This window comes from Streptacidiphilus sp. EB103A (assembly GCF_041261405.1).
GTDB lineage: Bacteria > Actinomycetota > Actinomycetes > Streptomycetales > Streptomycetaceae > Streptacidiphilus.
In genome coordinates, this window is sequence record NZ_JBGCAQ010000002.1 from 115,343 (window position 1) to 173,013 (window position 57,671).

Below are 57,671 nucleotides of genomic sequence, written 5' to 3' on the forward strand. Positions count from 1 at the left end.
GCTCCGGGCCTCGGCAGCCGCGCCGACCCGGCGTGCGGCAGCCGCCGCGCGAGGCGGCGACCCGCTGGCTCGCACCCTCGCGGCGCTCACCCCGGGCGAGCGCGCCGGCGCCGTGCTGCAGCTGGTGCGCGACGAGGTGGCCGCCGTCCTCGGCCACACCTCCGCGTCCGCCGGGCTCGCGGTCGATCCCGACCGCGCCTTCCGCGACCTCGGCTTCGACTCCCTCACCACGCTGGAACTGCGCAACGCCCTGGAACGCCGGACCGGACTGCGGCTCGCGACGACCCTGGCGTTCGACCACCCGACACCGGCGGCCCTCGCCACGCACCTGCAGGACGAACTGCTCGGTGCAGCCGCTGCCCAGGAGGTCGACCCGGCAGTGTCCGGCGTGGCCGCCGCTGCGGAGCCGATCGCGATCATCGGCATGGGCTGCCGACTGCCCGGCGGCGTCGACACGCCGGAGCGGTTCTGGGAGCTGCTGGCCGGCGCTGCTGACGGTCTGTCGGAATTCCCCGAGGACCGGGGCTGGGACGGCGACTCCCTCTACCACCCGGACCCCGACCACCCCGGCACCACCTACACCACCACCGGCGGATTCCTCGACGGCGTCGACCGCTTCGACGCCGCCTTCTTCGGGGTGTCGCCGCGCGAGGCCCTGGCCATGGACCCGCAGCAGCGCCTGCTGCTGGAGGTGTGCTGGGAGGCCGTCGAACGCGCCGGCCTGGACCCGCGCGCGCTGCGCGGCACCCGTACCGGCGTCTTCGCCGGAACCAACGGCCAGGACTACACCTCCCTGCTCCGCACGGCGGTCGAGGACGTCGACGGCTACCTCGGCACCGGCAACGCCGCCAGCGTCCTGTCCGGCCGCATCGCCTACACCTTCGGGCTGGAAGGCCCGGCGGTGACCGTCGACACGGCCTGCTCCTCCTCGCTGGTCGCCCTGCACTGGGCAGTGCGGGCGCTGCGTTCCGGCGAGTGCTCGATGGCACTGGCCGGCGGGGCCACCGTGATGACCACCCCGGCCGCGTTCCTGGAGTTCAGCCGTCAGCGCGGGCTCGCCGCCGACGGTCGCTGCAAGGCGTTCTCCGACGACGCCGACGGCACCGGCTGGGGCGAGGGAGCGGGCGTACTGCTGCTGGAGCGCCTCTCCGACGCCCGGCGGAACGGCCACCAGGTGCTGGCGGTGGTACGCGGCAGCGCGGTCAACTCCGACGGCGCGAGCAACGGGCTCACGGCTCCTAACGGACCGTCCCAGCAGCGGGTGATCCGACAGGCCCTGGTCGACGCCGAGCTGTCCCTGTCGGACATCGACGCGGTCGAGGCGCACGGCACCGGAACCAGGCTCGGCGACCCCATCGAGGCCCATGCGCTGCTCGCCACCTACGGCCAGGACCGCCCCGAGGACCGGCCGTTGTGGCTGGGCTCGGTGAAGTCGAACATCGGTCATACCCAGGCGGCGGCAGGCGTGGCCGGTGTGATCAAGATGGTCCTGGCCATGCGGAACGGCGTGCTGCCGCGCACCCTGCATGTGACCGAGCCGTCCTCGCGCGTGGACTGGTCGCCGGCGGTCCGGCTGCTCACCGACGCCGTCGAGTGGCCGGAGTCGGGCTCGGGACCGGAGCCGGGCCGTCCGCGCCGCGCGGCGGTCTCCTCGTTCGGCTTCAGCGGTACCAACGCGCATGTGGTGCTGGAGCAGGCACCGGCGGCGGAGCCCGTGGCTGCGGCCGCAGACGCGAATGCGCCGACGACGCTGGCCTGGCCGCTCTCCGGACGCAGCCCCGAAGCGCTCCGCGACCAGGCCGCGAACCTGCTGGCGCATGTGACCGACCGTCAGGACCTGTCGGCGCGCGACGTCGGCTGGTCGCTGGCCACCGCGCGGCCGGCCTTCGAGCACCGGACGGTCGTCCTCGGCACCGGCCGCGCGGACCTGCTGACCGGCCTCGGCGCGCTCGCCGCCGGGGACACCGTCCCGGCCGAGGTGCGCGCCGCCGTCCGCAGCGGTCGGACCGCGTTTCTGTTCACCGGGCAGGGAGCACAGCGTTCGGGCATGGGCAGTGCGCTGTATGAGGCGTTCCCCGTGTTCGCCGACGCGCTGGACGCTGTCTGCGAGCACCTCACGCTCGACCAGCCGCTTCGCCAGGTGATGTTCGGCGACAGGTCGCTGCTGCACCGCACCGACTACACGCAGGCGGCGCTGTTCGCCCTGGAGGTCGCGCTCTACCGGCTCGTCGGCTCCCTCGGCCTGGAGCCCGACTGTCTGCTGGGCCACTCCATCGGCGGAATCACCGCCGCCCATGCGGCGGGCGTCCTGACGCTCCCGGACGCCGGCCGACTGGTGACCGCGCGCGGACGGCTGATGGCGGCCCTGCCCCCCGGTGGAGCCATGGTGGCCGTCCAGGCGGGCGAGGACGAGGTGCTGCCGCTGCTCGCCGGCCGGGAGCACGAGGTGGGCATCGCCGCCGTCAACGGCCCCACCTCGGTGGTGCTGTCCGGTGTCGAGGCGGCGACCCTCGCGGTCGCCGCCGAGATCGGGGCGCTCGGCCGCAGGACCAAGCGGCTGCAGGTCAGCCATGCGTTCCACTCACCGCTCATGGAGCCGATGCTCAAGGAGTTCGGCGAGGAGATAGCCGACCTGGGACGCCATGAGCTCCGGATACCGGTCGTCTCGGAGGTCACCGGCGCCCTCGCTTCGGCCGAGGAACTGTCGTCGCCCGAGTACTGGGTCCGCCACGTCCGCCAGGCCGTGCGGTTCGCCGACGGCGTCAGCCGGCTGCGGCAGCAGGGGGTCAGCAGGTTCATCGAGCTCGGTCCCGACGGCACGCTCAGCGGAATGGCCGCCGCCTGCCTGACCGGCGATCCCGCCGACACCGCGGTGATCCCGCTGATCCGGGACCGCCAGGCCGAGCGCGACTCGCTGCTCGACGGGCTGGCCCGCGCGTATGCGGGCGGGGCCACGGTCGACTGGCCGGCCCTGGCCACTCCGCAGCGGAAGGGCACCGTGGTCGACCTGCCCACGTATCCGTTCCAGCGGCAGCGCTACTGGCCGACTCTCGCCGCTGCGGCGGCGGGCGATCTGGGATCGGTGGGTCTGCGGCAGGCGGGGCACCCGCTGCTCGGCGCGGCCGTCGAACTTGCCGACACCGCCGGACTCCTGCTCACCAGCAGGCTCTCCGTGAAGGACCAGCCCTGGCTGGCCGACCATGCTCTGTCCGGCACGGTCGTCTTCCCGGGGACGGGCTTCCTGGAACTCGCGCTGCTGGCCGGTGACCGGGTCGGCAGCCCGCGCGTCGAGGAGCTGACGCTGGTCCATCCGCTGCTGCTGCCGGAGCACGGAGCCGTCGTGCTCCAACTCGTGGTCGGCGCACCGGACTCGGCGGGCAACCGCCGACTGACCGTTCACTCGCGCGATGAGGCGGCGGCGCCGGAGCAGGCCTGGGTCCTGAACGCCGACGGTCTGCTGTCCACCGCCGAAGCCTCGGCCGTCGACGCGTCCGCGCTGGTCGGGACGCTGTCCGAGTGGCCGCCTGCCGGGGCCGTCTCCGTGCCGGTGCAGGATCTCTACGAGCGTCTGGCCGACGCCGGGTTCGACTACGGACCGCTGTTCCAGGGTCTGTGCGCGGCCTGGCAGTTGGGCGACCACGTCTACGCGACCGTGACCCTGCCCGAGAGCGCCCACGCCGAGGCGCGAGGCTTCGGCCTGCACCCCGCGCTGCTGGACGCGGCGCTGCACGCGAGTTCGTTCCTGCCGATGGAGGCGAAGGCGGCCGGTCGGCTGCCGTTCTCCTGGCGCGGCGTCTCCCTGCACGCCTCCGGCGCGGCGTCGGTGCGGGTGCGACTGGAGCTCAGCGGAGCGGACGCGATCTCGCTCGTCGTGGCCGACCAGGCGGGACAGCCGGTCGCTGTCATCGACTCACTGACGTTGCGTGAGATCACGCCCGGTCAGATCGCCCCTGCGGGCGCCGTTGGCGCGGTACCGCTGTTCCGTCTCGACTGGCAGCGGGTCCGCGAGGCGGCCGGCGACCGGCCGGACGTCCCGCCCACGCTCCTGACGGGCGTTGGCGGGCAGGCTCTGGAAGCAGCACTGGCCGAGGCAGGCGTGTCCGTGGACACGAGCACCGATCTCGCCGATCTCGCTGCTCTCGCCCATGGCGCCGAGGCACTGCTGGGCGACGTCCTTGTCGAGATCGCGGCCGACGACGGTGATGCGGCGACCGCCGCCCACCGCACGGCTCGCCGGGTTCTCGCGCTGGTGCAGGAGTGGGTGGCGGAGCAACGGTTCGCGGGTGCGCGGCTGGTGTTCGTGACCCACGGGGCCGTGGCGGACCTGCCGGGGACTGTCCGGCAGCCGGGCGGGGCGGCGGCCTGGGGCCTGGTCCGTTCCGCGCAGTCGGAGCACCCCGACCGGTTCGTCCTGGTCGACCTCGACGGCAGGGCTGCCTCCTACGCCGCTCTCCCCGGGGCCTTGCGCAGCGAGGAGCCGCAACTCGCCCTGCAGGACGGGGCCCTGCACGTGCCGCGGGTGGCCAGGATCGAATCGGGAGAGGTGCTGGAACTGCCCGCTTCCGCCGACAGCGCCGCCGCGTGGCGGTTGGACATCGAGCGGAAGGGGACGCTGGAGGGCCTGGCCCTGGTCGCCTGCCCTGATGCGATGCAGGAGTTGACGTCAGGTCAGGTACGGGTGTCGGTGCGCGCCGCCGGGGTGAACTTCCGCGACGTGCTCAACACCCTGGGGATGTATCCCGGCGAGGCCAAGGACTTCGGTCTCGAAGGCGCCGGGGTGGTGACCGAGGTCGGCCCGGAGGTGGTGGGCCTGGCGGTCGGTGACCGGGTGATGGGGATGTTCCCGTGGGCGTTCGGCCCGGTCGCGGTGGCGGATGCGCGGACCGTGGTGCGGATCCCGGCGGGGTGGTCGTTCGCGCAGGCCGCGTCGGTGCCGATTGTGTTCCTGACGGCCTACTACGCGCTGACGGACCTCGGATCGGTGCGGGCAGGCCAGCGGGTGCTGGTGCATGCGGCTGCCGGTGGCGTCGGCATGGCGGCCGTTCAGCTGGCCCGGCATCTGGGCGCGGAGGTGTTCGGCACGGCGAGCGCCGGCAAGTGGGGGACGCTGCGGGGGCTGGGCCTGGACGCCGCGCACATCGCCTCGTCCCGCGACCTCGCCTTCGAGGGCGCCTTCGGGGCCACGACGGACGGCAGCGGAGTCGACCTGGTGCTCGATTCGCTGGCCGGTGAGTTCGTGGACGCCTCGCTGCGGCTGCTGCCGCGCGGCGGGCGGTTCCTGGAGATGGGCAAGACCGACATCCGGGACCCCGAGGTGGTCGCGGAGGCCCATCCGGGCGTCGCCTACCAGGCGTTCGATCTGATCGAGGCGGGCCCGGACCGGATTGGCGAGATGCTCGTCGCCCTGGTGGAGCTGTTCGACTCCGGAGTGCTGGAGCCGTCGCCGGTGACGGTGTGGGACGTCCGGCAGGCACCGGAGGCGTTCCGCTACCTGAGCCAGGCCAAGCATGTCGGCAAGGTCGTGCTGACCATCCCGGTGGCCCTGGACCCGGACGGAACCGTCCTGATCACCGGCGGCACGGGTGGCCTTGGCGCGCTGGTGGCCCGTCAGCTGGTGACCCAGCGAGGTGTCCGGCAGTTGCGGCTGGTCGGCCGACGCGGCCTGGCCGCGCCCGGCGCTGCCGAACTGGTGGCAGAGCTGACCGCGCTGGGCGCCGAGGTCTCGGTGCTCGCCTGCGACGTCGCGGATCGGACAGCGCTCGGGACGGTGCTGGACTCGGTCCCGGCCGAGCATCCGCTCACCGCGGTCGTGCACACGGCCGGCGTACTCGACGACGGTGTGGTCACCTCGCTGACACCGGAGCAGCTCGACGCCGTGCTGCGACCCAAGGTCGACGCACTGGTGAATCTGCACGAGCTCACCCGGGACCTCGACCTGTCCGCCTTCGTGGCCTTCTCGTCCTCCGCCGGAGTGCTGGGAGCCCCGGGCCAGGCCAACTACGCCGCCGCCAACGCCGTCCTCGACTCACTGGCACAGCTGCGCAGGACGCTGGGCCTGCCGGCGGTCTCGCTGGCCTGGGGGCCGTGGTCCCAGGCCACCGGCATGACCAGCGGCCTCACCGCGACCGATATGCGTCGAATGGCGCGGGCCGGGCTCCCGGCGCTCACCCCCGACGCCGGCCTGGCGTTGTTCGACGCCGCGCTCGGTCGGCCCGAGCCCCTGCTGCTGCCGATGTCCGTCGACACAGCCCAACTGGGCGCGGCCGGACCCGTACCGGCCATGCTGAGCGGATTGGTGCGGGCACGTCCGCGCCGTGCGGCCGCGGCCGAGACGGGTGGAGCGGATGCCGCAGCGAGCCTCAGCCTGCAGCTGTCCGCGATGAGCGCTGCCGAACGGCGGCGGGCGGTCCTGAACGTGGTGTGCGAGCAGGCCGCAGCCGTCCTCGGTCACGGCTCGGCCGCCGCCGTCGACTCCGACCAGGCCTTCAAGGAACTCGGCTTCGACTCGCTGACCGCCGTGGAGCTGCGCAACCGGTTGAACACGGCGATCGGAATCCTGCTCCCCGCCACCCTGGTGTTCGACTACCCGACCCCGGACGTGCTGGCGGGACACCTCTGCACGGAGCTGTTCCCCGAGACGGACGTGGCGTCGGCCGCCGTCGCCGAACCGGAAGAGGCAGCGATCCGCAAGCTGTTGCTGGCGATCCCGATCACGGCGCTCCGGGCCTCCGGCCTGCTGGACGCCGTGCTGAGCCTCGCCCCGACCCCGGACGGTGCGGCAAACCCTGAGTCGGCGCCCGAACCGGACGAGTCCGACCTCAACAGCATGGATCTCGACGACCTGGTGCGGATGGCACTGGGCACCGCCGAAAACTGAGTCTCTCCCGTCCCCATCCCGATGAAGCCATCCCGATGATGCCTCGACGATGTCGTGAAGTGTGGAGCTGAAGATGGACGCGTCCGCGAACAAGGTTGTCGAAGCCCTCCGTGCCTCCCTCCGGGAGAATGAGCGGCTGCGCAAGCAGAACCAGCAACTGACGGATGCCGCCTCCGAGCCTGTGGCCATCGTCTCGATGAGCTGCCGCTTCCCGGGCGGCGTCAGCACGCCTGAGGAGTTCTGGCGGCTGGTGGACGACGGCACCGACGCGTTCTCCGACTTCCCCGACGACCGTGGGTGGGACCTCGCCGCGCTGCTTCCCGACAGCGACGACGGCAGCGGGGCCTCACAGGGCGGCTTCGTCGAGGGTGCGGACCGCTTCGACGCAGGCTTCTTCGGGATCTCGCCGCGCGAGGCGCTGGCGATGGACCCGCAGCAGCGCCTGCTGCTCGAGGTGTCGTGGGAAGCCGTGGAGCGGGCCGGCATCGCCCCGGCGTCCCTGCGGGGCAGCCGCACCGGCGTGTTCGTCGGCTGCAGCAACCAGGAGTACGGCTCGGCGCTGCGCGACATCCCCGAGAACACCGAGGGCCACGTCCTCACGGGCACGGCCAACAGCGTGGTCTCCGGTCGCGTCTCCTACACGCTGGGCCTGGAGGGTCCGGCGGTGACGGTGGATACAGCTTGCTCGTCGTCGCTGGTGGCGCTGCATCTGGCGGTGCAGGCGCTGCGGTCCGGCGAGTGCTCGCTTGCGCTGGCCGGTGGTGTGGCGGTGATGTCCACGCCGGGGGCGTTCGTGGAGTTCAGCCGCCAGGGCGGCATGGCCTCGGACGGCCGGTGCAAGGCGTTCTCGGAGAACGCGGACGGTACGGGGTGGGGCGAGGGCGCCGGGCTCGTGCTGTTGGAGCGGCTGTCGGATGCGCGGCGCAACGGGCATACGGTGCTGGCGGTGGTGGCCGGTAGCGCGGTCAACCAGGACGGTGCGTCGAACGGTCTGACGGCGCCGAACGGCCCTTCGCAGCAGCGGGTGATCCGGGAAGCGCTGGCGGGCGCCGGGCTGACGCCGCGTGACGTGGACGTGGTGGAGGCGCACGGGACGGGCACCTCGCTCGGCGACCCGATCGAGGCGCAGGCGCTGCTGGCGACCTACGGCCAGGACCGTGAGGCGGAGCAGCCGCTGTGGCTGGGATCGGTGAAGTCCAACATCGGTCACACGCAGGCGGCGGCGGGCATTGCCGGTCTGATCAAGATGGTGCTGGCCATGCGGCACGGGGTGCTGCCGCAGACGCTGCATGTGACCCAGCCGTCCCTGCAGGTGGACTGGTCGGCGGGCGCGGTGAAGCTGCTGACCGAGAAGCGGGACTGGCCGCAGACCGGACGGCCGCGCCGCGCGGCGGTGTCGTCGTTCGGCATCAGTGGGACGAATGCGCACACCGTTTTGGAGGAGGCTCCGGCGGTGGTGGAGCCTGTCGTTGAGGTGGTGCCTGAGGTTCCTGGGGTGGTGGTGCCGTGGGTGGTGTCGGGGCGTGGTGAGGGGGCGTTGCGGGAGCAGGCGGGTCGGTTGGTGGGGTTGGTGGATGCGGGGGGTGTGGATGCGGTTGGTGTGGGTGGGTCGTTGGTGTCGTCGCGGTCGGTGTTTGAGGATCGTGCGGTGGTGTTGGGTTCGGGGTTGGCGGAGTTGCGGGCTGGGTTGGCGGAGTTGGCGCGGGGTGGCAGTTCTGGGTTGGTGGTGCGGGGTTCGGTGGTGCGGGGGCGGACGGCGTTCTTGTTCGCGGGGCAGGGGTCGCAGCGGTTGGGGATGGGGCGGGGGTTGTATGAGGCGTTCCCGGTGTTCGCGGAGGCGTTCGATGCGGTGTGTGGGCTGGTGGATGCTCCGCTGCGCGAGGTGGTGTTCGGCGAGGATGCCGACCAGCTGAACAGCACGGCGTTCGCCCAGCCGGCCTTGTTCGCGGTCGAGGTGGCGCTGTTCCGGCTCGTCGAGTCGTGGGGGGTGCGTCCGGACTTCCTGGTGGGCCACTCCATCGGTGAGCTGGCTGCCGCGCATGTGGCGGGGGTGTTGTCGTTGGTGGATGCGTGTCGGTTGGTGGTGGCGCGGGGTCGGTTGATGCAGGCGTTGCCGGCCGGTGGGGCGATGGTTGCTCTGCAGGCGTCGGAGGCGGAGGTGCTGCCGCTGCTGGAAGGCCAGGTTGGCATTGCGGCGGTCAACGGCCCGAACGCGGTGGTGGTCTCCGGTGAGGAGGCTGCCGTGCTGGTGGTGGCTGCGCGGATCGAGGCTTTGGGGCGTAAGGCGACGCGGTTGCGGGTGAGTCATGCGTTCCACTCGCCGTTGATGGAGCCGATGCTGCAGGAGTTCCGGAAGGTCGCAGAGGGCGTCACCTACGAGCGGCCGCGCATCGCGGTGGTGTCGAATGTGACGGGCCGGGTGGCGACGGCGGAGGAGTTGACCTCGCCGGAGTACTGGGTGTCGCATGTGCGCCAGCCGGTGCGGTTCGCCGACGGTGTACAGCAGTTGGAGGAGGCGGGGGTAACCCGGTTCCTGGAGCTGGGTCCCGACGGCACGCTGACCGCTCTGGCGCAGGCATGCGTGAGCAATACGGACAGTGTTCTGGTCCCGGCCCTGCGCAAGGATCGCCCGGAGCCGACCGCGCTGCTGACCGCTGTTGCCGGGGTCTTCATCCACGGCACCGACGTCGACTGGTCTGCCCTGCTCCCCGGCGCCCGCCGTGTCGACCTGCCCACCTACGCCTTCCAGCGCACCCGCTACTGGCCGCACTCCACCGGAGCCTCGCTCGGCGACCTCGGCGCGGTGGGTCTGGCTGCGGCTGGACACCCGCTGCTGGGCGCGGTCCTGGCCCTTGCGGATTCCGATGCCCTGATCCTGACGGGGCGTCTGTCCGCTCAGACGCAGCCCTGGCTGGCCGATCACGTCGTGTCCGGTGCGATCCTGCTGCCCGGCACGGCCTTCCTGGAGCTCGCCCTCCACGCGGGAGACCAGGTCGGTTACGGACACGTGGAGGAACTGACGCTCGAAGCCCCACTGGTCCTTCCGGAGCGTGGCGCGGTCCAAATCCAGCTGATCGTCAGTGCGCCCGACGAATCGGGTCGACGCAGCGTGGGCATCTACTCGCGTCCGGACGGTGATCTGACCGGTCAGCCCTGGTCACGGCACGCCTCGGGCACGCTGCTCGTGGAGTCGGCGCAGCCGTCGGCCGATCTTGCGCCGTGGCCGCCGCTCGATGCCCAGCCGGTGCCCGTCGAGGGCAGCTACGACCGCCTGGCCGCAGCGGGGTTCGACTACGGGCCGGTGTTCCGCGGCCTGAAGGCCGCATGGAAGCACGGCGATGTCCTGTTCGCTGAGGTCAGCCTGCCGGAGGTGGCGGAGTCCGAGGCGCGGCGCTTCGGCCTGCACCCCGCGCTGCTGGATTCCGTTTTGCACACCCTGGGCCTGGTTTCGAGCGCGGACAGCACAGATGCGGAGGGCGCCGACGGCAACGGCCAGGGCAGCCTGCCGTTCTCCTGGTCCGGCATCACCCTGCACGCCACCGGTGCCTCCCTGCTGCGTGCACGGCTCACGCTGCACGGTGCGGAGGGCGTCGCCCTGGAACTGGCGGATGACTCAGGCCGTCCCGTGGCCACCATCGACTCCCTGATCCTGCGGCCGATGTCCGCCGAGCAGGCCGGTGCGGCCCGGTCCGCGCAGTCGGACACGCTGTTCGGAGTGGACTGGGTCCCGGTCGTCGCCGGCTCGGCCACGGAGCAGGCCGACGTCGATCCCCTGGTGCTGACCTCGTCGGGTGAGTTGCTCGCCTTGGCCGAGTCCGGCGACGAGGTGCCGGCGGACGTCCTCCTACGAGTGGCGGGAGTCAACGGCGGCCTGGCGGATGCCGCGCACGCGGTGACCGCAGGCGCGCTAGGCGCGGTGCAGGAGTGGTTGGCGCGGGAGCGGTTCGAGGGTTCGCGGTTGGTCGTGGTCACCGAGGGTGCGGTGACCACCGACCAGCAGATGCCGGATCCGGCTTTGGCGGCGGTGTGGGGCCTGGTGCGCGCGGCCCGGGTGGAGAACCCGGGCCGCTTCGCGCTGGTGGACGTCGACGGTTCAGCGGAGTCGTGGGCGGCGGTCGCAGGCGCGTTGGCTTCGGGTGAGCCGGAGTTGGCGGTGCGTGCGGGTACCGCGTTCGTCCCCAGGCTGAGCCGGGTCGCTGCTCGGACGGCCGTGTTGCCGCTGCCCGACGGCCCCGGCGCGTGGCGCTTGGACATCGTGGAGCAGGGGACGTTGGAGGGCCTGGGGCTGGTTGCCTGCCCCGACTCGGCGGAGGAGTTGGCGGCAGGGCACGTACGGGTGTCGGTGCGCGCGGCGGGCGTGAACTTCCGTGATGTGCTGAACGCGCTGGGGATGTATCCGGGCGGGGCGAAGGACTTCGGCCTGGAAGGCGCCGGTGTGGTGACCGAGGTCGGCCCAGGCGTGGTGGGCCTGGCTGTGGGCGACCGGGTCATGGGGATGTTCCCCGGCGCCTACGGGCCGGTAGCGGTGGCGGACGCGCGGATGATGGTGCGGATTCCGGCGGGGTGGTCGTTCGCGCAGGCGGCGTCGGTGCCGCTGGTGTTCCTGACGGCGTACTACGCGCTGGTGGATCTGGGCGATGTGCAGCCGGGTGAGCGGGTGCTGGTGCACGCGGCGGCCGGTGGGGTCGGTATGGCTGCGGTGCAACTGGCTCGGCATCTGGGCGCGGAGGTGTTCGGCACGGCGAGCGCCGGCAAGTGGGGTGCGCTTCGAGGGCTGGGTCTGGATGACGCCCATATCGCCTCGTCGCGCGACCTGGGCTTCGAGGGCGCGTTCGGGGCTGTCACGGATGACGCTGGCGTGGATGTGGTGCTGGACTCGCTGGCCGGTGAGTTCGTGGACGCCTCGCTGCGGTTGCTGCCGCGCGGGGGCCGGTTCCTGGAGATGGGCAAGACCGATGTCCGCGACGCCGATGTGGTGGCGCAGGAGCACCCCGGCGTGGCCTATCGGGCCTTCGACCTGCTGGAGGCCGGTCCGGAGCGGACCGGCGAGATGCTGGCCGCGCTGGTGGACTTGTTCGAGTCCGGCGTGATCGTGCCCTCGCCCGTCGCGGTCTGGGACGTGCGACGGGCACCGGAGGCGTTCCGGTACCTCAGCCAGGCCAGGAACATCGGCAAGGTGGTGCTGAGCGTCCCGTCGGTCCTGGACGTTCACGGCACGGTGTTGGTGACTGGTGGTACGGGTGGTCTGGGTGCGTTGGTGGCGCGTCATCTGGTGGTTGAGCGGGGTGTGCGGCACCTGGTGCTGGCGAGTCGGCGTGGGTCGGCGGCGCCGGGTGCGGGGGAGTTGGTGTCGGAGCTTGGGGCGCTGGGTGCCGAGGTCTCCGTCGTGGCCTGTGACGCGGCTGATCGCGAGGCGTTGGCGGAGCTGTTGGCGGGGGTGTCGGTGGAGCATCCGTTGACGGGTGTGGTGCACACGGCGGGTGTGTTGGACGACGGGGTGGTGTCGTCGTTGACGCCGGAGCGGCTGGCTGTGGTGCTGCGTCCGAAGGTGGACGCGGCGGTGAACCTGCACGAGCTCACGCGCGGCCTGGACCTGTCGGTGTTCGCGTTGTTCTCCTCGGTTGCGGGGACGTTCGGTGGTGCGGGGCAGGGCAACTACTCGGCTGCCAATGCGTTCCTGGACGGTTTGGCGCGGGTGCGCCACAGTCTCGGTCTGGCGGCGACCTCGCTGGCCTGGGGTCCGTGGGCGCAGGGTGCGGGTATGACCGGCGAGTTGAGCGCCACGGACCTGCGCCGGATGGCGCGCGGCGGCCTGCTGCCGCTGAGCGTCGAGCAGGGATTGGCGGCGTTCGACGCGGCCTGCCGGGGCAGCGTGCCGGTCGTGGTGCCGATCGCACTGGCCCACGCGACATTGCGTGATCCGCAGGCGGTGGCGGGACTGCCCGCGATGCTGCGCGGTCTGGCGACCACCTCGGCCCGGCGCACGGTCTCGTCCTCGGCGAGCACAGCGGCGGACAGCTTCAAGGACCGCCTGGGCGCTCTGTCCATCGCCGACCGTGAGCAGGCGATCGTCGCTCTGATCCGTACGCAGACGGCTCTGGTGCTGGGGCATGCCGGTCCCGAGGCCGTCGACCCCAACCGTGACTTCCGCGGCCTGGGCGTGGACTCGCTGACGGCGGTCGAGCTTCGCAACCGCCTCAACACGGCCACCGGGCTTCGGCTGCCGGTCACTCTGGTCTTCGACTACCCGTCACCTCTGGCGCTGGCCCGCTTCGTCCGGGGCGAGTTGCTGGGCGACGAGGCGGCGGCCGGGCCCGTGGCAATCGCCGTCGGGGCGGGCAGCAGCACCGCCGACGAGCCCATCGCCATCGTGGGGATGGGCTGCCGGTTGCCGGGGCAGATCACCACGCCCGAGCACCTGTGGGAGCTGGTCTCCACCGGCGGCGACGCGATCGTCCCGTTCCCGACCGATCGAGGATGGGACCTGGAGTCCCTCTACGACCCGGACTCGCTTCGGGGTGGCACCAGCTACGTGGGAGAGGGCGGCTTCGTTTCGTCGATCGACGGGTTCGACCCGGGGTTCTTCGGGATATCGCCGCGCGAGGCGCTGGCGATGGACCCGCAGCAGCGGATGCTGCTGGAGGTTTCGTGGGAGACGGTCGAGCGGGCAGGCGTGGATCCGCGGTCGTTGCGCGGCAGTCGAAGCGGCCTGTTCGTCGGTTGCGGCTACCAGGGCTACGGCTCGGCGCTGACGGACGTCCCGGAGGACATCCGGGGGCTGCTGCTCACCGGTAGTGCCGGGAGCGTGGTCTCGGGGCGGGTGGCCTATGCGCTGGGCCTGGAGGGACCAGCGGTGACGCTGGACACGGCGTGCTCGTCCTCGCTGGTCGCGCTGCACCTGGCGGCGCGGTCGCTGCGGTCGGGCGAGTGCGATCTCGCGCTGGCCGGGGGCGCGACGCTGATGTCGACGCCGGAGATGTTCGTGGAGTTCAGCCGCCAGGGTGGACTGGCGGCCGACGGTCGCTGCAAGGCGTTCGGCGAGGGAGCCGACGGCACGGCGTGGTCCGAGGGCGTCGGCATGCTGCTCTTGGAGCGCCTCTCCGATGCGCAGCGCAACGGACACCCGGTGCTCGCGGTCGTCCGTGGCACGGCGGTGAACCAGGACGGTGCGTCGAACGGTCTGACCGCGCCGAACGGGCCGTCGCAGCAGCGGGTGATCCGGGAGGCCCTCGCCGACGCCGGGTTGACGGCGCAGGACGTGGACGCGGTGGAGGCGCACGGCACGGGCACGGCGCTCGGCGATCCGATCGAGGCGCAGGCGCTGCTCGCGACCTACGGCCAGGACCGTGAGCCGGAGCGGCCGTTGTGGCTCGGTTCGGTGAAGTCGAACATCGGTCACACCCAGTCGGCGGCGGGCGCCGCCGGACTGATGAAGATGGTCTTGGCGATGCAGCACGGCGTGCTGCCGCGGACCCTGCATGTGACCGAGCCGTCCTCGCACGTGGACTGGTCGGCCGGCGACGTGAGGCTGCTGACCGAGCCGCGTGAGTGGCGCGAGGCGGCCGACCGTCCGCGCCGGGCCGCGGTGTCGGCCTTCGGCATCAGCGGTACCAACGCCCATGTCGTCATCGAGCAGGCCCCGGCTGTCGCCACAGTCGCGACGGAGGCCGGCTCCGCAATGACGGGGCCGGTGCCGTGGGTGGTGTCCGGACGCAGCGCGGAGGCATTGCAGGCCCAGGCCGCGAGCTTGCTCGCGCATCTCGACGGGGGCTCGGAACTGTCGCCGGGTGACGTCGGCTACTCCCTGGCGACCACGAGGTCCACGTTCGAGCACCGCGCGGTGGTGCTCGGAGCGGATCGGGAGAGCCTGGTGGAGGGGCTGCGGTCGGTCAGCCGGAGCGAGACGACGGGTGCGAATGCCACAGTCGGTGCCGTGGGTTCCGGCGGTGCGACGGCGTTCCTGTTCGCGGGGCAGGGGTCGCAGCGATTGGGGATGGGCCGGGAGCTGTGTGAGGCGTTTCCGGTGTTCGCGGAGGCGTTCGATGCGGTGTGTGGGCTGGTGGACGCTCCGTTGCGCGAGGTCGTCTTCGGCGATGATGCGGAGCTGCTGAACACCACCGAATATGCGCAGCCGGCGTTGTTCGCGGTTGAGGTGGCGTTGTTCCGGTTGGTGGAGTCATGGGGCGTCAAGCCGGACTTCCTGGTGGGCCACTCCATAGGTGAGTTGGCCGCTGCGCATGTGGCGGGGGTGTTGTCGCTGGAGGATGCGTGTCGGTTGGTGGTGGCGCGGGGTCGGTTGATGCAGGCGTTGCCTGCTGGTGGGGCGATGGTGGCGCTGCAGGCGTCGGAGGCGGAGGTGCTGCCGCTGTTGCGCGACCAGGTCGGCGTCGCGGCGGTCAACGGGCCGAACGCGATTGTGGTGTCGGGGGCCGAGGTCGCGGTCGAGGAGGTTGCCGAGCACTTCCGGGGCCTGGGGCGTAAGGCGACGCGGCTGCGGGTGAGTCATGCGTTCCACTCGCCGTTGATGGAGCCGATGTTGGCGGAGTTCCGCCGGGTGGCGGAGAGCATGGAGTACGGGACCGCGCGCGTGGCGATCGTCTCGAACGTCACCGGTGAACTGGCCACCTCGGAGGAGTTGGCTTCGGCGGAGTACTGGGTGTCCCATGTCCGCCAGGCGGTGCGGTTCGCCGACGGCATTCGCCTGCTGGAGGCTCGCGGAGTCACCCGTTTCCTGGAGCTGGGTCCGGACGGGACCCTGACGGCGATGGCGCAGCCCTGCCTCGGCACGGAGGACAAGCTGCTGGTCCCGACTCTGCGCAAGGACCGGCCCGAGGCGATGAGCCTGCTCGGAGCACTGGCCCGGGTGTGGGCGCACGGGGTCGACGTCGATTGGGCGCAGGCATTCAGCGGCAGCAATGCTGTGCAGGTCGAGCTTCCGACGTATGCCTTCCAGCACCAGAGCTTCTGGCTGGGAGCGGAGTCCGGAGGCGTTGCGGAGAAGGCTGCGGGACCGCAGGAGACGGTCGATGCCCGCTTCTGGGAGGCCGTCGAGCGCGAGGACATCGAGTCGCTGACGGAGACTCTGGGATTCGAGGGCGACGCACTCGGCACCCTCGTCCCGGTGCTGTCCTCCTGGCGACGGAAGCAGCAGGAGCAGTCCGCTTTGGACTCCTTGCAGTACAAGGTGTCCTGGGAACCGGTCTCGGACAGCGGGGCGGCAACGCCGGCCAGTGGAACGTGGCTCCTGGTCCTTCCTGTTGGTCTGGCTGCGGACGACGTCGTCGTCGGGGCTGTCCGGGACGCGTTGGCCGGCGTCGGTTCGCTCGTGCTGCTGGAGGCGGCATCGGAGCTGGATCGGGCGGTGTTGGCGGAGCGGGTTCGTGCGGTGGTGGGGGAGGAGCCGGTAGTGGGTGTGGTGTCGCTGTTGGCGGTTGCTGGGGGAAGTTGGGATGTCGGGTTGGGGTCGACATTGGTGTTGGTGCAGGCGTTGGGTGATGCGGGTGTGGGTGGTCGGTTGTGGGTGGTGACTCGGGGTGGTGTGTCGGTGGGGGGTTGGGATGGGGTGGTGGATCCGGTGCAGGCGTCGGTGTGGGGGTTGGGTCGGGTGGCGGCGTTGGAGGTTCCGGAACGGTGGGGTGGGTTGGTGGATCTGCCGGAGGTCGTGGACCGGCGGGTGGTGGGTCGGTTGGCGGGGGTGCTGGCCGGTTCGGGTGAGGATCAGGTGGCGGTGCGTGGGTCCGGGGTGTTCGGTCGGCGGTTGGTGCGGGCTGTGAGTGATTCAGGCTCGGGTGTGGTGTGGCGCGCCGGTGGGACGGTGCTGGTGACGGGTGGTATGGGTGCGTTGGGTGTGCGGGTGGCGCGGTGGTTGGCGGGTTGTGGTGTGGGCCGGTTGGTGCTGACCAGTCGTCGGGGTCTGGCGGCGCCGGGGGCTGTGGAGTTGGTGGAGGAGTTGGCGGTCCTGGGTGTCGAGGTGGTGGTGGAGGCGTGTGATGTGGCGGATCGCGGCGCGGTGGAGGCTCTGCTGGGGCGGTATGCGGTGGATGGGGTGGTGCATGCGGCGGGTGTGGTGGATGACGGGGTGATTGATGGGTTGACGGTGGAGCGGTTTGCTTCGATGCGGGCGAAGGTGCTGGGTGCGGTGTATCTGGATGAGTTGACGCGTGGTCGGGAGTTGGATGCGTTTGTGGTGTTCTCGTCGTTTGCGGGGGCGGTGGGTGCTCCGGGTCAGGGGAACTATGCGGCGGCGAATGCGTTCCTGGACGGTTTGGTGGAGCGGCGTCGGGCTGGGGGTTTGGTGGGTACGGCGGTGGCGTGGGGTCCGTGGGCCGAGGGCGGCATGGCCAGCTCTGAGCAGGTGTCGCGGCGGTTGCGTCGTGGTGGCGTGCTGCCGTTGAGCCCGGAGGTGGCGTTGGCGTCACTGGAGCGGGTGTTGGGTTCGGGTGAGGCGGTGGCGGTGGTCGCCGATATGGCGTGGGCGGAGTTTGCTCCGGCGTTCACGGGGGTTCGGGCCAGTGCGTTGTTCGGCGGGGTGCCGGAGGCACGCGTGGCGCTGTCGCGGGTGAGTACCGGCGAGTCTGGTTTGCGGGGGCGGTTGATGGGGTTGTCGGGGGTGGAGCAGGAGCGGGTGTTGTTGGAGGTGGTGCGGGGGCAGGCGGCTGGGGTGTTGGGGTATGCGGGGGTGTCGGGGGTTCCGGCGGAGCGGGCGTTTCGGGAGTTGGGTGTTGATTCGTTGACGGCGATGGAGTTGCGGAACGGGTTGGGGGTGGTGTGTGGGGTGGTGTTGCCGGCGACGGTGGTGTTCGACTATCCGACGCCGTTGGCGTTGGCGCGGTTCTTGCGGGGTGTGTTGTTGGGTGCGGGTGTTGAGGTGGCGGTGCGGGCGGTGTCGGTGGTTGAGGATGATCCGGTGGTGATTGTGGGGATGGGGTGCCGGTTCCCGGGTGGGGTGGCGGGGCCGGAGGACTTCTGGCGGTTGCTGTCCGGTGGCGAGGACGCGATCGACGTCTTCCCCGCCGACCGGGGCTGGGACATCGACGGCTTGTACGACCCGGAGTCCTCCGGTCCTGGTACCACCTATGTGAATGTGGGTGGGTTCCTGGAGGGCGCGGATGGGTTCGATCCCGGTTTCTTCGGGATGAGTCCGCGTGAGGCGGTGGCGACGGATCCGCAGCAGCGGTTGCTGCTGGAGACCTCGTGGGAGGCGCTGGAGCGGGCCGGCGTCGATCCGCTGTCGCTGCGCGGTAGCCGGACGGGCGTGTTCGCGGGCACCAACGGCCAGGACTACGCGGGGTTGCTCGCCGCGTCGCCCGACGACTTCGGCGGCCACATCGGCATCGGCAACGCGGCCAGTGTGCTGTCCGGGCGCGTCTCCTACGCCTTCGGGATGGAGGGTCCGGCGGTGACGGTGGACACAGCGTGTTCGTCGTCGCTGGTGGCGCTGCACTTGGCCGCGCAGTCTCTTCGCGCGGGTGAGTGCGATCTCGCGCTGGCCGGTGGTGTGACGGTGATGTCGACGCCTGGCGCGTTCGTCGAGTTCAGTCGGCAGCGTGGTCTCGCGTCCGATGGCCGTTGCAAGGCATTCTCCGATGCGGCCGATGGCACGGGGTGGGCCGAGGGCGTCGGCGTGCTGGTGGTGGAGCGTTTGTCGGATGCGCGGCGCAATGGGCACCCAGTGTTGGCTGTCGTGGCGGGTTCGGCGGTGAACCAGGACGGTGCGTCGAACGGTCTGACGGCGCCGAACGGCCCTTCGCAGCAGCGGGTGATCCGGGAGGCATTGGCCGGCGCGGGTCTGACCGCACAGGACGTGGATGCGGTGGAGGCGCATGGGACGGGGACGTCGCTGGGTGATCCGATCGAGGCGCAGGCACTGTTGGCGACTTATGGTCAGGATCGTGGGTCGGGGCGGCCGTTGTGGCTTGGGTCGGTGAAGTCGAACATCGGTCATACGCAGGCTGCTGCGGGTGTGGCGGGTGTGATCAAGATGGTGTTGGCGATGCGGCACGGTGTGCTGCCGCAGACGCTGCATGTGAGTGAGCCGTCCTCGCACGTGGACTGGTCCTCCGGCGAGGTGCGGCTGCTGCTGGAGAACACCGACTGGGCGGTGGAGGAGGACCGTCCGCGCCGGGCCGGGGTGTCGGCCTTTGGTGTGTCCGGGACCAACGCGCACGTGATTCTGCAGCAGCCGGTGCAGGACGTGTCTCTGCCGGTGGAGGTGGCTACGGGCGGGGCGGTGCCGTGGGTGGTGTCTGCGCGCAGTCGGGACGGGCTGACGGCGCAGGCAGGGCGTTTGCTGGCACTCGTGGCAGAGCAGGGCGAGCTCGACCCGCGCGACGTCGGTCGTTCGCTGGTGACCACGCGATCGGTGTTCGAGCACCGCGCCGTTGTGGTCGGTGGTGACCGGGCGGAGCTGCTGAGCGGCCTGGAGGCTTTGGCGGCGGGGAAGTTCTCGCCGAGTGTGGCGACCGGTGCGGCCGGGTTCGAGGGTCGGACGGCGTTCCTGTTCGCGGGGCAGGGTTCGCAGCGGCTGCATATGGGCCGGGAGTTGTATGACGCCTTCGGCGTGTTCGCGGATGCTTTCGATGCCGTCTGCGCCCGAGTGGACGGGGAACTGGAGCGTCCGCTGCGCGAGGTGATCTTCGGGGACGACGCGGAACTGCTGAACACGACCGCGTTTGCGCAACCCGCTCTGTTCGCCGTGGAAGTGGCGTTGTTCCGGTTGGTGGAGTCGTGGGGTGTGCGGCCGGACTTCCTGGTCGGTCATTCGGTTGGAGAGCTGGCGGCGGCGCATGTGGCGGGGGTGCTGTCGCTGGAGGACGCCTGCCGCTTGGTGGTGGCGCGGGGCCGGTTGATGCAGGCGCTGCCGGCCGGTGGGGCGATGGTCGCTTTGCAGGCGTCGGAGGCGGAGGTGCTCCCGCTGCTGGGCGACGGGGTCGGCATTGCGGCGGTCAACGGGCCGAACGCGGTCGTGGTGTCGGGTGTCGAGGCGGCGGTCGAGGAGATCGCCGAGCACGTCCGGGGCCTGGACCGTAAGACGACGCGGTTGCGGGTGAGTCATGCGTTCCATTCGCCGTTGATGGAGCCGATGTTGGCGGAGTTCCGCCGGGTGGCGCAGAGCGTGGAGTACGAGGCGCCGCGGTTGGCGGTCGTTTCGAATGTGACGGGTGGGTTGGCTTCGGCGGAGGAGTTGGCCTCGCCGGAGTACTGGGTGTCGCACGTGCGTGAGGCGGTGCGTTTCGCCGACGGTGTAGAGGAGTTGGTGGAGCAGGGTGTTACCCGGTTCCTGGAGCTGGGTCCTGACGGGACGCTGACCGCGATGGCGCAGGCGTGTGTGCCGGATTCCGACGTCGTTTTGGTTCCGGGCTGCCGCAAGGACCGGCCTGAGGTGGTGGCGTTGCTGTCGGCGGTGGGTGGGTTGTTCGCGCATGGTGTGGAGGTGGACTGGTCGGCTTTGTTTGCCGGTAGGGGGGCGCGTCGGGTGGATCTGCCCACCTACGCCTTCCAGCACGGTCGTTACTGGCCCACGCCTGCTGTGCCGACGAACCAGGCGGACGCGGAGACGTCCGCGGTCGACGCGCGCTTCTGGGAGGCCGTCGAGCGCGAGGACCTGGAATCCCTCGCGGCGGATATGGAGATCGACCGCACAGCGCCTTGGAGCGATGCCCTTCCTGCGCTGGCCACATGGCGGCGTCGCCAGCGCGAACAGTCCGCGTTGGATCAGTGGCGTTACCAGGTGACCTGGAATCGACTGGACGACGCAGCAGCGGAGGCGCTGACCGGCCGCTGGCTGGTGGTCGTGCCGACGGAGGCGTCTGCCGGAGCGGCCGAGGCTGAGGAAGTGTTGCGCGGGCTGCAGAGCATGGGCAGCAAGGTCGAGGCGTTCCCCTGTGAGTTGGGTGTTGATCGGGTGGTGTTGGCGGAGCGGTTGCGTGGGGTGGTGGGTGGGGAGCCGGTGGTGGGTGTGGTGTCGTTGTTGGCGGTTGTGGGGGGTGAGTGGGATGTGGTGCCGGGTGGTTTGGGGTCGACGTTGGTGTTGGTGCAGGCGTTGGGTGATGCGGGTGTGGGTGGTGGCTTGTGGGTGGTGACTCGGGGTGGTGTGTCGGTGGGGGGTTGGGATGGGGTGGTGGATCCGGTGCAGTCTGCGGTGTGGGGGTTGGGTCGGGTGGCGGCGTTGGAGGTGCCGGAGCGGTGGGGTGGGTTGGTGGATCTGCCGTGTGTGGTGGATCGCAGGGTGCTGGGTCGCCTGGCGGGTGTGTTGGCGGGTGGTTCGGGTGAGGATCAGGTGGCGGTGCGTGGGTCCGGGGTGTTCGGGCGTCGGTTGGTGCGGGCTGTGAGTGCTGCGGGTTCGGGTGTGGTGTGGCGCGCTGGTGGGACGGTGTTGGTGACGGGTGGTACGGGTGTGTTGGGTGTGCGGGTGGCGCGGTGGTTGGCGGGTTCCGGTGTGGGTCGGTTGGTGCTGACCAGTCGTCGGGGTCTGGCGGCGCCGGGGGCTGTGGAGTTGGTGGCGGAGTTGGCGGGTCTGGGTGTTGAGGTGGTCGTGGAGGCGTGTGATGTGGCGGATCGGGGGGCGGTGGAGGCGCTGCTGGGGCGGTATGCGGTGGATGGGGTGGTGCATGCGGCGGGTGTGGTGGATGCGGTGGCGTTGGGGGAGATGGGTGTGGGGCATGTGGCGGAGGTGTTGCGGGCGAAGGTGTTGGGTGCGGTGAATCTGGATGCGGTGTTGGGGGATCGGGAGTTGGACGGGTTTGTGGTGTTCTCGTCGATTGCGGGTGTGTGGGGCAGTGGTGGGCAGGGGGCGTATGCGGCGGCGAATGCGTTTGTGGACGGGTTGGTGGAGCGGCGGCGTGCGCGTGGTGTGGTGGGGACGTCGGTGGCGTGGGGTCCGTGGGCTGGGGGTGGGATGGCGTCGGCGGAGGGTGCTGAGGAGCATTTGCGGCGGCGTGGGTTGCCGGCGTTGCGGCCGGAGTTGGCGGTGGCGGCGTTGCAGCGGGTGTTGGAGTGCGGGGATGCGGTGGTGGTGGTGGCGGAGGTGGACTGGGCGCGGTTCGCGCCGGCGTTCACCAGTGGTCGTCCCAGCCCGTTGCTGGCCGACCTCCCCGAAGCCCAGAACGCCCTCAAGGCCATCGCTGCAGCAACACCCACCGAAGCCGGCGAGTCCGCTCTGCACCAGTCCCTCGCAGGGCTCCCCTCGTCCGACCGTGAGCAGCAGCTCGTCACCCTGGTCAGGAGCCTTGCAGCGGCCGTCCTGGGCCATGCCGGCACGGAGGCCATCGAGGAGGGCAAGGCGTTCCGCGATCTGGGTTTCGACTCGCTCACTGTCGTGGAACTCCGGAACCGCCTCAATGCCGAGACCGGCCTGAGGCTGCCGACCACCCTGGTGTTCGACTACCCGACCCCGCGACACCTGGCCCGGCACATCAATGACGAGCTGTTCACCGAGGACACCGGCAGCGACACGGCTGTGCTCGCCGACCTGGAACGGATCGCCTCGGCGATTCCAAGGCTTTCCCCAGACAACGACGCCAGGGCTCTCGTGAAGGCCCGACTTCAGAGCATCCTGTCCGAGCTGGGCAATGCGGCGGAGAGCGATCCCAAAGCGGCGGTCTCCCAGCAGCTCGACACGGCCTCCGACGATGAGATCTTCGACTTCATCAACAAGGAACTTGGCCGATCCTGAGCACCGCGTCACTGGTGATCCGCTTCGGCACTACAACGTATGGGGCAAGTTCCAATGGCTAATGAAGACAAGCTCCGGGATTACCTCAAGTGGGTCACCGCAGACCTCGCGGACACCCGTCGACGGCTCCAGGAAATGGAGTCGAAGGCGCAGGAGCCCATTGCCATCGTGGGCATGAGTTGCCGGCTTCCGGGCGCGGTGCGTTCGCCCGAGGACTACTGGCAGCTGCTCTCCGGCGGCGTCGACGCGATCTCCGAGTGGCCGAGCGACCGCGGTTGGGACGTCGAGGCCCTGTACGACCCGGACTCCGACCGGGCCGACACCAGCTACTCGCGCGAAGGCGGCTTCGTCTACGACGCGGGGGACTTCGATCCGGCGTTCTTCGGGATCTCGCCCCGCGAGGCCGTGGCCATGGACCCGCAGCAGCGGTTGCTGCTGGAGACGTCCTGGGAGGCGTTCGAGGCTGCCGGGATCGACCCGGAAACGGCGCGCGGCGGCCGGGCCGGTGTCTTCGTCGGGTGCAGCGGCCAGGAGTACGGGGCGGGCCTGAGCGACATCCCCGATGACGTCCGCGGCCACCTGTTGACCGGCAACTCCACCTCCGTCGTCTCCGGGCGAGTGGCCTACGTGCTGGGTCTTGAGGGTCCGGCGGTGACGGTGGACACGGCGTGCTCGTCGTCGCTGGTGGCGTTGCACCTGGCCGTGCAGTCGCTGCGGTCCGGTGAGTGCGACCTCGCGCTGAGCGGTGGCGTAACGGTGATGTCGACGCCGGGCGCGTTCATCGAGTTCAGCCGGCAGCGCGGGATGGCGGTCGACGGCCGTTGCAAGGCGTTCTCGGAGTCGGCTGACGGAACCGGCTGGGCCGAGGGCGTCGGCATGCTCCTGCTGGAGCGACTGTCGGATGCGCAGCGCAACGGGCACACCGTGCTCGCGGTCGTCCGTGGTTCCGCCGTGAACCAGGACGGCGCGTCGAACGGTCTGACCGCGCCGAACGGCCCGTCGCAGCGTCGTGTGATCCGGGAGGCGCTGACCGGTTCGGGTCTGACGCCGCGTGACGTGGACGTGGTGGAGGCGCACGGCACGGGCACCTCGCTCGGTGACCCGATCGAGGCGCAGGCGCTGCTCGCGACCTACGGCCAAGGGCGGTCAGCGGACCGACCGCTGTGGCTGGGTTCGGTGAAGTCGAACATCGGTCACACCCAGGCGGCCGCGGGTGTGGCCGGTGTGATCAAGATGGTGCTGGCGATGCAGCACGGCGTGCTGCCGCAGACCCTGCATGTCACCGAGCCGTCCACGCACGTGGACTGGTCGGCCGGCGAGGTGCGGCTGCTGACCGAGCGGCGGGAGTGGCCGGAGGAGGCCGACCGGCCGCGGCGCGCCGCGGTGTCGGCGTTCGGCGTCAGCGGCACCAACGCGCACACCATTCTGGAGGCCGCGCCGCTGCCGATGCCGACCGAGACCGTTCAGGCGGACGGTTCGGAGAGCCCCGTCGAGCAGCAGCCCGTGCCGCCGGTGCTGCCATGGGTGCTGTCCGCACGCAGTGAGGAGGGCCTGCAGGCCCAGGCCGCCCGGCTGCTGGCGCACGTCGCGGACCACACCGAGGACGCTCCCGTCGATACGGCGTGGTCGCTGGCCGTGCATCGGTCGGCGCTGCCGTATCGCGCCGCCGTGCTCGGGAAGAGCCGCGAGGAACTCGTTCAGCGACTCGGCCGGCTCGCCCGGGGGACTCAGAGCGAAGGCATCGTCGTCGGCTCCGCTCAATCCGGCGGCAAGCTGGCGTTCCTGTTCGCGGGGCAGGGGTCGCAGCGGTTGGGGATGGGCCGGGAGCTGTATGAGGCGTTTCCGGTGTTCGCGGAGGCGTTCGACGCGGTGTGCGGGCTGGTGGACGCTCCGTTGCGCGAGGTTGTCTTCGGCGATGATGCGGAGCTGCTGAACAGCACCGAGTACGCGCAGCCTGCGCTGTTCGCGATTGAGGTGGCGCTGTTCCGGCTCGTCGAATCGTGGGGCATTCGGTCGGACTTCCTGCTGGGTCACTCCATCGGTGAGCTGGCTGCCGCGCATGTGGCGGGTGTGTTGTCGCTGGCGGACGCCTGCCGTCTGGTGAACGCGCGTGGTCGGCTGATGCAGGCGCTGCCTGCTGGTGGGGCGATGGTGGCGCTGCAGGCCTCGGAGGCGGAGGTGCTGCCGCTGCTGGGCGACGGGGTCGGAGTTGCGGCGGTCAACGGCCCGAACGCGGTCGTGATCTCCGGTGTCGAGGCCGAGGTGAAGAAGGTCGCCAAGGCAGTGCGGGCGATGGGGCGCAAGGCGACGCGGCTGCGGGTGAGCCATGCCTTCCACTCGCCGCTGATGGAGCCGATGCTCGCCGACTTCCGTCGGGTGGCGGAGAGCGTGGAGTACCAGGCGCCGCAGTTGGCGATCGTCTCGAATGTCACTGGTGGGCTCGCCTCGCCGGAGCAGTTGGCCTCGGCGGAGTACTGGGTGTCGCACGTGCGGCAGGCGGTGCGCTTCGCGGACGGTATTCGTGTGCTGGAGGCGCAGGGCGTCACCCGCTTCCTGGAACTGGGTCCGGACGGGACTCTGACGGCGATGGCGCAGCCCTGCCTCGGCACGGAGGACAAGCTGCTCGTCCCTGTCCTGCGCAAGGACCGGCCCGAGGCCGCCGGCGCCCTCGCCGCGATCACGCGGCTCTTCGTGAACGGCGTGGCTCTCGACTGGGCAGCGCTGCTCCCCGGCACCCGACGGGTGGAACTGCCCACCTACGCCTTCCAGCAGCAGCGCTACTGGTTGGCGGCCTCCGGCGTGGCGGCCGCCGACAACCGCCCGGTCGAGCGGACCGACGGCCTGGAGGCCGAGTTCTGGGACGCGGTCGAGCGTGGTGATCTGGACGCGTTGGCCGGGTCGTTGGAACTGGACCGGGAGGCACTGGGCGCGTTGGTACCGGCGTTGTCGTCGTGGCGACGGGGTCGGGTCGAGGCTTCGCGGGTGGATCAGCTGGTGTACGGGGTGGAGTGGAAGCCGCTGGACGCGGTGTCGGGTGGGGTGTTGACGGGTCGTTGGTTGGTGGTGGTGCCGGAGGGTTGTGCCGGGGACGAGTGGGTTGCCTCGGTGATCGACGGGCTGCGGGTGGACGCGGTGGTGGTGGAGTGCGAGGCGGGTGTGCAGCGTGGGGCGTTGGCTGAGCGGGTTGCCGGTGTGGGTGACGTGGCGGGGGTGTTGATGCTGGTGGGTGCTGTCGGGGGCGACGTGGTGGAGGTGTTGTGCCTCTGCGCGGTGTTGGTGCAGGCGTTGGGTGATGCGGGTGTGGGTGGTGGCTTGTGGGTGGTGACTCGGGGTGGTGTGTCGGTGGGGGGTTGGGATGGGGTGGTGGATCCGGTGCAGTCTGCGGTGTGGGGGTTGGGTCGGGTGGCGGCGTTGGAGGTGCCGGAGCGGTGGGGTGGGTTGGTGGATCTGCCGGGTGTGGTGGATCGCAGGGTGCTGGGTCGCCTGGCGGGTGTGCTGGCGGGTGGCAGTGGTGAGGATCAGGTGGCGGTGCGTGGGTCTGGAGTGTTCGGGCGTCGGTTGGCGCGGGTTGTGAGTGCTGCAGGTTCGGGTGTGGTGTGGCGTGCTGGTGGGACGGTGTTGGTGACGGGTGGTATGGGTGCGTTGGGTGTGCGGGTGGCGCGGTGGTTGGCGGGTTGTGGTGTGGGCCGGTTGGTGCTGACCAGTCGTCGTGGTCTGGCGGCGCCGGGGGCTGTGGAGTTGGTGGAGGAGTTGGCGGTCCTGGGTGTCGAGGTGGTGGTGGAGGCGTGTGATGTGGCGGATCGCGGGGCGGTGGAGGCGCTGCTGGGGCGGTATGCGGTGGATGGGGTGGTGCATGCGGCGGGTGTGGTGGAGGACGGGGTGATCGACGGGTTGACGGCTGAGCGCTTCGCCTCGGTGATGCAGGCGAAGGTGATGGGCGCGCTCAACCTGGATGCGGTGTTGGGGGACCGGCAGTTGGATGCGTTCGTGGTGTTCTCGTCGTTCGCCGGGGCGGTGGGTGCTGCGGGCCAGGGGAACTATGCGGCGGCGAACGCTTTCCTGGACGGCTTGGTGGAGCAGCGGCGTGCGCGTGGGTTGGTTGGTACGGCGGTGGCGTGGGGTCCGTGGGCCGAGGGCGGCATGGCGGACGGTGTGGTGGTGTCGCGGCGGTTGCGGCGAGGTGGCGTGCTGCCGCTAGCCCCGGATATGGCGTTGGCGGCGCTGGAGCGGGTGTTGGGTTCGGGTGAGGCGGTGGCGGTGGTCGCCGATGTGGCGTGGGCGGAGTTCGCTCCGGCGTTCACGGGGGTGCGGGCGAGTGCGTTGTTCAACGGGGTGCCGGAGGCGCGTGCGGCGTTGAAGGGTGTGACCTCGGGGGCGGTGGTTGCTGGGTCTGGTTTGCGGGGGCGGTTGGTGGGGTTGTCGGGGGTGGAGCAGGAGCGGGTGTTGTTGGAGGTGGTGCGGGGGCAGGCGGCTGGGGTGTTGGGGTATGCGGGGGTGTCGGGGGTTCCGGCGGAGCGGGCGTTTCGGGAGTTGGGTGTTGATTCGTTGACGGCGATGGAGTTGCGGAACGGGTTGGGGGTGGTGTGTGGGGTGGTGTTGCCGGCGACGGTGGTGTTCGACTATCCGACGCCGTTGGCGTTGGCGCGGTTCTTGCGGGGTGTGTTGTTGGGTGCGGGTGTTGAGGTGGCGGTGCGGGCGGTGTCGGTGGTTGAGGATGATCCGGTGGTGATTGTGGGGATGGGGTGCCGGTTCCCGGGTGGGGTTGCGGGGCCGGAGGACTTCTGGCGGTTGCTGTCCGGTGGCGAGGACGCGATCGACGTCTTCCCCGCCGACCGGGGCTGGGATCTGGACACGTTCTACGACCCCACCCGCGAGCGGCCCAGTACGAGCTATGTGAACGTCGGTGGGTTCCTGGAGGGCGCGGATGGCTTCGATCCCGGTTTCTTCGGGATGAGTCCGCGTGAGGCGGTGGCGACGGATCCGCAGCAGCGGTTGCTGCTGGAGACCTCGTGGGAGGCGCTGGAGCGGGCCGGCATCGACCCGACCTCGGTGCGCGGCAGCCGGACGGGCGTGTTCGCGGGCACCAACGGCCAGGACTACGCGGCGCTGCTGGTGCTGTCGCCGGACGATTTCGGCGGCCATGTCGGGACCGGCAACGCGGCCAGCGTGTTGTCCGGGCGGATTTCGTATGCGCTGGGCCTGGAGGGTCCGGCGGTGACGGTGGACACGGCGTGTTCGTCGTCGCTGGTGGCGCTGCATCTGGCGGCGCAGTCGCTGCGTGCGGGTGAGTGCGATCTCGCGCTGGCCGGTGGTGTGACGGTGATGTCGACGCCCGGCGCGTTCGTGGAGTTCAGCGCCCAGGGCGGGCTCGCGTCCGATGGCCGCTGCAAGCCGTTCTCGGATGCGGCGGACGGCACCGGCTGGGGCGAAGGCGCCGGCGTGCTGGTGGTTGAGCGTTTGTCGGATGCGCGGCGCAATGGGCACACGGTGCTGGCGGTCGTCGCGGGCAGTGCGGTGAACCAGGACGGTGCGTCGAACGGGTTGACCGCGCCGAACGGTCCCTCGCAGCAGCGGGTGATCCGGGACGCCCTGGCAGCAGCTGGGTTGTCGGGCGCGGACGTGGATGCGGTGGAGGCGCATGGGACGGGGACGTCGCTGGGCGATCCGATCGAGGCGCAGGCGTTGTTGGCGACTTATGGTCAGGATCGGGGGTCGGGGCGGCCGTTGTGGCTTGGGTCGGTGAAGTCGAACATCGGTCATACGCAGGCTGCTGCGGGTGTGGCTGGTGTGATCAAGATGGTGTTGGCGATGCGGCACGGTGTGCTGCCGCAGACGCTGCATGTGAGCGAGCCGTCCTCGCATGTGGACTGGTCGGCGGGTGCTGTGCGGCTGCTGCTGGAGAACACCGAGTGGGCGGTGGAGGAGGACCGTCCGCGCCGGGCCGGGGTGTCGGCCTTCGGGGTGTCCGGGACCAACGCACACGTGGTTCTCCAGCAGGCTCCGCAGTTGGAATCCGTCCCGGCGGGACTGGAGGCGGCGGCTCCCGGGACGGTGCCGTGGGTGGTGTCTGCGCGCAGTCGGGACGGGCTGACGGCGCAGGCAGGGCGTTTGCTGGCACTGGTGGCAGAGCAGGGCGAGCTCGACCCGCGCGACGTCGGTCGTTCGCTGGTGACCACGCGATCGGTGTTCGAGCACCGTGCTGTTGTGGTCGGTGGTGACCGGGCGGAGCTGGTGCGGGGCCTGGAGGCTTTGGCGGCTGGGGAGTTCTCGTCGAGTGTGGCGACTGGCGATGCCGGGTTCGAGGGTCGGACGGCGTTCCTGTTCGCGGGGCAGGGTTCGCAGCGGCTGGGTATGGGCCGGGAGTTGTATGAGGCGTTCGAGGTATTCGCGGATGCTCTCGATGCCGTCTGCGCCCAGGTGGACGGGGAACTGGAACTCCCGCTGCGGGAGGTGGTGTTCGGTGCGGACGCCGAGCGGCTGAACGGCACGGCGTTCGCGCAGCCGGCGTTGTTCGCGGTTGAGGTGGCGTTGTTCCGGTTGGTGGAGTCGTGGGGTGTGCGGCCGGACTTCCTGGTGGGTCATTCGGTTGGTGAGTTGGCGGCGGCGCATGTGACGGGGGTGTTGTCGCTGGAGGACGCCTGCCGCTTGGTGGTGGCGCGGGGCCGGTTGATGCAGGCGCTGCCTGCTGGTGGGGCGATGGTGGCGCTGCAGGCATCCGAGGCCGAGGTGCTGCCCTTGCTGGGCGACGGGGTCGGCATCGCGGCGGTCAACGGGCCGAACGCGGTGGTCGTCTCCGGCGAGGAGGCCGCCGTGCTGGCGGTCGCTGAGCGGATCGAGGCGCTCGGACGTAAGGCGACGCGGTTGCGGGTGAGTCATGCGTTCCATTCGCCGTTGATGGAGCCGATGTTGGGGGAGTTCCGCCGGGTGGCGGAGAGCATTGACTATGGGCAGCCGCGGTTGGCGATGGTTTCGAATGTGACGGGTGGGTTGGCTTCGGCGGAGGAGTTGACCTCGTCGGAGTACTGGGTGTCGCACGTGCGTGAGGCGGTGCGTTTTGCCGACGGTGTAGAGGAGTTGGTGGAGCAGGGTGTTACCCGGTTCCTGGAGCTGGGTCCTGACGGGACGCTGACCGCGATGGCGCAGGCGTGCCTCGCGAGCGCGGAAGGTGTCGTGCTTCCGGGGCTGCGCAAGGAGCGGCCTGAGGTGGTGGCGTTGCTGTCGGCGGTGGGTGGGTTGTTCGCGCATGGTGTGGAGGTGGACTGGTCGGCGCTGTTTGCGGGTACGGGGGCGCGTCGGGTGGATCTGCCCACCTACGCCTTCCAGCACGGTCGTTACTGGCCCACACCTGCTGCGCCGTCCGAGCAGGCGACCGCGGAGGTCTCGGCGGTCGACGCGCGCTTCTGGGAAGCGGTCGAGCGCGAGGACCTGGAGTCCCTCGCTGCCGACCTGGAACTCGACGAGCAGGTACTCGGCACCGTGGTGCCGGCGTTGTCGCAGTGGCGTCAGCAGCGTAACGAGCAGTCCGCCCTCGACAGCCACCGCTACGGCGTGACGTGGAAGGCGCTGGCCAACTCGACCCGCGTGACGCAGCTCAGCGGGAAGTGGCTGGTCGTGGTCCCGGTCGGCCAGGTCGACTCGGACTGGGTGGGCTCGCTGGTGGATGGGCTTGCTTCGAGTGGGGCGCAGATCGTCCCGGTGGAATGTGAGTTGGGTGTTGATCGGGTGGTGTTGGCGGAGCGGTTGCGTGGGGTGGTGGGTGGGGAGCCGGTGGTGGGTGTGGTGTCGTTGTTGGCGGTTGTGGGGGGTGAGTGGGATGTGGTGCCGGGTGGTTTGGGGTCGACGTTGGTGTTGGTGCAGGCGTTGGGTGATGCGGGTGTGGGTGGTGGCTTGTGGGTGGTGACTCGGGGTGGTGTGTCGGTGGGGGGTTGGGATGGGGTGGTGGATCCGGTGCAGGCGTCGGTGTGGGGGTTGGGTCGGGTGGCGGCGTTGGAGGTGCCGGAGCGGTGGGGTGGGTTGGTGGATCTGCCGGGGGTGGTGGATCGCAGGGTGCTGGGGCGCCTGGCGGGTGTGTTGGCGGGTGGCAGTGGTGAGGATCAGGTGGCGGTGCGTGGGTCCGGGGTGTTTGGTCGTCGGTTGGTGCGGGTTGTGAGTGCTGGGGCGTCGGGTGTGGTGTGGCGTGCTGGTGGGACGGTGTTGGTGACGGGTGGTACGGGTGCGTTGGGTGTGCGGGTGGCGCGGTGGTTGGCGGGTTCCGGGGTGGGCCGGTTGGTGCTGACCAGTCGTCGGGGTCTGGCGGCGCCGGGGGCTGTGGAGTTGGTGGAGGAGTTGGCGGGTCTGGGGGTTGAGGTGGTCGTGGAGGCGTGTGATGTGGCGGATCGGGGGGCGGTGGAGGCGCTGCTGGGGCGGTATCGGGTGGATGGGGTGGTGCATGCGGCGGGTGTGGTGGATGCGGTGGCGTTGGGGGAGATGGGTGTGGGGCATGTGGCGGAGGTGTTGCGGGCGAAGGTGTTGGGTGCGGTGAATCTGGATGCGGTGTTGGGTGATCGGGAGTTGGACGGGTTTGTGGTGTTCTCGTCGATTGCGGGTGTGTGGGGCAGTGGTGGGCAGGGGGCGTATGCGGCGGCGAATGCGTTTGTGGACGGGTTGGTGGAGCGGCGGCGTGCGCGTGGTGTGGTGGGGACGTCGGTGGCGTGGGGTCCGTGGGCTGGGGGTGGGATGGCGTCGGCGGAGGGTGCGGAGGAGCATTTGCGGCGGCGTGGGTTGCCGGCGTTGCGGCCGGAGTTGGCGGTGGCGGCGTTGCAGCGGGTGTTGGAGTGCGGGGATGCGGCGGTGGTGGTGGCGGAGGTGGACTGGGCGCGGTTCGCGCCGGCGTTTACCAGCAGCCGTCCCAGCCCGTTGCTGGCCGACCTCCCCGAAGCCCAGAACGCCCTCAAGGTCGCATTGACAACGGGCGTTGAGCCGGGAGGCAGCAAGCTTCAGCAGCGCCTCGCCGGGCTCTCCACCACCGAATGCGACCGTGCGCTGCTCGATCTGGTCCGCGCCCGTGCCGCCTCGGTCCTCGGCTACTCCGATCCGACCCTGCTGGAGACCGGCCGAGCATTCCGGGACCTGGGCTTCGACTCGCTCACGGCGGTGGAACTCCGGAACCGGCTCAACGCCGAAACCGGCCTGCACCTGCCTGCCACCCTGGTGTTCGACTACCCGACCCCGGTCGACCTGGCCGGATTCCTCCGCGACGCCCTGTTCGGCGTGAGCGCCGAGGTGCTGCCTCCCGCACGGGACGCGGTCGCCGGTACGGACGACCCGATCGCCATCGTCGGTATGAGCTGCCGCCTGCCCGGCGAGGTCGCCGGGCCGGACGACCTCTGGCGGCTGGTGGTCGAAGGCAGGGACGCGATCTCCGCGTTCCCGACCGATCGCGGTTGGGACCTCGGCGCGCTGCACGGCTCCGAGGGCGGCGCGGTCGGCCGGAGCCACACCCGTACGGGTGGCTTCCTGCACGACGCTCACCAGTTCGACCCCGCCTTCTTCGGGATCTCGCCGCGCGAGGCGGTCGCGATGGACCCCCAGCAGCGCCTGCTGCTTGAGGTGGCCTGGGAGACCTTCGAGCTCGCGGCAGTCGAAGCGGGCTCGGTCCGGGGCAGCCGCACCGGAGTTTTCATCGGTGCCGGGAGCTCGGGCTACGGCTCCGGACTGCGGGAGGTGCCCGACGGTCTCGGCGGTCATCTGCTGACCGGCATCTCCGGCAGCGTGCTCTCCGGTCGTGTCGCCTACGCGCTCGGCCTCGAAGGCCCGGCGGTGACGGTCGACACGGCCTGCTCGTCGTCGCTGGTCGCGCTGCACCTGGCGGTGCAGTCGCTGCGGTCGGGCGAGTGCGACCTCGCGCTGGCCGGTGGCGTCACCGTGATGGCGGACCCCGGAGCCTTCGTCGAGTTCAGCGCGCAGGGCGGCCTCGCCGCCGACGGACGCTGCAAGGCGTTCTCGGACGAAGCCGACGGCACCGGCTGGGCCGAGGGCGTGGGTGTGCTGCTGGTCGAGCGGCTCTCGGACGCGCGGCGCAACGGGCACACCGTGCTCGCGGTCGTGGCCGGCAGCGCGGTGAACCAGGACGGCGCCTCGAACGGTCTGACGGCGCCGAACGGTCCCTCGCAGCAGCGGGTGATCCGCGAGGCGCTGGCGGGTGCCGGTCTGACACCGCGTGACATCGACGCGGTGGAGGCGCACGGCACCGGCACCACGCTCGGTGACCCGATCGAGGCACAGGCATTGCTCGCGACCTACGGTCAGGACCGGCCGGAGGGCCGTCCGCTCTGGCTGGGGTCGCTGAAGTCGAACATCGGCCACGCCCAGGCGGCTGCCGGTGTCGCCGGTGTGATCAAGATGGTGCAGGCGATGCGGCACGGTGTGCTGCCGCGCACCCTGCACGCGGAGGTCCCGTCGTCGCAGGTCGACTGGTCCGCCGGTGAGGTGCGGCTGCTGAGCGAGAACACCGACTGGACGGTGGACGAGGACCGTCCGCGCCGGGCTGGAGTGTCGGCGTTCGGCGTCTCCGGGACCAACGCCCACGTGATCATCCAGCAGGCGCCGCAGCAGGAGGGCGTCACGCCGGAGCCGGAGCGCGTCGCGCCGGAGCCGGGAACCGGCGCCGCCGGGCCGGGTACGGTCCCGTGGGTGGTGTCCTCGCGAAGCCGTGAGGGTCTGTCGGCGCAGGCCGCGCGCCTGCTGGCGCGCCTGGCCGAAGCGCCCGACGCCGACCTGCGGGACGTGGGTCATTCACTCGCCGTTACCCGGTCGGTGTTCGAGCATCGCGCGGTCGTCGTCGGAGGCGACCGGGCCGAGCTGCTGAGCGGCCTCACGGCCCTGGCAGCCGGGGAGTCCGCCGCCCAGGTGGTCACCGGTGCGGTCGGGTTCGAGGGGCGGACGGCCTTCCTGTTCGCCGGTCAGGGCTCGCAGCGGCTTGGTATGGGCCGTGGGCTCTACCAGGCGTTCGAGGTCTTCGCGGAGGCCTTCGACGCCGTCTGCGCCCAGGTGGACGGGCAGTTGGAGCGCCCCCTGTATGACGTGGTGTTCGGCACGAGCGCGGACTCGGATGCCGACCCGGAGCTGCTGAACAGCACCGCCTTCGCGCAGCCCGCGCTGTTCGCCGTCGAGGTGGCGCTGTTCCGGCTGCTGGAGTCGTGGGGGATCCGGCCGGACTACCTGCTCGGCCACTCCGTCGGCGAGCTGGCCGCCGCCCATGTCGCGGGTGTGATGTCGCTGGAGGACGCATGCCGTCTGGTGGTGGCGCGCGGTCGGCTGATGCAGGCGCTGCCCGCCGGTGGGGCGATGGTGGCGCTGGAGGCGTCCGAGGCCGAAGTGCTGACGCTGCTGGAAGGCCGCGGGACCGAGGTCGGCATCGCGGCGCTGAACGGTCCGAACGCGGTCGTGGTGTCCGGCGAGGAGGCCGCCACCCTGGAGGTCGCCGCCCGGATCGAGGCCCTCGGCCGCCGGACCAAGCGGCTCCGGGTGAGCCACGCCTTCCACTCCCCACTCATGGAGCCGATGCTGCGCGAGTTCCGCCGGGTGGCGGAGAGCGTGGACTACCAGGTGCCGCATCTGACGATCGTCTCCAACGTCACCGGCGATCTGGCCACGGCAGCGGAACTGGCCTCGCCGGAGTACTGGGTGTCGCACGTCCGGCAGGCGGTGCGCTTCGCCGACGGCATCAAGCAGCTTGAGCAGCACGGCGTCACCCGGTTCCTGGAGCTGGGCCCGGACGGGACGTTGACCGCGATGGCGGCGGTGTCGGCGTCCGAGGCCGGCGGAGTCCTGGTGCCCGGCCTGCGCGAGGACCGGCCCGAGGCGGGCGCGCTGCTGTCCGCGGTGGCCGCGCTGTTCACGCACGGCACGGAGGTTGACTGGTCGGCGCTGTTCGACGGCACCGGCGCCCGCACGGTGGAACTGCCCACCTACGCCTTCCAGCGCCGCCGTTACTGGCTGGAGGCGACGCCCGCGGGCGGCGACCCCGCCTCGATCGGCTTGGTGCCGATCGACCACCCCCTGCTCGCCGCCGCCGTCCCCATGGCCGACAGCTCGGAGCTGCTGCTGACGGGACGTCTCTCGCTGGCCGCCCAGCCCTGGCTGGCCGACCACCGCATCGCCGGGACGGTCGTCGTCCCGAGCACCGCGCTCCTCGAACTGGCGGTGGTCGCGGGCGACCGGACCGGCTGCGACCAGGTCCGCGAAGTGATCCTGGAGGCACCGCTGCAGGTGCCCGATCAGGGATCGGTCCGGCTCCAGGTGCGGATCGAGGAGCCGGACGCGCTCGGCACCCGCGCGCTCACCGTCTACTCGCGCCCGGACGCTCTCCCCGACGCCCTCGCGGACGACGGCGGTTCCGATCGCGATCACTGGACCCGGAACGCCAGCGGCAGCCTGACAGCCGGCGCGGCCCAGCCGCGGGACACCGCCGACTTGGAGGTCTGGCCGCCTGCCGACGCCGAGCCGCTGGACCTGGACGGCGTCTACGACCGCCTCGCCGCGAACGGCTTCGACTACGGACCCGGCTTCCGCGCCCTGACCGCCGCGTGGCAGCGGGCTGACGAGGTGTTCGCGGAGGTCACCCTCCCCGAGGGCGCACAGGCCCTGGCCGGACGCTTCGGCCTGCACCCGGCGCTGCTGGACGCCGCGCTGCACCCGATGGGTCTGGGCACGCTCAAGGACCTCTCCGCCGGCCGGATGCTCTTCGCCTGGCGGGACGCCTCTCTCTTCGCGGACGGCGCCACCACCCTGCGGGTGCGGCTGACCCCCCGCGGCGGCGACTCCCTCTCGCTGCTGGCCGCGGACGGCAGCGGCCGTCCGGTCATCGCGATCGGGTCGATGCTGCTGCGACAGGTCGCCACACCGGCGGCCAGCGCCCCACCGGCCGAAACCGAGGCGGGGACGACCGGTGCGGCGCTCGCCGCCCCGCGCGCCGAGAGCCCCCGGCAGATGGAGCGCCGCCGCCGCGCCGAGGCCGGGCGCGCCGAGTCGGGTCTGATCCAGAAGCTGACCGGACGTTCCGAGGCCGAGCGTCAGCGCGTCCTGCTCGACCTCGTCCGCAAGCAGGTCGCCGTCGTGCTCGACTACGACGGGCCCGAGGACGTGGAGCCCACCCGGGTCTTCAAGGACCTCGGGTTCGCCTCGCTCACCGCCGTGGAGCTGCGCAACCTGCTCAGCGCCGAGATAGGCGTGGCGCTGCCCGCCACCCTCGTCTTCGACTACCCCTCCTCACTGGCCCTGGCCCGGCACCTGGACCAGGAGCTGTTCGGCCGGCAGGCCGACCGAGGCGTCCCGATGCGCCCGCTCACCCCGGTGGACCAGGACCCGATCGCGATCGTCGGCATGGCCTGCCGCTACCCGGGCGGGGTCGGCACTCCCGAGGAGCTGTGGGACCTGGTGGCGAGTCAGGGCGACGGCATCTCGCCGTTCCCGACCGACCGCAGCTGGGATCTGGCGAAGCTCTACCACCCCGACCCGGACCACCCCGGCACCTGCTACGCCCGCGAGGGCGGGTTCCTGCACAACGCGAGCCAGTTCGACCCGTCCTTCTTCGGCATCTCGCCGCGTGAGGCGACCGCGATGGACCCGCAGCAGCGGCTGCTGCTGGAGACCTCGTGGGAGGCGCTGGAGCGGGCCGGGATCGACCCGACCTCGGTGCGCGGCAGCCTCACGGGCGTCTTCGCTGGTGTGACCTACCAGGACTACATCAACATCCTGACCAACGCCGAGGAGAGCTTCGAGGGCTACATCGGCACCGGCAACTCGCCGAGCGTGCTCTCCGGCCGCATCTCGTACGTCATGGGCCTGGAGGGGCCCTCGCTGTCCGTCGACACCGCCTGCTCGTCCTCGCTGGTCGCGCTGCACCTCGCAGTGCAGGCGCTGCGCCAGGGCGAGTGCTCGCTGGCGCTGGCCGGCGGGGTGACCGTGATGTCCACCCCGGGCTCGCTGATCGAGTTCAGCCGCCAGCGGGCACTGGCCGAGGACGGCCGCTGCAAGCCGTTCTCGGCCCAGGCCGAGGGCGCCAGCTGGGCCGAGGGCGCGGGCATGGTCGTGGTGGAGCGGCTGTCCGACGCGCGCCGCAACGGCCACCCGGTACTCGCCATCATCCAGGGCAGCGCGCTCAACCAGGACGGTGCCTCCAACGGGCTCACCGCACCCAACGGCCCGTCCCAGCAGCGGGTCATCCGGGCCGCCCTCGCCAACGGCAGACTGACGCCCGACGAGGTCGACGCGGTCGAGGCGCACGGCACCGGCACCACCCTGGGCGACCCGATCGAGGCCCAGGCCCTGATCGCCGCCTACGGCCAGGACCGGGACGAGGACCGCCCGCTGTGGATCGGTTCGCTCAAGTCCAACATCGGACACAGCCAGGCCGCCGCCGGTATCGGCGGGGTCATCAAGATGGTCATGGCCATCCGCAACGGCATCCTGCCGCAGACCCTGCACGCCGAGGAGCCCAGCCGCGAGATCGACTGGTCGGCCGGCGCCGTGCGGCTCCTGACCGAGCCGGTGAGCTGGCCGGAGACCGGCCGCCCGCGCCGGGCCGGGGTGTCCGCCTTCGGTATGAGCGGCACCAACGCCCACGTCATCATCCAGCAGGCCCCGCAGCTGTCCTCGCAGCAGGACGAAACCGTCGAACCGGACCTCGATGCCCCCGCCGCCGCGCTCCCGGTGGTACCCGCGCTGCTCTCGGCCCGCACGGCGGACGGGCTCCGCGGGCAGGCCGCCCGGCTGCGCAGCCATCTGCGGGCCAACCCCGAGCTGGCGCTCGGCGACCTGGCCCGATCGCTGGCCGTCACTCGCACCGCGTTCGAGTACCGCTCCGTGGTCCTGGCGACCAGCCGGGACGAGCTCGACCGAGGGCTGCTCGACATCGCCGAGGACCGGATGGTCACCGAGGTCGTGAGCGGTGTCGCGAACGTGAGCACCGGGCCGGTCCTGGTGTTCCCCGGACAGGGCGCGCAGTGGGCCGCCATGGGCCGCCAACTGCTGGCCGAGTCCCCGGTGTTCGCGGACCGGATCGGCCAGTGCGAGCAGGCACTGGCGCCGTTCGTCGACTGGTCGCTGACGGCGGTGCTGCGCGGCGACGAGGACGCGGCCGACCTGGACCGGGTGGACGTGGTCCAGCCCGCGCTGTGGGCGGTCATGGTCTCCCTCGCCCACCTCTGGCGCAGCTACGGCGTCGAACCGGCCGCTGTGGTCGGGCACAGCCAGGGCGAGATCGCGGCGGCCTGCGTCGCCGGGGCGCTGTCCCTGGAGGACGGCGCGCGCGTGGTCGCGCTGCGAAGCCGGGCCATCGTCGCGATCGCCGGGAACGGCGGCATGATGTCCGTCCCGCTGCCGGTCGAGCAGGTGCGCGAGCGGCTGCGGCCGTGGGCGGAGCAGCTGTCGGTCGCCGCCGTGAACGGACCGTCCTCGGTGGTCGTCGCCGGTGACGCCGCAGCGCTGGACGGGTTGTTCAACGCGCTTACCGCGGACGGGGTGCAGGCCCGCAAGGTCTCCGTCGACTACGGCTCGCACTCCAGCCAGGTCGAGCCGATCCGCGAGCAGGTGCTGCAGGCGCTGGCGGGCATCGAGCCACGACCGGCCGAGATCCCCTTCCTGTCGGCGGTGACCGGGCAGTGGCTGGACACCACCGGGCTCGACCCCGAGTACTGGTACACCAACCTGCGCCGGACGGTCCGCTTCGAGGAGGCGATCAGAGCCCTGCTGAAGGCCGGCAACCGCGCGTTCATCGAGGTCAGCCCGCACCCCGTGGTCGCTTTCGGGCTGCGGGAGACGATCGACGACGTCGGCGCCGAGGCCGTGGTGCTGAGCACGCTGCGTCGGGAGCAGGGCGGCCTCGGCCGGTTCCTGACCTCGCTGGCGGAGGCTCATGCCCAGGGCGTGGACGTCGACTGGCACACCGTCTTCGCCGGCACCGGCGCGCGCACCGTCGACCTGCCGACCTACGCCTTCCAGCGGCGGCGCTACTGGCCGCAGTTGCGCGACCTCACGGTCGCGGCCGAGGGAGCGCAGACGGTCGACGCCGTGGAGACCTCGTTCTGGGAGACGGTCGAGCAGGAGGACCTCGAAGCCCTCGCCGCGACCCTGGACCTGGGCGGCGAGGCTCCGCTGAGCGAGGTGCTGCCCGCGCTGTCCAGCTGGCGGCGCAACAGCCGGGAGAAGTCGATTCTCGACAACTGGCGCTACACCGTGGGCTGGTCGCCGCTGTCCCAGGAGGGAACCGGCGCGCTGTCCGGCCGTTGGCTGCTGGTCGTCCCGGCCGGTGGGGTCGGTGGCGAGCTCGTCGAGGGCGCCCGGCAGGCGCTGGACGCCAACGGCGCCCGGGTCCGGCTGGTCGAGGTGGGCGATGCCGGCACCGACCGTGAGAGCCTCGCCGCGCTGCTGCGCGCCGCCCTGAACGAGAGCGGCGGGGACGGTGAGAACGGCGGTGACCTGCCGCTCAACGGTGTGCTGTCGCTGCTCGCGCTGGCGGAGCGTCCGCATCCCGAGTTCGGCTCCGTGCCGGTCGGCCTGGCGGCGACGCTGTCGCTGATCCAGGCGCTGGGCGACCTCAAGGTCGAGGCGCCGCTGTGGTGCGGCACCCGGGGCGCGGTCGTGATCAGCGACTCCGAGCAGATCGCCAGTTCCCCGCAGGCGCTGATCTGGGGTCTGGGACGGGTGGCCGCACTCGAACACTCCGACCGCTGGGGCGGTCTGCTGGACCTGCCCGCGACGCTGGACACCCGGGCCGGTGCGCGGCTGTGCTCGGTCCTGGCCGACCCGCGCGGCGAGGACCAGATCGCCGTCCGCGCCTCCGGGGCCTTCGGCAGGCGACTGCTGCGCGCCCCGCTGGGCAGCGCGCCGGTGGAGGACGGCTGGCGCCCGCGCGGCACCGTGCTGGTCACCGGCGGCACCGGCGCGGTGGGTGGCCATGTCTCCCGCTGGCTGGCCGGACTCGGCGCCGAGCACCTGCTGCTGACCAGCCGTCGGGGCGCGGACGCTCCCGGCGCGGCGGAGCTCACGGCCGAGCTGAACGCGCTCGGAGCCGAGGTCACCATCGCCGCCTGCGACGTCTCCGACCGCGAGTCGCTGCGCGAACTGCTCGCCTCCGTGCCCGCGAAGTACCCGCTGGACGCGGTGCTGCACGTCGCGGGCTCGCTGGACGACGGCGTCATCGACGCCCTGGACGCGGGCCGTCTCGACCCGGTGCTCCGGGTGAAGGTCGGCGGCGCGTTCAACCTGCACGAGCTGACCAAGGACCTGGACCTCTCCGCCTTCGTCCTGTTCTCCTCCACCTCCGGCACCATCAGCGGCTCCGGCCTGGGCAACTACGCACCGGGCAACGCCTTCCTGGACGCGCTGGCACTGCAGCGCCGGGCGGCCGGGCTGCCCGCGACCGCCGTCGCCTGGGGCCACTGGGCCGATGGCGGTATGGGCGACGGAGCGGTCGGCGACCGACTGCGCCGCTTCGGTGTCTACGACATGGCTCCGGAACTGGCCTGCGCCGCGCTGCGGCAGGCCCTGGACCACGACGAGACCTGCGTCGCGGTCACCGACCTCGGCTGGGACCGGTTCGCCCCCGCGTTCAGCGGATCGCGGCCCAGCGCCCTGCTGCTCGAACTGGCCGACGCACAGCGGGTGCTGCGCGCCGCCACCACGGCGGGAGCCAAGGACGGTTCGGGCCAGGACGTCTCGATGCTGCGGCTGCACCTGGCCGACCTGCCCGAGTCCGAGCGCGCCGACGCGGTCCTCGACGTCGTCCGCGGCTATGTGGCCACCGTCCTCGGCTACGAGGGCCCTGAGGCGGTCGAGCCGGGGCGGGCCTTCAGCGACCTGGGCTTCGACTCGCTCAGCGCGGTAGAACTGCGCAACGGCATGAACAAGATCACCGGGCTGCGGCTGCCGTCCACCCTGGTCTTCGACTACCCGAACTGCGGCGAACTCGCCCGGCTGCTGCTGGCCGAGATGTCCGACGGGCAGCCGGAGGCGGCCCTGCCCGTCGTCGTCGCCGGCTTCGTGGACGACGACCCGATCGCCATCGTGGCGATGAGCTGCCGCTTCCCCGGCGACGTGCGCACCCCGGAGCAGCTGTGGCAGCTGCTGGACAGTGGCGGCGACGCGGTCGCCCCGTTCCCGACCGACCGCGGCTGGGACATCGAGGCGATCTACCACCCGGACCCGGAGCACCTGGGCACCTGCTACGCCAACGAGGGCGGCTTCATCGCCGACATCGACCAGTTCGACCCGGCGTTCTTCGGTATCTCCCCGCGCGAGGCCCTCGCCATGGACCCGCAGCAGCGGTTGCTGCTGGAGACCTCGTGGGAGGCGTTCGAGCGGGCCGGTATCGACCCGGTGTCGCTGCGCGGCAGCCGCACCGGCGTGTTCGCCGGCACCAACGGCCAGGACTACCCGGGCCTGCTGGTCGCCTCGGGCGAGGACTACGAGGGCTACATCGGCACTGGCAACGCTGCCAGCGTCGTCTCCGGCCGTGTCTCCTACACCTTCGGGTTGGAGGGGCCGGCGGTGACGGTGGACACGGCGTGTTCGTCGGCGCTGGTGGCGTTGCATCTGGCGGTGCAGGCGCTGCGTTCGGGGGAGTGTGATCTGGCGTTGGCGGGTGGTGTGACGGTGATGTCGACGCCGGGTCTGTTCCTGGACTTCAGTCGTCAGCGCGGGTTGGCGGCCGACGGCCGCTGCAAGGCGTTCGCGGACCAGGCGGACGGCGCGGGCTTCTCCGAGGGCGCGGGCATGCTGCTGGTCGAGCGCCTGTCGGACGCGCGGCGCAACGGGCATGCGGTGCTGGCGGTCGTCGCGGGTTCGGCGGTGAACCAGGACGGCGCGTCGAACGGGTTGACCGCCCCGAACGGCCCCTCGCAGCAGCGGGTGATCCGGCAGGCATTGGCGGGCGCCGGGCTCTCGGCGTCCGATGTGGACGTGGTGGAGGCGCACGGGACCGGCACTACGCTTGGTGACCCGATCGAGGCGCAGGCCCTGCTCGCCACCTATGGCCAGGGACGCCCGGCAGACCGGCCGTTGTGGCTGGGGTCGGTGAAGTCGAACATCGGTCACACCCAGGCGGCGGCCGGTGCGGCCGGGCTGATCAAGATGGTGCTGGCGATGCGCCACGGCGTGCTGCCGCAGACCCTGCACGTCGACGAGCCGTCCTCGCACGTGGACTGGTCGGCGGGCGCGGTGGAACTGCTCACCGAGAAGCGTCAATGGGTCCGGGAGGACGGCCGTCCGCGCCGTGCGGGCATCTCCTCCTTCGGGATCAGCGGGACCAACGCGCACACCATCCTGGAGGAGCCGCCCCGCGAGGAAGAGGCAGCGGACACTGCCGCGGAGCCCGAGGAGAGCGGCGTGGAGCGGATGACCTCCGTCGGAACGCCGGTGAGCGTGGTGCCCTGGGTGGTCAGTGGCAAGACCGCCGCAGCGATGCGCGGCCAGGCGGAGCGGCTGACCGGGTTCGTCGATGAGGAGGCGGGGCTGCACGACATCGGCGCCTCGCTGGTTACCTCGCGGTCGCTGTTCGACCACCGGGCCGTGGTGCTCGGCGCCGACCGGGCCGAACTCCTTGGCGGCCTCGCCGCGTTGGCGAACGGCGAGAGTGCGCCGAACGTAGTGTCGGGACTGGCCAAGCGCGAGGGCCGGACGGCGTTCCTGTTCGCCGGCCAGGGGTCGCAGCGGTTGGGCATGGGCCGGGAGCTGTATGAGCAGTTCCCGGTGTTCGCCGAGGCATTCGACGCGGTCTGCGCGCTGGTCGACGCTCCGCTGCGGGAGGTGGTGTTCGGTGCGGACGCCGAGGCACTGAACAGCACCGTGTTCGCGCAGCCGGCGCTGTTCGCGGTCGAGGTGGCGCTGTTCCGGCTGGTCGAATCTCTGGGGGTGAAGCCGGACTACCTGGTCGGCCACTCCATCGGTGAACTGGCCGCGGCCCATGTGGCGGGCGTGCTGACGCTGGAGGACGCCTGCCGCCTGGTGGTGGCGCGTGGTCGGTTGATGCAGGCACTGCCGGCCGGCGGCGCGATGGCGGCACTCCAGGCATCCGAGGCAGAGATTGTGCCGCTGCTGGGTGACGGTGTTGGTATCGCGGCCGTCAACGGCCCGAACGCCGTCGTGGTCTCCGGTGCCGAGGCCGCAGTCGACGAGATCGCCGAACACGTCCGGAACCTGGGCCGCAAGGCGACCCGGCTGCGGGTCAGTCACGCCTTCCACTCCCCGCTGATGGAGCCGATGCTGGCGGAGTTCCGCCAGGTGGCGCAGAGCATCGCCTACCAGCGCCCGCGTCTTGCGGTGGTTTCCAATGTCACCGGTGAGCCGGCCACGGCCGAGCAGTTGATGTCGCCCGAGTACTGGGTGGGACATGTCCGGCAGGCGGTCCGTTTCGCCGACGGGGTGCGCTGGTTGGAGCAGCACAAGGTCACCCGCTTCCTGGAGCTGGGCCCCGACGGCACGCTGACCGCGATGGCTCTGGGCTGCCTGGGCGACGACGACGCCCTGCTGGTCCCGGCGCTGCGCAAGGACCGCCCGGAGGTCACCGCCCTGCTCACCGCCGTCGCCGGGCTGTTCACCCACGGCGTCGACGTCGACTGGGCGGCGCTCTTCCCCGGCGCCGGACGCGTCGCGCTCCCCACCTACGCCTTCCAGCGCAAGAGTTACTGGCCGCGCTTCACCAACACCAACGCGATGCTCGGGGACCTCGGCTCGGCCGGCCTCGCCTCCGCCCAACACCCGCTGCTCAGCACCGCCGTCCAGGTGGCCGGGACCGACGAGTTCCTGTTCACCGGTCGGCTGTCGCTGCAGTCGCACCCGTGGCTGCGCGACCACGCGGTCAGCGGGACGGTGCTCTTCCCCGGCACCGGCTTCCTGGAACTCGGCCTGCGGGCCGCCGACGAGGCCGGCTGCGGCGGGGTGGAGGAACTGACCATCGCCGCACCGCTGGTGGTGCCCGAGCGCGGCGGCGTGCGGCTGCAGGTCGTCGTGGGCGCGCCGGACGACTCCGGTCACCGGACCCTGGACGTGTATTCGCGTCCGCAGGACGCCCCGGACGAGCAGCCCTGGATCCTCAATGCCAGCGGTTCGCTCGCGGCGAGCCTGTCCGCGCCCGTCGAGCAACCCTTCGACTTCGCGGTCTGGCCGCCGCGCGACGCGGTGGTCCTCGGGGTCGACGGCTTCTACGAGCGCTTCGCCGAGCAGGGCTTCGCGTACGGCCCGGTGTTCCAGGGCCTGCAGGCGGTGTGGCAGCGCGGTGACGAGATCTTCGCCGAGGTCGGCCTCCCGGAGGAGCACGAGGCGCTCGCGGGCTCGTTCGGCATCCACCCGGCGCTGCTCGACTCCGGTCTGCACGCGATGATGTACGTCTCCATGGCGGACACCGGCCACGGACGGCTGCCGTTCTCCTGGAACGGCGTCGCGCTGCGGGCCTCGGGCGCACGGGCGCTGCGGCTGCGGCTGGTCCAGTCCGGGCCGGAGGCGGTGTCGCTGGAGCTGGCGGATCCGGCCGGACTCCCGGTCGCCTCGATCACCTCGCTGCAGCTGCGCCAGGTCTCTGGCGAGCTGATCAGCAGCGCCGGCGAGGCCGCCTTCCGCGAGTCGCTGTTCCAGCTGGACTGGGTCAAGGCCCCGGCCGGGGAGCTGCCGCAGAGCGGGACCGCGCACTGGGCCGCGGTGGGCGTGGACGCCCACACCCTGGCCGTCGATCTGAGCAGCGGGCGCGCCACCGTCTCCCCCTGCACCGAACTGTCCGAACTCGTCGGCCTGGGCGCCGGCCTGCCCGAGGCGGTGTTCTTCCCCTGCGAGCTGAAGGCGCCTGGCGAGGACCTGGTCGCGGCCACCCACGAGGTGACCGGCCGAGTCCTGGAGGTGCTGCAGCAGTGGCTGGCCGAGCCCGCCTTCGAGGCGGCGCGGCTGGTGCTGCTGACCCGTGGCGCGGTGGCCGGGGACCAGCGGTCGCCGGATCCGGCGCTGTCGGCGGTCTGGGGCCTGGTGCGGGCGGCGCTGGTCGAGAACCCGGGCCGGTTCGTGCTGCTGGACGTGGACGGGGCGGCCGAGTCCTGGGACACCGTCGCCGATGCCCTGGCCTCCGGGGAACCGGAACTGGCGGTGCGTCAGGGAGTCGCCTACGTCCCGCGCCTGGGACGGGTGGCCACCCGCTCGGCCGCTCTCCCGCTCCCCGGGGGCGCCGCCGCCTGGCGGCTGGACATCGCCGAGAAGGGCACCCTGGAGGGCCTGGCCCTGGTCGAGTGCCCGGACGTGGTAAGCGATCTGACAGCGGGTCAGGTACGGGTCTCGGTCCGCGCCGCGGGCCTCAACTTCCGCGACGTGCTGAACGCGCTGGGCATGTATCCGGGCGAGGCCGGCCTGCTCGGCGGCGAGGGCGCGGGTGTGATCACCGAGGTCGGTCCGGGCGTGGCGGGGCTGGCGGTCGGCGACCGGGTGATGGGGATGTTCTTCGGCGCCTTCGGTCCGCTCGCGATCGCCGACGCGCGAACCGTGGTGCGCATCCCGTCCGGTTGGTCCTTCGCCCAGGCGGCGTCCGTGCCGATCGTCTTCCTGACCGCGTACTACGCGCTGGTGGACCTGGGCAGGCTTCGCTCCGGCGAGAAGGTCCTGGTGCACGCGGCGGCCGGCGGCGTCGGCATGGCGGCGGTCCAACTCGCCCGCCACCTGGGCGCGGAGGTGTTCGGCACGGCCAGCGCGGCCAAGTGGCCGGCGCTGCGCGGGCTCGGCCTGGACGACGACCACATCGCCTCCTCCCGGGACCTCGGCTTCGAGTTCGCCTTCGGCGCGGCCACCGACGACGACGGCGTGGACGTCGTCCTGGACTCGCTGGCAGGCGAGTTCGTCGACGCCTCGCTGCGGCTGCTGCCGCGCGGCGGCCGGTTCCTGGAGATGGGCAAGACCGACGTCCGCGAGCCGGCGGCCGTCGCGCAGGAGCACGCCGGGGTGAAGTACCGGGCGTTCGACCTGTGGGAGGCCGGGCCCGAGCGGATCGGCGAGATGCTGGCCGCACTGGTGGGGCTGTTCGAGTCCGGTGCCCTCAACCCGTCCCCGGTGACGGTGTGGGACGTCCGGCAGGCGCCGGAGGCCTTCCGCTACCTGAGCCAGGCCAAGAACATCGGCAAGGTGGTGCTGACCGTCCCGACCCCGCTGCGCACCGACGGAACCGTCCTGGTCACCGGCGGTACCGGCGGTCTGGGCGCGCTGGTGGCCCGGCATCTGGTCACCGAGCGCGGCGTCGGCCACCTGGTGCTCGCCAGCCGTCGCGGCTGGGACTCACCCGGGGTGGGAGCCCTGGTCGAGGAGCTGTCCGGGCGGGGCACCGAGGTCACCGTCGTCGCCTGCGACGCGGCCGACCGCGAGTCGCTGGCCGAACTGCTCGGCGCGATCCCGGCCGAGCACCCGCTCACGGCCGTCGTCCACACGGCGGGTGTCCTGGACGACGGCGTGCTGTCCTCGCTCACCCCGGAGAGGATGTCGGCGGTGCTGCGTCCCAAGGCGGACGCGGCGGTCAACCTGCACGAACTGACGAAGGGTCTGGATCTGGCCGCCTTCGTGCTGTTCTCCTCCGTCGCTGGCACCTTCGGCAGCGCCGGTCAGGGCAACTACTCGGCGGCCAACGCCTTCCTGGACGGCTTCGCCCAGGTCCGGCGCGGCCTGGGGCTGCCGGCCACCTCCCTCGGCTGGGGCGCCTGGGCCCCGGGCACCGGGATGACCAGCGAGCTCAGCGAGGCGGACCTGCGGCGGATGGAGCGCGGCGGCATGCTGCCGCTCAGCGCGGACCAAGGCCTGGGCCTGCTCGACAGCACCGCACTGGACCCGACGGCCGTCCCGGACCGGGCCGCCCTGCTGCCGATGAACCTGGACGTCTCGGTGCTGCGCGCCCACGCCGAGGCGCTGCCGCCGATGCTGCGCAACCTGGTCCGGACACCGACCCGGCGCACCGCCGAAACCGGTGCCCGGGCGGCGGGCGGCCAGGCCGGTCTCGACCAGCGGCTGGCCGCGCTGGCTCCCGCCGACCGCGAGCAGCTGCTGACCGATCTGGTCTGCGGTCAAGCGGCGGCGGTGCTGGGGCACGCCTCGGTCGAGGACATCGACCCGGAGCAGGCGTTCAAGGAACTGGGCTTCGACTCGCTCACGGCGGTCGAGCTCCGCAACCGCCTCAACGCGGCGACCAGGCTCCGACTGCCGGCCACGCTGGTGTTCGACTACCCGACGCCGATCGTGCTGGTCGAGTACCTGCTCGGGGAGATCGAGCTCCCCGCTGCCGCCGGAACCCCCGGGCCGGTGTCGCTTCTGGTCGAACTGGACCGGCTGGAGGCCGCGCTGGGCGCAGCCGCCACCGACGGCGGCGCGGTCAGCGAGGCGGAGTACGCGAAGATCACCGACCGGCTTCTGCAGCTCACAGCGAAGTGGAAGGAACAGCGCGACGGTGCCGATGCCCCCGGCAAGGACGACGAGGCACTCGACTCCGTTGCGACAGCGGACGAGCTGTTCGACCTCATTGACAAAGAACTCGGAATGCTCTGATCGGTCGGACGCGGGCAACCGCTCGGCTCAAGGATGTGGCGGCTGTGGCTGACGACGACAAGTACCTGGACTACCTCAAGCGCGTGACCGGTGAACTGCGGCAGACGAAGCGGCAGTTGCGGGAGCTGGAGACCAGGGACCAGGAGCCCGTCGCGATCGTGGCGATGGGATGCCGCTACCCGGGGGATGTGAACTCCCCGGAGGACCTCTGGCGACTTGTCGACGAGGGCCGGGACGCGATCTCCGGTTTCCCGGTGGACCGCGGCTGGGACATCGAGGCCGGCTACGACCCCGACCCCGACAAGCCCGGCTCCTTCTACGCCAAGGGCGGCGGCTTCCTGCACGACGCCTCGCGCTTTGACCCGGCGTTCTTCGGGATCTCGCCGCGCGAGGCGCTGGCGATGGACCCGCAGCAGCGCCTGCTGCTGGAGGTCTCCTGGGAGGCGTTCGAGCGGGCCGGGATCGACCCCACCTCGGTGCGCGGCAGCAACGCGGGCGTCTTCGTCGGCGCGGCCACCTCCGGCTACGGCGCGGGCGTGTCGGAGTTCCCCGAGGGCGTGCAGGGCCTGCTGCTGGCCGGCAACGCCACCTCGGTCGCCTCCGGCCGGATCGCCTACACCCTCGGGCTCGAAGGCCCCACGGTCACCATCGACACCGCCTGCTCCTCGTCGCTGGTGGCCCTGCACTGGGCCTGCCAGTCGCTGCGCCGCCGCGAGTGCGACCTCGCGCTGGCGGGCGGCGCGGCCGTCATGGGGACACCTGCGATGTTCTATGAGTTCAGCCGTCAGCGCGGGCTCGCGGCCGACGGCCGCTGCAAGGCCTTCTCCGACGACGCCGACGGCACCGGCTGGTCCGAGGGCACCGGCATGCTGCTGGTCGAGCGGCTCTCCGACGCGCAGCGCCTGGGCCACCCCGTGCTCGCGGTGATCCGCGGCACGGCCATCAACTCGGACGGCGCCAGCAACGGCCTGAGCGCGCCCAACGGCCCCTCCCAGCAGCGGGTCATCCGCACCGCCCTCACCAACGCCGGCCTCACCGCGTCCGACGTGGACGCGGTCGACGCGCACGGCACCGGCACCTCCCTCGGCGACCCGATCGAGGCGCAGGCGCTGCTCGCCACCTACGGCAAGGAGCACGACCAGGACCGCCCGCTCTGGCTGGGGTCGCTGAAGTCGAACATCGGGCACGCGCAGTCCGCGGCGGGCGTCGGCAGCATCATCAAGATGGTCATGGCGATGCGCCACGGCGTCCTGCCGCAGACCCTGCACGTCACCGAGCCGTCGCGGCATGTCGACTGGACGGTGGGGGCGGTCCGGCTGCTCACCGACAAGATCGACTGGCCGCAGACCGACCGCCCGCGCCGGGCGGCGGTCTCCTCGTTCGGCATCAGCGGCACCAACGCGCACGTGATCATCGAGCAGGCGCCGGTGCCGGCCGAGGAGCAGGCCGCCGAGGGCGCCCAGGACATCCCCTCGCCGCTCGCGCTGCCCGTCGTCCCCTGGGTGGTCACCGCCCGAAGTGAGGACGCGCTGCGGGCGCAGGCCGCCCGCCTGCTGTCCCGGCTGCGCGACGGCGAGCAGGCCGAACCGGTCGACGTCGGCTACTCGCTGGCCACCACCCGGGCCGCGCTGGAGTACCGGGGCGTCGTCCTGACGCACGATCAGGAGTCGGCCGTGCGCGGGCTGACCGCGCTGGCCGAGGGCAGCGCCGACCCGGCGGCCGTGCGCGGGCGCACCGTCCGCGGCGCCACCGCCTTCCTGTTCACCGGCCAGGGGGCCCAGCGGCCGGGCATGGGCCGGGAGCTGTACGAGGCGTTCCCGCTGTTCGCCACGGTCCTCGACGAGATCTGCGGCCACTTCGACGGCGAACTGCCGCGCCCGCTGCGCGAGGTGATGTTCGGCGAGGACGCCGAGCTGCTCAACGGGACCGGCTACGCCCAGGCGGCGCTGTTCGCCGTCGAGGTGGCGCTGTTCCGGCTGCTGGAGTCCTGGGGCGTCAAGCCCAAGTACCTGATGGGACATTCGGTCGGCGAGCTGGCCGCGGCGTATGCGGCGGGCGTGTGGTCGCTGCCGGACGCCTGCCGACTAGTCGCCGCCCGGGGCCGGTTGATGCAGGCGCTGCCCACCGGCGGGGCGATGGTGACGCTGCAGGCCTCCGAGGCGGAGGTGCTGCCGCTGCTCCAGGGGCGCGGGGACCATGTCGGGATCGCCGCCGTCAACGGGCCCCAGTCGACGGTGATCTCCGGCCTGGACCACGCGGTCGAACGGGTGGCCGAGCAGATTCGCGCGATGGGGCGGAAGACGACCCGGCTGCGGGTCAGCCATGCCTTCCACTCCCCGCTGATGGATCCGATCCTGCAGGAGTTCCGCCTGGTGGCGGAGGGCATCACCTACCACGAGCCGCGCCTGGCGGTCGTCTCCAACGTCACCGGCCGGCTCGCCGAACCGGAGGAGCTCACCACCCCCGGCTACTGGGTGGCGCACGTCCGGCAGCCGGTGCGGTTCGCCGACGGGCTGCGGCGGCTGGAGTCGCTCAAGGTCAGCCGGTTCCTGGAGCTGGGCCCCGACGGCACGCTGACGGCGATGGCGCAGGGCTGCGTCGAGGGCGACGAGCTGCTGCTGGTCCCCTCGCTGCGCAAGGACCGCCCCGAGGCGGGCACGCTGCTCGCGGCCGTGTCCGGGTACTTCAGCTGCGGCGGTCCGGTGGACTGGGCCGCCCTGTTCGCGGGCACCGGCGCGGGCCGGGTCGCCCTGCCGACGTACGCGTTCCAGCGCGAGCCCTTCTGGCTGGCGCCGACGGCCGCCGCGCAGATCGCCCTGCCGACCGGAACCGACCCTGCGGACGCCCGCTTCTGGGACGCCGTCGAGGGGGAGGACCTGGCCTCGCTCGCCGACTTCCTCGCGGTGGACCAGGAGTCCCTGCGCACCCTGGTGCCGGCCCTGTCCTCGTGGCGGCGCGGACGGCGGGAGCAGGAGCGCCTGGACCGGCTGCGCTACCGGGTGACCTGGGAACCGCTCACCGCGCTGCCCGAGGCGGCGGTGCGCGGGCGCTGGCTGGTGGTGCTCCGCGAGGGCATGGCCCAGGACCCCTGGGCCGCCTCCGTGCTGGACGGACTGTCGGCGCACGGCATCGAGCCGTCGGTGCTGGAGTGCCCGCCGGACGCGGACCGGGCCCGGCTCGCCGAGGGCATCGGCGCGCTGGGTGAACTCGCGGGCGAGTTCGCGGGCGTGCTCTCGCTGCTCGCGGTGACCGACGAGGTCTTCCGCTCCGTGCAGCTGATCCAGGCGCTGGGCGACGCCGGTGTGGCGGCGCCGCTCTGGTTCGGAACCCGCGGTGCGGTGTCCACCGGACGGTCGGACGGTGCACCGGATCCGCTCCAGGCCGCAGTCTGGGGTCTGGGCCGGGTGGCGGCCCTTGAGATCTCCGACCGCTGGGGCGGTCTGCTGGACCTCCCCGAGCAGGTCGACCGCCGCGCCGCCGCACGGCTGGTCGCACTGCTCGCCAGCGGCGGTGAGGACCAGGTCGCGGTGCGCGGCTCGGGTGCGTTCGCACGCCGGCTGGTGCACGCCGAAGGCCCGGAACCGGTCGAGCCGGGCTGGCAGCCTCGCGGCACGGTGCTGATCACCGGCGGCACCGGCGCGCTGGGCGCCCATGTCGCCCGCTGGGCGGCCGAACAGGGCGCGGAGCACCTGGTGCTGACCGGCCGCCGGGGCCTGGAGGCACCGGGCGCGGCCGAACTCTCGGCGGAACTGGCCGCGCTGGGCGCCCGGGTGACCGTCGCCGCCTGCGACGTCGCCGACCGTGAGGCGCTGCGGGCGCTGCTGACGGAGCATCCGGTGGACGCGGTCGTCCACGCGGCCGGGGTCACCGACACCGTGCCCTTCGCCGACCTCGACGCCGACCGCTTCGGAGCGGTGCTGGCGGCCAAGCTGGGCGGCGCGGCCAACCTGGACGCGCTGCTCGGAGACCGGCCGCTGGACGCGTTCCTGCTCTTCTCCTCCATCGCGGGCGTCTGGGGCAGCGGCGGCCAGGCCGGCTACTCCGCCGCCAACGCCCACCTCGACGCTCTGGCCGAGCAGCGCCGCGCCCGCGGGCTGGCAGGGCAGTCGGTGGCCTGGGGGCCCTGGGGCCAGGGCGGGATGGCCGCCGAGGACGGCGTGGAGGAGTACCTGTGCCGCCGCGGCCTGATCACGCTGGAGCCGTCGGCGGCACTGGCCGCACTGCGGCGGGTCCTGGGCGCGGGCGACCCGACCACGGTCGTCGCCGATGTGGACTGGGCCCGCTTCGCCCCCGGCTTCACCAGCACCAGGCCCAGCGCCCTGCTCGGGGACCTCCCCGAGGCGCGGGCCGCGCTGGAGAACGGCGGCCCCCCGGACCCGTCCCCGTCCTCGTCCGGACTGCGCGAGCGGCTGGCACCGCTGCCCGCCGGCGACCGCGAGCGGGCACTGCTCGAACTGGTGCGGACCGAGGCTGCCGGCGTCCTGGGGTTCGCGAACGCCGGGGCGCTGGAGACCCGGCGGGCGTTCCGCGACTCGGGTTTCGACTCGCTGACGGCCGTGGAACTGCGCAACCGGCTGCAGACGGAGACCGGCCTGCGGCTGCCCGCGACGCTGGTGTTCGACTACCCGACCCCGGTGGAACTGGTCGCCCTCCTGCACGAGGAGCTGTTCGGCGGGGCCGAGCCGGAGCGGGGCGCGGCCGGAACCGGCCTGGTGGCGTCGGGCGTCGCGGACGATCCGATCGTGATCGTCGGGATGGGCTGCCGCCTCCCCGGCGACGTCAGCACGCCGGAGGACCTCTGGCAGTTGGTGGTCGAGGGAAGGGACGCGATCTCGGAGTTCCCGGACGATCGCGGCTGGGACCTCGACGCCCTCTACGACCCCGAGCCGGGCCGGGCGGGCACCAGCTACTCCCGCCACGGCGGCTTCGTCACCGGGGTGGCAGGGTTCGATCCGGCCTTCTTCGGCATCTCGCCGCGTGAGGCCGTCGCCCTGGACCCGCAGCAGCGGTTGCTGCTGGAGACGTCCTGGGAGGCCTTCGAGCGGGCCGGGATCGACCCGTGGTCGCTGCGCGGCGGGCGGACCGGAGTGTTCGTCGGCTCCAACGGCCAGGACTACCCCGGGCTGCTGCTCAGCACGCCCGAAGGCACCGACGGCTACGTCGGCACGGGCAACGCGGCAGCCGTCATCTCCGGCCGGATCGCCTACACCCTGGGCCTGGAGGGCCCGGCGGTGACGGTGGACACGGCGTGCTCGTCGTCGCTGGTGGCCCTGCACCTGGCGGTGCAGGCGCTGCGCGCGGGCGAGTGCGACCTCGCGCTGGCCGCCGGTGTCACGATCATGTCGACGCCGGGCGCGTTCCAGGAGTTCAGCCGCCAGCGCGGACTGGCCGAGGACGGCCGCTGCAAGGCCTTCTCGGAGACCGCCGACGGAACCGGCTGGGGCGAAGGGGCCGGCGTGCTGGTGCTGGAGCGGCTGTCGGCCGCGCGGCGCAACGGGCACCCGGTGCTGGCGGTCGTCGCGGGCAGTGCGGTGAACCAGGACGGCGCGTCGAACGGTCTGACCGCGCCCAACGGCCCCTCGCAGCAGCGGGTGATCCGGCAGGCGCTGGCCGGCGCAGGGCTGTCGGCGGCGGACGTGGACACCGTCGAGGCACACGGCACCGGCACCACCCTGGGCGACCCGATCGAGGCGCAGGCGCTGCTCGCCACCTACGGCCAGAGGCGGTCGGCGGACCGGCCGTTGTGGCTGGGTTCGGTGAAGTCGAACATCGGTCACACCCAGGCGGCCGCGGGTGTGGCCGGTGTGATCAAGATGGTGCTGGCGATGCGGCACGGAGTGCTGCCGTCCACCCTGCATGTGACCGAGCCGTCCACGCATGTGGACTGGTCGGCCGGTGAGGTGCGGCTGCTGACCGAACAGCGGGACTGGCCCGAGCAGGACCGCCCGCGCCGGGCCGGGGTGTCCGCCTTCGGCATGTCCGGCACCAATGCGCACGTCATCCTGGAGCAGGCGCCCACTGTCGAGGCGTCGGCAGTGGACGCTGCCGCACCGGCCGAGGGCCCGGTGCCCTGGGTGCTCGCGGCCATGACCGGCCCCGCCCTCCGTGACCAGGCCGAGCGGCTGCTCTCCCACCTGGAGCAGCGCCCCGAGCTCGATCCCCGCGATGTCGGCGTCTCCCTGGCCGCGACCCGGTCGGCGTTCGACCACCGCGCGGTGGTGCTCGGCGAGGACCGGGACGAGCTGCTGCGCGGACTGCGCGCACTGGCAGCGGACTCGTTCTCGGCGCAGGTCCTGACCGGCGCAGTCGGCTCCGAGGGCCGGACGGCGTTCCTCTGCGCCGGCCAGGGCTCCCAGCGGCCCGGCATGGGCCGGGAGCTGTATGCGGCGTTCGAGGTGTTCGCGGAAGCCTTCGACGCGGTCTGCGCCCAGGTGGACCCGGAGTTGGAGCGTCCGCTGCGGGACGTGGTCTTCGGCGACGACGCCGAACTGCTGAACGCGACCGGCTACGCCCAGCCCGCCCTGTTCGCGATCGAGGTGGCGCTGTTCCGGCTGGTCGAGTCCTGGGGCATGCGGCCCGACTTCCTGGTGGGCCACTCGATCGGCGAGCTGGCCGCCGCACATCTGGCCGGTGTCCTGTCGCTGGCCGACGCCTGCCGCCTGGTGGCGGCGCGGGGCCGGCTGATGCAGGCACTGCCCAGCGGCGGGGCGATGGTGGCACTCCAGGCCTCCGAGGAGGAGGTGCTGCGAGGGCTTGAGGGTTGTGCGGGCAAGGTCGGCATCGCCGCGGTCAACGGCCCCGATGCGACGGTGATCTCGGGTGACGAGGCCGCCGTGGAAGCGGTCGCGGCGAGCTTCCGGGAGCTGCGGCGCAAGGTGACCCGGCTGCGGGTGAGCCATGCGTTCCACTCGCCGCTGATGGAGCCGATGCTGGCGGAGTTCCGTCGGGTCGCTGAGAGCGTGGAGTACCACGAGCCGCGCCTGACGGTGATCTCGAACGTCACCGGTCTGCCGGCCGCACCGGGCGAGTTGACCTCGCCGGAGTACTGGGTCGGCCATGTCCGGCAGCCGGTGCGCTTCGCCGACGGCATCCGCACCCTGGAGGCACAAGGGGTGAGCCGGTTCCTGGAGTTGGGGCCGGACGGCACGCTGACCGCGATGGCGCGGGGCTGCCTGACGGAGCCGGAGAGCGTACTGGTCCCGGCCCTGCGCAAGGACCGGCCGGAGCAGACGGCGCTGCTCACGGCCGTCGCCGGGCTGTTCACGCACGGCGTCGACGTGGACTGGTCGGCGCTCCTGCCCGGAGCCCGGCCGGTCGACCTGCCCACCTATCCGTTCCAGCGCCGTGACTACTGGCCGAAGTTCTCCGGCGCGACGTTCGGCGATCTCGGCGCGGTGGGCCTCGGCTCCGCGAGCCACCCCCTGCTGGGCGCGGCAGTGGAGTTGGCGGAGGTCGGCGGATACCTGTTCACGGGCAGGGTGTCGTTGCAGTCGCACGCGTGGTTGCGGGACCGCGTGGTCGCGGGTGAGGTGGCGTTCCCCGAGGCGGGCTTCCTGGAGCTGGCCGTGCGAGCCGGTGACGCGGTGGGCTGCGGACAGATCGAGACCCTGACGCTCGAAGCGCCGCTGACGCTGCCGGAGCGTGGCGGGGTGCGTTTGCAGGTGGTCGTCGGCGGCCTGGACGACGCGGGTCGCCGGTCGGCGAGCGTGCACTCCCGGGCGGACGAGGACGCGATCGACGAGCTGTGGGTGCGTCACGCCACCGGCCTGCTGAGCACGCGGCCCGCCGCTGCGGTGGAGTTCGACGCCGGGGTGTGGCCGCCGGAGGGCGCGGAGCCGGTGGCGCTGGACGAGTTCTACGAGCGGTCGGCGCAGCAGGGCCGCACCTACGGTCCCGCCTTCCAGGGGCTGTTGGCGGTGTGGCGGGCGGCCGACGAGGTGTTCGCGACCGTGCGGCTGGGCGAGGCCCAAGGCACTGATGCGCGCTCCTACGGCCTGCACCCCGCGCTGCTGGATGCGGCGCTGCAGGCCTGGTCGGCGGGGGGCGCAACGAGCCTGCCGGTGGCCTGGGGCGGAGTGTCGCTGCTGGCGTCCGGTGCGACGGAGCTTCGGGTGCGGATCACGCCGCAGGACGACGACTCGCTCGCGCTCGCGCTCGCCGACGGGACGGGTCAGCCGGTCGCTTCGGTCTCTTCCCTGGTGCTGCGCGCGGTGTCCGACGACGCGCGTGGTTCCCGAGTGCGCAACAGGACGCTGTTCCAGGTGAACTGGGTACCGGTGCCGTTCACGGAGACCGGTACCCAGGCCGATTGGGCCGTGGTCGACGACGTGCAGGACCTGGTCGCGCTGGCGGCGACGACCGAGGCCGTCCCCGCGCACGTTCTGCTGCGGCTGAAGCCCACGGACGGCGCCCTGGCCGAGGCCGCGCACGCGGCCACCGGACGGCTGCTGCCGGTGCTGCAGGAGTGGTTGGCGCAGGAGCGGTTCGAGTCCTCACGGTTGGTGGTCGTCGCCGCCGGTGCGGTGGCCCTCGACGACCAGGTGCCGGACCCGGTGCTGTCCGCCGCCTGGGGCCTGGTGCGCGCAGCGCGGGCCGAGCGCCCCGACCGGTTCATGCTGCTGGACACGGACGCGAGCACGGCATCCCAGGAGGTATTGGCCGGCGCATTGGCGCTGGGCGAGCCGGAGTTGGCGCTGCGCAGCGGCGCGGCGTTCGTGCCGAGGCTCGGACGCGTGGCCACCGAGGCCGATGTCCCGTCCGTCCTGGACGCGGATGGCACGGTGCTGGTGACCGGTGGTACGGGTGGTCTGGGTGCTCTGGTGGCGCGTCATCTGGTGGTTGAGCGGGGTGTGCGACACCTCGTCCTGGCCAGTCGGCGTGGGTCCGCGGCGCCGGGTGCGGGGGAGTTGGCGTCGGAGCTTGAGGCGCTGGGTGCCGAGGTCTCCGTCGTGGCCTGTGACGCGGCGGATCGCGAGGCGCTGGCGGAACTGCTGGCAGGCGTACCGGCGGAGCATCCGTTGACGGGTGTGGTGCACACGGCCGGTGTGCTGGACGACGGGGTGGTGTCGTCGCTGACACCGGAGCGGCTGGCCGCGGTGCTGCGTCCGAAGGTGGACGCGGCCGTGAACCTGCACGAGCTGACTCGCGACCTGGACCTCTCCGTGTTCGCGTTGTTCTCCTCCGTCGCGGGCACCTTCGGCGGTGCGGGGCAGGGCAACTACTCGGCTGCCAATGCGTTCCTGGACGGTTTGGCGCGGGTGCGTCACGGCCTGGGGCTGGCGGCGACGTCGCTGGCCTGGGGTCCGTGGGCCCAGGGTGCGGGTATGACCAGCGAGTTGAGCGCCACGGACCTGCGCCGGATGGCGCGCGGCGGCCTGCTGCCGCTGACTCCCGAGCAGGGATTGGCGGCGTTCGACGCGGCTTGTCGGGGCAGCGTGCCGGTCGTGGTGCCGATCGCACTGGCCCACGCGACATTGCGTGATCCGCAGGCGGTGGCGGGACTGCCCGCGATGCTGCGCGGTCTGGCGACCACCTCGGCCCGGCGCACGGTCTCGTCCTCGACGAGTACGGCGGCGGACAGCTTCAAGGACCGCCTGGACGAACTTTCGCCCGCCGACCGCGAACCGGCGATCCTGGACCTGGTCCGCACCCAGACCGCGCTCGCGCTGGGCCATGCCGGTCCCGAGGCGATCGAGCCGAACCGTGACTTCCGCGGCCTGGGCGTGGACTCGCTCACCGCCATTGAGCTCAGCCTCCGCCTCAACACGGCCACCGGCCTGCGGCTGCCGGCCACCCTGGTCTTCGACTACCCGTCACCCCTGGCGCTGGCCCGCTTCGTCCGGGGCGAGTTGCTGGGCGACGAGGCGGCGGCCGGGCCCGTGGCAGCGGCCGGAACGGCGAGCAGCACCGCCGACGAGCCCATCGCCATCGTCGGGATGGGGCTCCGCTTCCCCGGCGGTGTCCACAGCCCGGAGGAGTTCTGGCAGTTGCTGTCCGGCGAGGTGGACGCCGTCTCGGAGTATCCGGCCGATCGCGGCTGGCAGAGCCAGCTCGGCAACGCCCGGATCGGTGGCGGGTTCCTCTACGACGCCGCCGAGTTCGACGCCGACTTCTTCGGCATCTCGCCCCGCGAGGCCCTCGCCATGGACCCGCAGCAGCGACTGCTGCTGGAGATCTCCTGGGAGGCGCTGGAGCGGGCCACCATCGACCCGATGAGCCTCCAGGGCAGCCGGACCGGCGTCTTCGTCGGCACCAACTACCAGGGCTACGGTTCGGCGGCGCACGCCGTCCCCGAGGACTCCCAGGGCCAGCTGATGACCGGGCACGCGGCGAGCGTCGCCTCCGGCCGCGTCGCCTACGTCCTGGGCCTGGAAGGCCCGGCGGTCACCATCGACACCGCCTGCTCCTCGTCCCTGGTGGCCCTGCACTGGGCGGCGCAGTCGCTGCGCGCGGGGGAGAGCGACCTCGCGCTGGCCGGCGGTGTGACCGTGATGGCCACCCCGGGCGCCTTCGCCGAGTTCGACCGCCAGGGCGGCCTGGCCGGGGACAACCGGTGCAAGGCGTTCTCCGACGACGCCGACGGCACCG

At 71.9% G+C, this 57,671-nt stretch carries 4 protein-coding genes (2 of these 4 running past the window's edge); all 4 read left to right on the top strand.

Translation table 11 applies throughout. The features are described 5' to 3' along the window. Positions 1-6,877, top strand: the 3' portion of a protein-coding gene (locus ABH941_RS03955; RefSeq protein WP_370127138.1) for an SDR family NAD(P)-dependent oxidoreductase. It extends 4,937 nt beyond the left edge of the window; only the last 6,877 of its 11,814 coding nucleotides appear in the window; the start codon falls outside the window, past its left edge; it ends in the stop codon at positions 6,875-6,877. A 73-nt stretch (positions 6,878-6,950) separates the two neighbouring features. Further along, on the top strand, positions 6,951-22,550 hold the full coding sequence (locus ABH941_RS03960; protein WP_370127376.1) for a type I polyketide synthase: 15,600 nt from the start codon (positions 6,951-6,953) through the stop codon (positions 22,548-22,550). Between the two features lie 54 nt (positions 22,551-22,604). Further along, positions 22,605-47,084, top strand: a complete 24,480-nt coding sequence (locus ABH941_RS03965) for a type I polyketide synthase (protein ID WP_370127139.1) — start codon at positions 22,605-22,607, stop codon at positions 47,082-47,084. 65 nt (positions 47,085-47,149) lie between these two features. Continuing rightward, positions 47,150-57,671, top strand: partial view of a type I polyketide synthase gene (locus ABH941_RS03970; RefSeq protein ID WP_370127377.1) — the 5' portion only. 4,121 nt of this gene lie beyond the right edge of the window; only the first 10,522 of its 14,643 coding nucleotides appear in the window; its start codon is at positions 47,150-47,152; its stop codon lies off the right edge, out of view.

Coding starts and splice junctions, on each gene's coding strand:
- ABH941_RS03960 (WP_370127376.1), top strand. CDS start 6,951: ATGGACGCGTCCGCGAACAAGGTTGTCGAAGCCCTCCGTGCCTCCCTC.
- ABH941_RS03965 (WP_370127139.1), top strand. CDS start 22,605: ATGGCTAATGAAGACAAGCTCCGGGATTACCTCAAGTGGGTCACCGCA.